Annotated in this window: 43 protein-coding genes (1 of these 43 running past the window's edge); 18 read left to right on the forward strand and 25 right to left on the reverse strand. The window is 36.2% G+C overall.

The window, feature by feature from the left end; all coding sequences use genetic code 11:
- The first annotated feature begins 274 nt into the window (after positions 1–274).
- A complete protein-coding gene (locus CG11_RS13725; protein WP_052597116.1) occupies positions 275–1,963 on the forward strand; it encodes an AMP-binding protein in 1,689 nt (562 codons plus the stop codon).
- A gap of 126 nt (positions 1,964–2,089) precedes the next feature.
- Here the strand turns inward: CG11_RS13725 and CG11_RS13730 are convergent, their stop codons facing one another.
- Together CG11_RS13730 and CG11_RS13735 are read right to left on the reverse strand one after the other, a co-directional pair.
- Positions 2,090–2,821, reverse strand: a complete 732-nt coding sequence (locus CG11_RS13730; protein WP_052597118.1) for a hypothetical protein — start codon at positions 2,819–2,821, stop codon at positions 2,090–2,092.
- Between the two features lie 60 nt (positions 2,822–2,881).
- On the reverse strand, positions 2,882–3,556 hold the full coding sequence (locus CG11_RS13735) for a YggS family pyridoxal phosphate-dependent enzyme (RefSeq protein ID WP_052597120.1): 675 nt from the start codon (positions 3,554–3,556) through the stop codon (positions 2,882–2,884).
- Positions 3,557–3,948: 392 nt separating this feature from the next.
- Here CG11_RS13735 and CG11_RS13740 point away from each other — a divergent pair, with 392 nt between their 5' ends.
- Positions 3,949–4,644: a response regulator transcription factor gene (locus CG11_RS13740; protein WP_052597123.1), complete on the forward strand. Its 696-nt coding sequence runs from the start codon at positions 3,949–3,951 to the stop codon at positions 4,642–4,644.
- 369 nt (positions 4,645–5,013) lie between these two features.
- Entirely contained in the window at positions 5,014–6,078 is a 1,065-nt protein-coding gene (locus tag CG11_RS13745; RefSeq protein ID WP_052597125.1) for a cell wall metabolism sensor histidine kinase WalK, read from the forward strand.
- 62 nt (positions 6,079–6,140) lie between these two features.
- Here CG11_RS13745 and CG11_RS13750 read toward each other — a convergent pair whose 3' ends face one another.
- Entirely contained in the window at positions 6,141–7,370 is a 1,230-nt protein-coding gene (locus CG11_RS13750; protein ID WP_052597127.1) for a thioredoxin family protein, read from the reverse strand.
- A gap of 1,521 nt (positions 7,371–8,891) precedes the next feature.
- Here CG11_RS13750 and CG11_RS13755 point away from each other — a divergent pair.
- A complete protein-coding gene (locus tag CG11_RS13755; protein WP_052597129.1) occupies positions 8,892–9,410 on the forward strand; it encodes a 30S ribosomal protein S16 in 519 nt (172 codons plus the stop codon).
- A 95-nt stretch (positions 9,411–9,505) separates the two neighbouring features.
- On the opposite strand, the gene CG11_RS13760 is transcribed toward CG11_RS13755, so the two are convergent.
- Positions 9,506–9,880, reverse strand: a complete 375-nt coding sequence (locus CG11_RS13760) for a DUF4783 domain-containing protein (RefSeq protein WP_052597132.1) — start codon at positions 9,878–9,880, stop codon at positions 9,506–9,508.
- A gap of 689 nt (positions 9,881–10,569) precedes the next feature.
- Between CG11_RS13760 and CG11_RS13765 the strand changes: the two genes are divergently transcribed.
- Genes CG11_RS13765 through CG11_RS13780 form a run of 4 tightly spaced genes read left to right on the forward strand, consistent with a single transcriptional unit; the run spans position 10,570 to position 13,824 of the window.
- Positions 10,570–10,980, forward strand: a complete 411-nt coding sequence (locus CG11_RS13765; RefSeq protein ID WP_052597135.1) for a polymer-forming cytoskeletal protein — start codon at positions 10,570–10,572, stop codon at positions 10,978–10,980.
- Between the two features lies 1 nt (position 10,981).
- Entirely contained in the window at positions 10,982–12,004 is a 1,023-nt protein-coding gene (locus CG11_RS13770) for a polysaccharide deacetylase family protein (protein WP_052597137.1), read from the forward strand.
- A 1-nt stretch (position 12,005) separates the two neighbouring features.
- Positions 12,006–12,806, forward strand: coding sequence for a Rossmann-like and DUF2520 domain-containing protein (locus CG11_RS13775; RefSeq protein WP_052597139.1), 801 nt, complete (start codon positions 12,006–12,008; stop codon positions 12,804–12,806).
- Between the two features lie 25 nt (positions 12,807–12,831).
- A complete protein-coding gene (locus CG11_RS13780; protein ID WP_052597141.1) occupies positions 12,832–13,824 on the forward strand; it encodes a DUF4249 family protein in 993 nt (330 codons plus the stop codon).
- A gap of 27 nt (positions 13,825–13,851) precedes the next feature.
- Here CG11_RS13780 and CG11_RS13785 read toward each other — a convergent pair whose 3' ends face one another.
- The 3 genes from CG11_RS13785 to CG11_RS13795 all read right to left on the reverse strand — a co-directional run bounded on the left by CG11_RS13785 (position 13,852) and on the right by CG11_RS13795 (position 21,879).
- Positions 13,852–14,694: a S1 RNA-binding domain-containing protein gene (locus CG11_RS13785; RefSeq protein WP_052597142.1), complete on the reverse strand. Its 843-nt coding sequence runs from the start codon at positions 14,692–14,694 to the stop codon at positions 13,852–13,854.
- A 226-nt stretch (positions 14,695–14,920) separates the two neighbouring features.
- Positions 14,921–20,488 (reverse strand): T9SS type A sorting domain-containing protein, encoded by a 5,568-nt coding sequence (locus CG11_RS13790; RefSeq protein WP_052597143.1) that lies wholly within the window; start codon positions 20,486–20,488, stop codon positions 14,921–14,923.
- A gap of 548 nt (positions 20,489–21,036) precedes the next feature.
- Entirely contained in the window at positions 21,037–21,879 is an 843-nt protein-coding gene (locus CG11_RS13795) for a choice-of-anchor V domain-containing protein (protein WP_052597145.1), read from the reverse strand.
- A 228-nt stretch (positions 21,880–22,107) separates the two neighbouring features.
- On the opposite strand from CG11_RS13795, the gene CG11_RS13800 reads away from it, so the two are divergent.
- A complete protein-coding gene (locus CG11_RS13800) occupies positions 22,108–23,607 on the forward strand; it encodes a lipopolysaccharide assembly protein LapB (protein WP_052597147.1) in 1,500 nt (499 codons plus the stop codon).
- 45 nt (positions 23,608–23,652) lie between these two features.
- A complete protein-coding gene (locus CG11_RS13805) occupies positions 23,653–24,444 on the forward strand; it encodes a DUF481 domain-containing protein (protein ID WP_052597149.1) in 792 nt (263 codons plus the stop codon).
- 81 nt (positions 24,445–24,525) lie between these two features.
- Here CG11_RS13805 and CG11_RS13810 read toward each other — a convergent pair whose 3' ends face one another.
- The 4 genes from CG11_RS13810 to CG11_RS13825 form a co-directional block, all read right to left on the reverse strand.
- Positions 24,526–25,035 carry a hypothetical protein gene (locus CG11_RS13810; protein ID WP_052597151.1) on the reverse strand — a complete coding sequence of 170 codons (510 nt, stop codon included), beginning with the start codon at positions 25,033–25,035 and terminating at the stop codon, positions 24,526–24,528.
- A 292-nt stretch (positions 25,036–25,327) separates the two neighbouring features.
- Positions 25,328–27,175, reverse strand: coding sequence for a T9SS type A sorting domain-containing protein (locus CG11_RS13815; protein WP_052597154.1), 1,848 nt, complete (start codon positions 27,173–27,175; stop codon positions 25,328–25,330).
- Between the two features lie 25 nt (positions 27,176–27,200).
- The gene (locus tag CG11_RS13820; protein ID WP_052597156.1) at positions 27,201–28,601 is read right to left on the reverse strand and encodes a hypothetical protein; all 1,401 of its coding nucleotides are present in this window, start codon (positions 28,599–28,601) and stop codon (positions 27,201–27,203) included.
- 80 nt (positions 28,602–28,681) lie between these two features.
- Positions 28,682–29,233 carry a hypothetical protein gene (locus CG11_RS13825; protein WP_052597158.1) on the reverse strand — a complete coding sequence of 184 codons (552 nt, stop codon included), beginning with the start codon at positions 29,231–29,233 and terminating at the stop codon, positions 28,682–28,684.
- 942 nt (positions 29,234–30,175) lie between these two features.
- Between CG11_RS13825 and CG11_RS13830 the strand changes: the two genes are divergently transcribed.
- From CG11_RS13830 to CG11_RS13855, 6 genes are all read left to right on the forward strand, one after another.
- Positions 30,176–30,595: a hypothetical protein gene (locus CG11_RS13830; protein ID WP_052597160.1), complete on the forward strand. Its 420-nt coding sequence runs from the start codon at positions 30,176–30,178 to the stop codon at positions 30,593–30,595.
- 181 nt (positions 30,596–30,776) lie between these two features.
- The gene (locus CG11_RS13835; RefSeq protein ID WP_052597162.1) at positions 30,777–34,049 is read left to right on the forward strand and encodes a CUB domain-containing protein; all 3,273 of its coding nucleotides are present in this window, start codon (positions 30,777–30,779) and stop codon (positions 34,047–34,049) included.
- A 364-nt stretch (positions 34,050–34,413) separates the two neighbouring features.
- Complete coding sequence (locus tag CG11_RS13840) at positions 34,414–36,267, forward strand: tail fiber domain-containing protein (RefSeq protein WP_052597164.1); 1,854 nt, start codon at positions 34,414–34,416, stop codon at positions 36,265–36,267.
- A 12-nt stretch (positions 36,268–36,279) separates the two neighbouring features.
- On the forward strand, positions 36,280–37,485 hold the full coding sequence (locus CG11_RS13845) for an acetyl-CoA C-acetyltransferase (protein WP_052597167.1): 1,206 nt from the start codon (positions 36,280–36,282) through the stop codon (positions 37,483–37,485).
- A 12-nt stretch (positions 37,486–37,497) separates the two neighbouring features.
- On the forward strand, positions 37,498–37,923 hold the full coding sequence (locus CG11_RS13850; RefSeq protein WP_052597169.1) for a hypothetical protein: 426 nt from the start codon (positions 37,498–37,500) through the stop codon (positions 37,921–37,923).
- Positions 37,924–37,928: 5 nt separating this feature from the next.
- Entirely contained in the window at positions 37,929–40,073 is a 2,145-nt protein-coding gene (locus CG11_RS13855; RefSeq protein WP_063833106.1) for a 3-hydroxyacyl-CoA dehydrogenase NAD-binding domain-containing protein, read from the forward strand.
- Between the two features lie 61 nt (positions 40,074–40,134).
- On the opposite strand, the gene CG11_RS13860 is transcribed toward CG11_RS13855, so the two are convergent.
- Both CG11_RS13860 and CG11_RS13865 read right to left on the reverse strand, forming a co-directional pair.
- Complete coding sequence (locus CG11_RS13860; RefSeq protein ID WP_052597170.1) at positions 40,135–40,923, reverse strand: hypothetical protein; 789 nt, start codon at positions 40,921–40,923, stop codon at positions 40,135–40,137.
- 172 nt (positions 40,924–41,095) lie between these two features.
- Complete coding sequence (locus CG11_RS13865; RefSeq protein WP_052597173.1) at positions 41,096–42,001, reverse strand: hypothetical protein; 906 nt, start codon at positions 41,999–42,001, stop codon at positions 41,096–41,098.
- A 299-nt stretch (positions 42,002–42,300) separates the two neighbouring features.
- Between CG11_RS13865 and CG11_RS13870 the strand changes: the two genes are divergently transcribed.
- Positions 42,301–43,032 (forward strand): toxin-antitoxin system YwqK family antitoxin, encoded by a 732-nt coding sequence (locus CG11_RS13870; RefSeq protein WP_052597175.1) that lies wholly within the window; start codon positions 42,301–42,303, stop codon positions 43,030–43,032.
- 13 nt (positions 43,033–43,045) lie between these two features.
- Here the strand turns inward: CG11_RS13870 and CG11_RS13875 are convergent, their stop codons facing one another.
- The 11 genes from CG11_RS13875 to CG11_RS13925 all read right to left on the reverse strand — a co-directional run bounded on the left by CG11_RS13875 (position 43,046) and on the right by CG11_RS13925 (position 55,050).
- On the reverse strand, positions 43,046–43,585 hold the full coding sequence (locus CG11_RS13875) for a hypothetical protein (RefSeq protein ID WP_052597176.1): 540 nt from the start codon (positions 43,583–43,585) through the stop codon (positions 43,046–43,048).
- Positions 43,586–43,588: 3 nt separating this feature from the next.
- Positions 43,589–44,524, reverse strand: a complete 936-nt coding sequence (locus CG11_RS13880; protein ID WP_052597179.1) for a hypothetical protein — start codon at positions 44,522–44,524, stop codon at positions 43,589–43,591.
- A gap of 2 nt (positions 44,525–44,526) precedes the next feature.
- Positions 44,527–45,051 carry a hypothetical protein gene (locus CG11_RS13885; RefSeq protein WP_052597180.1) on the reverse strand — a complete coding sequence of 175 codons (525 nt, stop codon included), beginning with the start codon at positions 45,049–45,051 and terminating at the stop codon, positions 44,527–44,529.
- Positions 45,052–45,060: 9 nt separating this feature from the next.
- Positions 45,061–46,203 carry a type II secretion system F family protein gene (locus tag CG11_RS13890; protein ID WP_052597182.1) on the reverse strand — a complete coding sequence of 381 codons (1,143 nt, stop codon included), beginning with the start codon at positions 46,201–46,203 and terminating at the stop codon, positions 45,061–45,063.
- Positions 46,200–46,685 carry a type II secretion system protein gene (locus CG11_RS13895; RefSeq protein ID WP_052597184.1) on the reverse strand — a complete coding sequence of 162 codons (486 nt, stop codon included), beginning with the start codon at positions 46,683–46,685 and terminating at the stop codon, positions 46,200–46,202. Before CG11_RS13895 ends, CG11_RS13890 begins: the two co-directional genes overlap by 4 nt.
- The gene (locus tag CG11_RS13900) at positions 46,675–47,037 is read right to left on the reverse strand and encodes a hypothetical protein (RefSeq protein WP_052597186.1); all 363 of its coding nucleotides are present in this window, start codon (positions 47,035–47,037) and stop codon (positions 46,675–46,677) included. Before CG11_RS13900 ends, CG11_RS13895 begins: the two co-directional genes overlap by 11 nt.
- Complete coding sequence (locus tag CG11_RS13905; protein WP_052597189.1) at positions 47,038–48,282, reverse strand: hypothetical protein; 1,245 nt, start codon at positions 48,280–48,282, stop codon at positions 47,038–47,040. It abuts the gene before it with no gap.
- Positions 48,275–49,498: a hypothetical protein gene (locus CG11_RS13910; protein WP_052597191.1), complete on the reverse strand. Its 1,224-nt coding sequence runs from the start codon at positions 49,496–49,498 to the stop codon at positions 48,275–48,277. The genes CG11_RS13905 and CG11_RS13910 overlap by 8 nt, the downstream gene beginning before the upstream one ends.
- 1 nt (position 49,499) lies before the next feature.
- The gene (locus tag CG11_RS13915) at positions 49,500–51,506 is read right to left on the reverse strand and encodes a secretin and TonB N-terminal domain-containing protein (RefSeq protein ID WP_052597193.1); all 2,007 of its coding nucleotides are present in this window, start codon (positions 51,504–51,506) and stop codon (positions 49,500–49,502) included.
- Between the two features lie 166 nt (positions 51,507–51,672).
- Positions 51,673–52,110 (reverse strand): prepilin-type N-terminal cleavage/methylation domain-containing protein, encoded by a 438-nt coding sequence (locus CG11_RS13920; RefSeq protein WP_231512800.1) that lies wholly within the window; start codon positions 52,108–52,110, stop codon positions 51,673–51,675.
- A gap of 126 nt (positions 52,111–52,236) precedes the next feature.
- Positions 52,237–55,050: a hypothetical protein gene (locus tag CG11_RS13925; RefSeq protein WP_052597198.1), complete on the reverse strand. Its 2,814-nt coding sequence runs from the start codon at positions 55,048–55,050 to the stop codon at positions 52,237–52,239.
- A gap of 186 nt (positions 55,051–55,236) precedes the next feature.
- Between CG11_RS13925 and CG11_RS13930 the strand changes: the two genes are divergently transcribed.
- Entirely contained in the window at positions 55,237–56,715 is a 1,479-nt protein-coding gene (locus CG11_RS13930) for a hypothetical protein (RefSeq protein WP_052597200.1), read from the forward strand.
- 60 nt (positions 56,716–56,775) lie between these two features.
- Here the strand turns inward: CG11_RS13930 and CG11_RS13935 are convergent, their stop codons facing one another.
- On the reverse strand, positions 56,776–57,671 hold the 3' portion of the coding sequence (locus tag CG11_RS13935) for a hypothetical protein (RefSeq protein WP_052597202.1). 2,293 nt of this gene lie beyond the right edge of the window; only the last 896 of its 3,189 coding nucleotides appear in the window; the start codon falls outside the window, past its right edge — the gene reads right to left on this strand; its stop codon occupies positions 56,776–56,778.

Raw genomic sequence — 57,671 nt, forward strand, 5'->3', positions numbered from 1 at the left:
GAAACTTAAGTATCAATGGCATTTGTTTAAAATTTTTGTCTTTTATTTCAATGAACTTCCATCATACATTTAACAACACAACCCGATTTAAAAGTACACGACCTTTAAATACTCATTATCTAGTACATTATTACATCAACACTATTAATCTCAATACTTCGTGTATTTTATTGATCTTTGTTTTTAACACACTAAAAACCAGAAGCCTATTCTCCTAATGATCAATAAAATACTTTTCTAAACATGGAGTAATGAATCTAAATTTTTTAATTATATGACTACAACAGATCGTATTTGGCTTAAAAACTATGGGAAAGGGGTTCCTCATGATATTGATATTGAACAATATCCTTCTCTAATTAGTTTTATTTCAGATAATCTCAAAAAATTTAAAAATAAACCAGCATATACTTGCTTGATTGGGAGCAATCAGAAAACCTTAACGTATGGCGATGTAGATCGCCTGTCGAATGCTATGGCTGGATACCTACAGTCTTTGGGCCTTCAAAAAGGAGATCGTGTAGCCATTATGTTACCTAATATTGTACAATATCCCGTTGCCTTGTTTGGTGTAATGAGGGCAGGACTCATACCTGTAAACACCAATCCACTTTATACAGGTCGTGAAATAAAACACCAGTTTAACGATGCTGGAGTAAAAGCAGTTATCATTGCCGAAAACTTTGCACATGAGCTAGAAAAAGTAGTCAAAGAAACAGGCGTTAAACATATTGTTACCGCTTCTATTGGAGGTATGTTTGGCGGAGTAAAAGGATTTATTATCAACACCGTTCTTAAATTTAAAGGAATGGTCAAGAAATTTAATCTTCCTGGTGCTGTTAAATTTCCTGCTGCAATCAAAGCAGGTATGGGCAAAAAAGTTACTGAATATCCTGTTACCAAAGAAGATATGGCTTGTATCCAGTATACTGGTGGTACGACAGGTGTTGCCAAAGGAGCAGTATTGACTAACCGCAACTTGTTGTCAAATATGGCACAAATGAGTGCGTGGCTGAGTGGTGTTGATATGAAAGAAGGACAGGAAATTATGCTAACGCCGCTACCAATGTATCACATCTTCTCGTTTACGGTCAACTGTTTGTGTATGTCTAACTTTGGAGCCCTAAATGTTTTGGTTCCTAATCCTAGAGATATTCCTGGTTTGGTAGATGTCATTGCTCGAACAAAGCCAAGTTTAATGACAGGAGTCAACACGCTTTACAATGCATTATTAAACAACGATGACTTTAGAGCCTTAGACTTCTCTTCTTTAAAATTTGCTATTGGAGGCGCTATGGCGATACAAGGTCCCGTTGCAAAACGTTGGAAAGAAGTTACCAATAATGAATTATTGGAAGGATATGGAATGACAGAAACTTCTCCTGTGGCAAGTGCCAATGCTTTTGGGAATGTTCAAACAGGTACTATTGGTTTGCCAATGCCTTCTACCTATATGCGAATCATGGATGAAGATGGAAAAGTTCAAGGACCTGGCGAAGGACGTGGAGAAATTCAAATCAAAGGACCACAAGTTATGCAAGGGTATTACAATCGCCCCGAAGCTACTGCCGAAACATTTACAGAAGATGGTTGGCTAAAAACGGGTGATGTTGGTATTATGCTAGAAAATGGAGCTTTCAAGATTGTGGACCGTATCAAAGATATGATTTTAGTCTCTGGCTTCAATGTTTATCCTAATGAGATCGAAGATGTACTGGCTTCTCATCCCAAAGTTCTAGAAGTAGCAGCTGTTGGAGTTCCTGATCCAAAGTCTACAGAAGCGGTCAAGGTATTTATTGTAAAAAAAGATGCCTCCTTGACAGAAGATGAAGTACGCTCTTTCTGTGTAGAAAACTTCACCGGTTACAAAAAGCCCAAGCACATTGAATTTAGAGAAGAATTGCCTAAAACTAATGTGGGTAAAATCCTTCGTCGTGCTTTACGAGATGAAGCTAAGAAGTAATCGCTGTTTATTATCATTATCATAGCTGGCTAATTACAATAAGCCGCTATAAATTATAAAATAAGTCGTGGGAATTTATTTTCCTACGACTTATTTTTAATTACATCAAACTACTTCCAACCTCACCTACCTCCTTTTGTTCAACTCAAACAACACTTTTCCTCTCTGTTTTTTTTCACCGCAGAAAACCTCTTGGTCTGGACATTCTAACTGATAAAAATATAGTTTCTTTTTTTTGAACTCAAAACCATATTTTACCGAATTGTCTCGCCCTTTATTAAGCCAAACTTGATCTACTTCTTTATTACTGCTATAATGAACAACTGGATAGTACGTAGTTAGCCCCACCTTCTCCATGCCCTTTATTCTACCATCTTTAAGAAATTCTACCAATTTTCCATTCCAATCGTATGCACCTGTAAATAGTATTTGTTGCACCAATACAATGTCCTTGTTCTTCACATCTGTTTCCTCTTTAAAGCGCAAAAATACTTTATTCCCCAGTTGTAATTTTTGGTTGGATAGCAACTTGGCGTTTAACTTAAGTTCATGATTAAAAACACTACTAAAATAGACGCCATTCATATCTCGATCCAACAACCAATCATCGCCCTCTTGGAATGAAAGAATAAGTTGTTGAAAGGTATCTACTTTGATCTGTACAACTTTCGTTATTGTGGCTTCATCTGCTTGCTGAGGAGACTGCGTCAATCTCAAAACATTTAGATACTCTTGATTAATCCAATTGCCTTCCAGTCGTTTTGCTATCTTTTCTAACGGCATGTTTTGATTCATGCCACAAGCTCCAAAAGCCCAGCAATAAGCAATCACAACAGCAAAACAGACCATTTTTTTCATTTACTATTCTTTCATTAGTCCGCTAGTTTAGCGAACTATTAATTCTTTCATTGTTAACATTTAAGGGTACACTCTCGCCCCAAACAGTAACGATCCGACCCGCACCAAAGTACTTCCTTTGTCCAGCGCAATTTCGTAGTCGCCAGACATACCCATTGATACCTCTTTAAACGATTCGTTATCAGCAAAAAACTCCTGTTTATATTTTTCAAAATATTGTCTTAAACATTCAAATTCTCTAGCAACTTTGGTTGTATCATCTGTAAATGTTGCCATTCCCATTACCCCAACAATTCGAATGTGTTGCATTTCTTTATAAACCTTAGAGCTTAACAGCTCAACACCTTCTTCATAAGACAAACCAAACTTAGTAGCTTCTTCGGCAATATGAAACTGTAACAAACAATCAATTACTCTATCTACCTTTTGTGCCTGTTTATTAATTTCTTTTAGCAATTTAAAACTATCGACAGAATGAATTAGAGAAACAAAGTCAGCAATGTATTTTACCTTGTTGCGTTGCAAAGTACCTATTAAATGCCATTCAATGTCTTTAGGCAAAGCAGCTTGCTTTTCAACTAACTCCTGCACTTTGTTTTCGCCAAAAATACGTTGTCCCAAATTATACATTGTTTCAATATCTTCTTTGGGTTTCGTTTTTGACACAGCTACTAAATTTGCCGCCTTATCGTTGACTTTTTTTAAAACGAGTTTATAATTTTCTTCATTTACCATTACTATTTTTTTTCTATTTTTTTCCTTGCTTGAGTTTATATTTTATATTTTTCTATACGAAATCGAATTACAAACCTACTAATACTCGATTCCTGCCCATAATAGTAGTTTATGCTTTTTTTACTTTAAAGATTATTATTCGTAACAATAATTTAATACTATGTTAACGAAACTTAAGCTTTGAAGCCTTACTTTTGCGACATCAAAGAACAAAATAATTTATTTGCTTTAACAATCCTAATTTATTATAACAAGAGAAAACTAAAGAATTTATTATTTTATAATAAACTGCTTTCATGAGCATCATTAATGCCCTTCTCTCAATTTCATTTAATGAATCAAAAATATTTTATATTTTGAGCATTCAAAACCATTATTAATTTAGATTAAAGATGAATTCAAGCGAATACAAAATACTTATTGCAGACGACGAGCCAGATATTTTAGAGTTTGTATGCTACAATCTTGCTAAAGAAGGTTTCGAAGTGACTACAGCAACGAATGGTTTAGATGCACTAAAAAAGGCGAAAGAACTTAAACCACACTTAATACTTTTGGATATTATGATGCCAGAAATGGATGGTGTAGAAGTTTGTAAAGAGTTGCGCGCCATACCTGAGTTTGAAAATACCATTATTGCTTTTTTAACTGCTAGAAGTGAGGACTACTCCCAAATTGTTGGTTTTGAAGTAGGTGGTGACGATTATATCACCAAACCCATTCGCCCTCGAGTACTAATTAGTAGAATCAATGCCTTATTGAGACGATTCAACAAAAAAAGTACTCAAACCGATAAAAACATCATTCAAGCAGCTGATTTATACATCAACAAAGAGCAATTTATTGTCCAAAAACAAGGCTCTGACGATAAGATAACTTTAGCGAAAAAAGAATTTGAATTGCTTTGTTTGCTAACTTCCAAACCTGGGAAAGTTTTTACAAGAGAAGAGATTTTTAATAAAATTTGGGGCAGCAATGTTATTGTTGGTAACCGTACCATTGATGTGCATATCCGAAAAATTAGAGAAAAAGTCGGTGAAGATTACATACAGACAATCAAAGGAATTGGATATAAGTTTGATTTCTAAGCTAGATTTTGTATATTTAGTTACTTGGCAGTAGTAAACTATATTATAACTTAATACAAATCAATAGTTTGTTAAAACCAGAATGTAACAACATTAGGTAATCAATCAACAAACTATTAACTAATATAATAGCTACCATAAGAATACAGTTAAGCACTTTTAACTGTATTTTTTTATTTCTACAGTACTTATACGTGACCAACAATTACTTTAAAATTTGTTCCTTATAAGAAGGCTGCCTAAACTTCACAAGTTGTTGAATAATTCATCTAAAAATTAGCCCAAGCTATCTGCAAACTTTTCGCTTCAAAGGGGCTAGATGTTAGGTAATTCCATCAAAAAAAGATCCAACTTAAACTATCTTAACAAATGCTTTTTTTTACTACTAAAAATCCTAGTCCAGAACAGCTTGCTTGGCTAACAGCAGCAAATAATGCAGGTATATTATTCTTATTTACCTTAGGTGCCAAATTACTATTTACCAACAGCATTACATGGACACTCGTTTTCTTAATTCCAGTTATCTCATTGGGCTTCGGGTATTTGGCAGTTTACGACTCACTCCGCCGATTTATATACCGAAAAATCAAGTTAATTTATAAAACCATCCATAGTATGAAAACACCAACAACCAATACTGTTGTTAGTGTAAACATGAAAAACCATATGATTGACGAAGTCGAACAAGAAGTAATAGAATGGGCGCAAAATTGGACCAAAGAAATTTCTTCTCTAAAAAGCATGGAGGTTTATCGTAGAGAGTTTTTAGGAAATGTTTCTCACGAATTAAAAACGCCTATTTTTAATATACAAGGCTATCTACTAACCCTTCTAGATGGAGGCATGGAGGATCCTGATATTAATTACAAATATCTAACTCGTGCTGCTGAGAACACCGAAAGAATGGAAAAAATCGTAGCGGATTTGGGCTACATTTCTAAATTTGAAGCAGGCAAATTACAACTGCATTTAACCGATTTTGACATCTGCAAATTGGTCAAAGATGTTTTAGAAGATAGCGAACTCAAAGCTTCTGAAAAAAATATCAGTTTAGCACTTAAAAACAGCAACCAAAAACCATTAAAAGTTACTGCTGACATAGAAAGTATTCGTAGAGTTATTGTTAACTTGATCAGCAACTCTATCAAATATGGTAAAGAAAATGGACAAACCTTAGTTGGTTTTTATGACTTAGACAATAACATTTTGGTCGAAATATCTGATAATGGAAAAGGGATTGCCCAAGAACACATCCCCCGATTATTTGAACGTTTTTATCGAGTTGATAAAGGGCGCTCTAGATCGGAAGGCGGCTCTGGCTTAGGTCTTGCCATTGTAAAACACATTCTAGAAGCACACCAACAAACCATAACTGCAAGAAGTAGAATCGATGTTGGGTCTACATTTGGCTTTACACTAAAAAAAGCAGAATAAAAAAACGCTTTAAGTGTCTTTGGAGCACTTAAAGCGTTTTTATCTTTTAAATTGACTATCTTCTAACTTTTAGCCGCACTATCTGCTTCACCTAATTTAGCATTGATATTATCTAATAACTCTATCGTACTAATAGAATCCTCGTCCATACCTTGTGCTTTAGCTGCTTCAATAGCCTTTTCTGCTGCTTTTTTAGCCTCGCTGTAATTTTTCATTTTATACAACAAAAAAGCTTTGGTATCCAAATTAAAATAGTTAGCATCTATTTCTACAGAACGATTTACCCAGCCCAATGCCTCTTTCATTTTCTTGGGATCATCCTCATTTTCATAAACATCCCAAGCAGCTTGGTTTAATTCCGTCCAACTCCTTGCTACCTTTAGATATTGACCATGCGCTTTTGCTATTTTAGCCTCGTCAGGTGGTGTTTCCATAGTTGCCTTAATATAAGTCAAACGTTTCTTGAATTCTTTCTTAGCATCAGGAAAAACCTCCAGCAATTCTTTACTAAAAGCTTTTGCTTCCTTTTTGTCTTCCATTTTGGCTACCGTCCAAATCCCATAGGCATACGTATTCTCTAATAATTGAGCAACATCTTCTTTACTAGTTACTTTTTCATAAGCAGCTCTATTTTTTAAAAGATATTGAGTTATAGGACTTTTGAAGTCGCTAAACCGATGTGTAACAGCCGCCATTAAGTTCAAGGATTCAGCAGTTTGCTTTTCAACATCTGATGTTTTTTCCCAGTAAGTGTTAAAAGGCGCTTCCATATCTTCTCCACAATCACTTAGCACTCCAAGATAAGTAACTAAAAAATCCTTGTCTCGTGCTCCTTCTTCATACTTTTTTATAAAAGATGCCAATTGTTTGGCTGGGTCTAATGCATCGTTGCACAGTTCTATCAACCCGTCGGCATCTCGAGCACCAATTCCCTTGTGAATCATCTTTCCTTCTGCATCAAAATAAAGTAAGGTAGGATACGCTACAACATTGTTTTTCTTGGCAAAATCAGGTCCCTCCCCTTTTTCCATATCCATTTTATAAGCAATAAAATTTTGCTTCATATAAACTCCTACTTGCTCTTGACTAAAAATATTTTTTGCCATCCATTTACACGGTCCACACCAGGTAGTATATGCATCTACAAAAATAGGCTTATTTTCCTTAGCTGCTTTCTCCTTTACCTCCTCCCATGTACCTTTTTCGAATACAATTTGAGCATTTATAGTACTTCCAGCTAATATTAAGCCCAATAATGTTAAGCCTCTAAAAAGCCCCTTGTTTTTTAACATATTTATATTATTTTAAATTATATATTCGTATCTTTTGTTAATATTACAAATAAATGTTCAGATTCTATCTCTTGCTCTTGTTAAATAGTTCTTAACAAACTTTACCTTTTTGACTTTCAGACAATGGTTATTTTAAGCATAACTTATAGCATTTCCATTTTAATTAATTGAATCACTTACCTTTCAGTTGAGAGAGATATGACTTATTAATACTTCTGTACAACAATATAATTTTTCATTAATTTTTCCGAATAACGCTTTCTAGTACTTTGTGCTTTGCATAATGAAACGATTCGTTTGCTTTGAATAAGTTACATCATATATTTTGTAATTCTTTGACTAGTTTTTTTATTAAAAATTAAAATTTTAGTATCTTACTGTTACAATTAATAATTTATTTTTTATATATTCAATCCATAAATAGAAAGCCATTTACATATCTTAAAAAAATAAATACTTTCACCCCACACTTTCCCACATTAATCCTGTATATTATTTCCAAAGATAATATACAACCTTAGAAGAATCACTATTAAATTATTGATGTTAATTTAAAATTTTCATCAAAAGAAAAAACTAAATTCATGAATTTTTTTATCTATGTAAACAGTTTAAAAAAACTCCCTTTTCTTTGATCATTGGCAATAAAGAGCATTTTATTACTTTTCTTCAAAATTATTTTGTCCCAAGTATAATTTGAGTTTTGTTTATTTTCTGCAAAAGATAAACAATCCCCTATCGAATAAAAAAGTCTCTAATGATACATCAACATATCAAAAGAGACTAAAAATTTCCTTGCTGCAACAAGGAAATAAAACTATTGTTTCACTTGTAAATCTACACAAAATGTTAGTAAACACCCTATTTTATCAATTAATATTTTCTGTCCTATCTTTTACTGGAATAAAAAACGCATTTCCCCCTCATTAATGCCTGTTTTAATCGCTTGGTTAGCTAAGCTAATGCTATGCGGTTTCAACGAATTCTTGTAGTAATATTACAACGCCAATTATATACCAAAAGACATAAACACATAGTTTTCAGTTTAGAGAAGTAGTGAGCTCTAGTTTTATTGGAACCGTGTGCTTTATAAGAGCTTTTCACAAGGGGGTAGTGCCTCTTTCAGCGCTCTTTTTGAGGTAGTAGAAAATATCGACTACCACTAAAATAACTGTTTAAATGATCTAAAACCTTGGCTTATACCTAGTGTTTTATAGGCACAGGCAGTAGTGAGCCTGTCCGAAAAAAGCATTTATTAGATGATTTAAATTAAAGTTAGAACCAACTGATTTTCGTATCAGTTGGTTTTTTATATATTAAATAGACCATTAATCCCTTTTTTTGATTCTACTTTTTTCTATCCATCTATTAACAATATCATTCTAACAATAAAAAGTAAAATTAGCAGGCTACGAATTTCCCATTATAAGTAAAAATGCTTACTTTTGCCCTCATTATAAATCCTGCTACTTGTTTATCAAGCGACACAGGGTATTTTTGACTAAAAAAAGTTAATTAAAAATGGCTTTAAAAATCCGTTTACAGCGTAAAGGACGCAAGAAGAAACCTTTTTATCACATCGTAGCAGCTGATGCTCGTGCTCCACGTGATGGTAAATTTATTCAGAAGATGGGTACTTATAACCCATTAACTGTTCCTGCTACTATCGAGTTGGACATTGATGCAGCTTACGACTGGTTGATGAAAGGTGCGCAACCAACAGACACTGCTCGCGCAATTCTTAAGTTTAAAGGCGTATACTACAAGAAACACCTTCAACGTGGTGTAGCTAAAGGTGCCTTTGACCAAGAGACTGCTGACAAAATGTTGAATGAGTGGCTAGAAGCAAAAGAAGCAAAAGTTGAAAAACGTAAAGATGCTACTAAAGATGCTGCTGAAGCTCGTCGCAAAAAAATCTTCGGTGTTGCTCCTGTCAAAAAAGAAGAGCCTGTAGAAGAAGCTGCAGAGGAAACAACTGAAGAAGTTGCTACTGAAACAGCAGAAGATGCAACTCCAACTGATGACAACGCAGAAGCTTAGTCTAAAGTTGTTTCTCCATTAATTGGAGTACAATCAAAAAAGCGAAACTCATGAAAATGAGTTTCGCTTTTATATTTTTATCGGTTCTACGTTTGTTACTCTTTCTCAAACCGCATTTCTTGAATCAAATAAGTACTTCCTACTTTCTTAAAGAAAATATATACTCTATATTTCCCTCCTCCTGCTGATAAGTTTCCAATACAATAGTAAGAGGCTCCATCTCGAGCACCACCACTATGAACCAAACTACAACTGCTTGGGCTGTGTTGTTGAAAAAAGCCATTAACTACTGAAATAGCTTGGGCTTTAGCATAAGAACCGTCTTTATCTCCTACTGTAACTTCTACATTAGCATCCATATAAGTTCCTATTTCTGTTGTGTTGCCTGCTTTTATTGCGTTAATTACAGCATTAAAATTAGGCTGTCCGTACAATGATGTTGCTACCAATAGTAGTAATAGTGTTTTCATGATTTTAAAATTGACTTGTCATAGAATTTGATAGTTGACCTTAAGTTGCCAAAAATAAGTCTGCCATTTTTAATAGTTTCTCTGAACCTAATTCTTTATATTATAACAAAGATATTCGTTCTTCTGTTCCTCCTTTTTGATCTTAATCCTTAAACTTCATAGTAAAAAACGATGCTCACAATATCCCTATTATATTTTACGTTAATTACATTAGCCCACTAAAAATACGTAACAGCAACGCAATTAACTATTTTCGTTTCAAAATAACTGGTGGACTATGATAAAATAGTAACGATTTTATTTTTTCTTTATTGTCTTTGTTCTCAAACAAATTAGTGAAGCGTAATACTCTATCTAGTAGTATTGGGGGGAAACAAGATATTTGTCACTACACAACTATCAGGTAAAGGTTTTTTTTAGAGTATAACAAAACTTTGTCTTACCAAATAGCTTAATAGTGTACTCGGATAGATCCTATCAGGATGTAATTATCGTTGAATATAAGGCAATGATGTTATGTTTTGTAAACATAACACATGGTTTGTTTTAGAACAGTTACTTTTTTCTCTTTTGGCTTAAATAAAAGTACAATCAAAAAAGGAAAACTCATAAAATATTCAATGTTTTTTCTATCTTTGTCCCCCTTGTATACAAAAAAACGTTCCATAACCTATTAATACAATTCCATTATGTTTGGAAAAAATGGTAATACCCCAAAGAATAATTCAAAGTCCTCAACCAATACCACTTCCTCTTTAGAAGTTTGTAACATTGCTTTAGGCACAACCATAGAAGGTAGTTTTAAAGCAGAAGCAAATATTAGATTGGAGGGCTCTATTTATGGTAATGTTTCTTGTTCTGGTCGTATTGTAATGTCAAAAAATGCATATATCAAAGGTGATATTATCTGCCAAAACATTGTTTCTGAAGGGAAAGTAGAAGGGAATATTGTTGCCAAAGAAAAGGTTCACTTATTTGCAACAGCTATTGTTGAGGGCAATATCAAATATACTAAATTACAAATTGAAGAAGGGGCTATTTTTAATGGTCAAGCTATGTGCGCCAAAAGCACAACAGCACCTTCTATAAAAGAGGGTTAAAATGCTCAAAAAAACGTTGATTCAAAGTTTACATTTTTTTTCACGTAGCATTCCTTTACCTTGGCTTAGGGCTCTTAGTGGTCAACGTTTTATCTCCATTTTTTATCATACGATTAGCAACCAAGAGCTTCCTCATATCAAGCATTTATACCGCGTTCGTAATACTACTTTATTTGAACAAGACTTGGATTATTTGCTAAAATTTTTCACTCCAATTGGTATAACCGAATTAATTGAAGCCATCTATCATGAAAAACCCTTACCTTCAAATGCTTTTTTTCTTAGTTTTGATGATGGGTTAGCCGAATGTTACCATGTGATTGCTCCTATTCTCAAAAGAAAAGGAATCCCTGCTACTTTTTTTATCAATTCAGACTTCGTAGACAACAAAGGGCTTATGTTTCGCTACAAGGCTAGTTATTTAATCGAAGAATTAAGTAAACAATCCATCCCGCATTCAAAAATTGCTCCCTTTTTTAAATCTTATCAGCTGCCTTTTTCGGATTTAAAAAGTAGTCTACTATCTGTTCGGTGGTTGCAACAAAACTTACTAGATGATTTAGCGGCTGCCTTTGATGTTGATTTTAACAGTTTTTTGAAACAACAAGAACCCTATTTGACCCAGCAAGAAATTTCCCAAATGATTGCCGATGGGTTCACTTTTGGTAGTCACAGTCAAAATCACCCAACTTATAATGCGATTGAGTTAAAGGATCAAATACAGCAAACTCTTTTAAGTCAAACTTATCTGAAAGAAGTTTTTCAACTTCCTTATCAAATTTTTGCCTTTCCTTTTACAGATAGTGGTGTTTCTAAGGCTTTTTTTGATAAAATTTTGGGAGAAGAGAAGTTTCAACTTACCTTTGGAGGAGCAGGACTTAAACACGAAACTATCCAAGGACAATTGCAGCGATTTGGCATGGAAACCCAGCAATTAAATTCCCCCAAACAATTGCTCCATACAGAGTATTGTTATTATATCATCAAGTCTATTTTTAGAAAGAATACGATTTATAGAAGTTAAGATGGCACTTAAAATCACAGTTATTGGTGCTGGAAATGTTGGTTTCCATTTGGCACAACGTTTATATAAATATGGGCATTGTATTTGCCAAGTATTTAGCCGTACTCCAGCAAAAGCATCTCACTTAGCAAAACTTGTTAAAGCTAAAGGAATCAGCAACTTAAAAGACATTTCTTTAGAAGCAGATATCTATATATTAGCTATAAAAGATGATAGCATAAAAATTATAACTGAGGAAATTTCTTTTTTAGGAAAGTACAACAAACTAATTGCCCATACCTCTGGTTCTGTTGCTAGCGATGTTTTTACCAAGCATTTTGCCAATTACGGTATTTTTTATCCCCTTCAGACCTTCTCAACAACCAAGAAAGTAGATTTTGAAAAACTTCCTTTCTGCATTTACGGCAATAATTCTTCTACAGAAAAACAATTGTTCCAATTAGCTGAAAGTATTTGCCCCAATGTCTACTTGATTAATGATGAGCAGCGAGCTATTTTACACGTTACAGCAGTTATTGTTAATAATTTCAGCAATTATCTTTATGGAATTGCGCACGATATTTGCGCTGATCAAAATGTTCCCTTCGACATTCTAAAACCATTAATTTACGAAACCGTTCGAAAGATTGATTTATCTAGTCCACAAGATGTGCAAACGGGTCCAGCTGTTCGAGGAGATTTAGACACAATCGCCAAACACATTGAGTTCTTAAAAAAATATCCTGACCACCAAGCACTCTATGAATTGATAAGCTCCAGAATTATTAACCAAATTAAACAACGAGCATTGGTAGACAAATAGGCAAACAAATTCAACCATTAATATTATGAGAAAGGTTCTATTATTCAGCAGTTTAGCTTTTTTAGCTTTTCTAAGTTACTCCTGTGAAAAAGAAATCAACCTAAAAGCGCAAACGCCTCCTGGACAACTTTATGCCAATTCAATTCTCAACCCTGATAGTGTCTTTAGAGTATTCATTAGCTACTCCACGGCTATCACCGCACCTCTAAACGAAATTGAGGACCGACTCACACAGGCTATTGATGCTGTTGTGGTCATAAAGGATGATAATGGAGCTATTATAGACACCTTAGAATTTATTCAAAAGGTTTATTCGGGTATCAACAGCAGCTTTTTAGTTTTTGAATCTATCGAGGGTTTGCGCCCCTTGCCGAGCCAAACATATGAATTGTATGTTAGTGAACCAGCTATTAAAAATAGTAAAATCATCTCTGCACAAGCAACGCTACCAACTTCATTCGCTCCCATTTATGCTAAAAAGCGAAACCCGAGACGTGTAATCACAGGTACCGACCAAACTTTTGCTATAGATTTGGCTTGGGAAGATCCTAATCCTCAACAAGAAAATCTATTTATTATAGAAGCAACTTATAGAAATATCGACTGGGCTTGGGGATTTCCAGAATTAGCCAAAAGTGAATTATACTCTATTGCATCTGAGAACGACAATGAAGAAATTGGTCCTGCTAATGGTAAATTCTTTTATATTTTTATTGATGATAATAAGCTTCGAGACCGTCAACGTACGGATAGTATTTTTACTAGAATAGGAGTTCTTACCCATACATTTGACCAATGGGTAGATTATGGCAATCCTTTTAGTAGTGAACTTTTAATTCATGTCCACCATGTTAGCGAAGATTTGTACGACTATTATCAAGATGTAGAGAAATATAGAATTAATAGCTCTGGAACCGACATATTTGCTCAACCTGTCCCTGTTAGAGGAAACGTTCAAGGAGGTTTGGGGATTCTAGGAACAGAGATTGTACAAGAAGCTGTCTTGATTTATCAATAAACAAACAAAGGAAAAACCCTTTATCAATTACTCTAACAACCGAATGCCTCTATCTTCTAACGAGATTCGTTTTTCTTTGTACAACGCCCCAATTGATTTTTTAAAGGTCTTTTTGCTCATTCCCAACTGTTTTTTAATTAACTCTGGGCTGCTTTTGTCTGTCAACAAGAGGTAACCATCTCGTTTTTTTAAGAGATTTAAAATCTTTTGCGCGTTATCTTCCACTTTGGCATAACCATCTTTTTCTAAACGTATGTCCAATTTTCCATCTTCGCGAACTCTATGAATATAAGCCGCTCTTGTCATGCCTACTTTCAAGTTCTCAAACAACTCATTGGCATAAATTAATCCTTTGTAACGATTATTAACAATAACATTAGTTCCCAATTCTGACCTTCCCCAAACAGTAACAAGCACCTCATCACCTACTTCTACTACATCTTCTTCTACATCCACTAGATCCAAAAATTGTTCAATTTTAGTAGACCCTGCCAATCGATCCGTTTGCCCATCTAAATACATATACACTAAATAGTACTTATCTACTTCCATAGCTACTTTTTGTTCTCTAAATGGAATAAATAAGTCTTTTCCAACACCATAATCTACAAAAGCACCATGTTCGCTTACATCGGACACCTTTAAGCTCGCAAACTCATACAATGTTATTTTAGGTTCTTCAGTAGTTGCCACCAACCGTTCTTCGTTGTCTCTATAAATATAGACTTCTAAATAATCTCCAACAGCTGTTCCTTCTGGAATGAACTTACCTGGCAATAGCACATCATTCCCCTCTTTATCCTCTAAGTATAAACCATGAGGGGTACTTCTAGCCACCTCTAATAGGTTATATTTTCCTAATTCAATCATTTTTATTTTAAATTAATCGTTTGCTAGCACTGCACCCAACAAGCACTTAATCAGCTAATACAAATACGTTTTTTATTTTTCAATTTCCTGCTTTTAATTCCCTTACCCAATTTTATCTTATAAACATTCGGTAGTAAAAGAACCTAGGCTATTTTGGCACAAAGCTACAAAAAAAGAGCTTCCTTAACTAGGAAGCTCTATTCTATTTTACCATTGAGCAATTAAATTACTCCGCAACAATCATTTTAAGTACCTTCGAAGACATTCCTTTTTGTATTTCCACCCAGTACATTCCCCCGACAATATTGGGTACATCGATCGTGTATTGTTCCTTCTTATCCCAGTAAGCTTCTTGCATATAAATCACCTTTCCATACACATCTCGAACTCTCAGGATCACATCGCCAGATGTTCCTTTGTTTTCAATTCTAAAACGTCCTATGTTAGGGTTAGGAAATAGCGCATAAGCATCTTCAAGAACTAAAGTTTGCGTTCCTCCACAAATCGAAAGATCTACATTAACCGTTTCTATTGCGGGGCAATTTCCATTGCTAGTATAAGTCACCACATAGTTACCTGCTACCGATGCCGCCAAATCAATTTCTCCTGTCGTTGTATTTGCAAAGACCAAACCACTAGAACTGGCTGTATAGGTTCCTGCACTAACACCTGTTACGCTAATGATTGGGTTAACCCCGATATTCAAACAAATGGTTGTATCTGTATAACCAAATGTAGCGACATCAGCTGCCAAAATCGTAACCGCATTGCTACTTGAGCTTGGACAACTTCCTGTTACAGCATAAGTAACGGTGTAAGTTCCTACTGTAGATGCCGCCAAATCAATTTCTCCCGTTGTTCCATTTAAGATCAAACCAGTAGTACTAGTAAAGGTTCCTCCTGGATTTCCTGTAATTGTTGGAATTGGATTGGTCGCATTTTGACAATAATTCGCAGTACTATAATTAAATGAAGCATCACCTGTCCCTGTAATTGTCACTGATAAGGTACTAGAACTTGGACAGGGACCATTTGTTGTGTAAGTTAAATCATAAGTCCCCACAGCAGAAGCAGAAACGTCAATTTCTCCTGTCGCTGAATTAACCATTAAGCCTGCTGGAAGTACGGTAAAAGTACCTCCTGACAAATTAACTGTAGGAATTGGGTCTGCCGCATTTTGGCAGAATGTCGCTCCGCCATACGTAAACGAAGCATCGTCTGTAGCCTCAATAGTAATGCTCACTAAGGCAGAATTGGGGCAGGGACCATTTGTTGTATACGTCACATTGTAGGTTCCTGCTGTCGAGGCAGCTACATCAATTTCGCCTGTTGTTCCATCAATAGAAAGCCCTGTCGTGCTCGTAAAAGTACCTCCTGACAAACCAGTTATTGTTGCTACCAAATTACTTCCATTCTGACAAGCACTAGCTGCATTATAAGAAAAAGAAGCATCATCTGCATCAGTAATTGTGATGAATATTGTATTTGAATTTGGACAGGGACCATTTGTTGTATACGTCACATTATAGGTTCCTGCTGTTGCACTAGAAACATCTATAGTTCCTGTACTAGAATTGATCACTAATCCTCCTCCTGCTGACCATACGCCTCCCGACAAACCTCCTGTTGGAGTAGGATCGATTCCATTTTGGCAAAAAGTATTACCACCATAAGTAAATGAAGCATTATCAGTCGCCATAATTACTACTGAACTTGTCGAGGTATTGGGGCAAGCTCCGTTAGTAGTATAGGTCACAGTATAGCTACCTGCTGTTGAAGCAGAAACATCAATCAAACCGCTGTTGCTGTTTATAGCTAACCCTGTTGTACTTGTAAATGTTCCTCCTGCTAGTCCTGTCACTGTCGCTACTAGATCAGTTCCATTTTGACAAGCACTAGCTGCACTGTAAGAGAAAGAAGCATCATCGATTGTTAGAATCGTTACACTTGCTGTACTTGAACTCGGACAACTTCCTGTTACACTATAGGTAACAGTATACGTACCTGCTGTGGTGTTTGCTAAATCAATCGTACCCGTTGTTCCATCTATAGCCAAACCTGATGTGCTGCTAAAGCTTCCTCCAGGATTTCCTGTAATAGTTGGCGTAGGATTGTTTCCATTCAAACAATAACTAGTACTAGAATAATTAAAAGAAGAGTTTCCTGTTGTCGTTATTGTAATATTTTGTGTACTTGAACTTGGGCAGGTGCCATTAGTGGTATAAGTGACAACATAAGAGCCCGCTGTTGAGGCTGAAACATCTATTTGCCCTGTATTTCCATTAATGGATAAGCCTGTGGTACTTGAAAACGTTCCCCCAGCCAAGTTTACCGTAGGTGTTGGGTCTACTGCGTTCTGACAAAAAGTTGCTCCACCATAAGTAAATGATGCGTCATCAGCTGCATCAATTGTAATCGTTGCTGTTGCTGTATTGGGGCATGATCCATTCGTAGTATAAGTCACCACATAGGTTCCTACTGTCGAAGCACTTACATCTATCTGCCCTGTATTTCCATTAATGGATAAGCCTGTAGTACTTGTAAAGGCACCTCCTGCCAAACCTGTTACTGTTGCCGTAAGGTCTGTCCCATTTTGACAAGCACTTGTCGCATTGTATGAGAACGAAGCATTGTCTGTTGCCGTAATCGTTATAGTCGCACTATTAGAATTTGGACAAGGTCCATTCGTCGTATAGGTTACATTATAAGTTCCTGCCGTTGAGGCACTCAAATCTATCGTACCAGTTCCTGAATTGATTACCAGACCTGCTGTTGCCGACCAAACACCTCCTGCCAAACTTCCTGTTGGCGTGGGATCGGTTCCATTCTGACAAAAAGTATTGCCACCATAAGTAAACGAAGCATTATCTGCAGCTGTAATCGTCACAGTTACGGTCGTAGTCGATGGACATGATCCGTTGGTGGTGTAGGTCACGTTATAGGTTCCTGTATTAGATGCTGAAACATCTATTTGCCCGCTAGTAGCGTTAATAGCCAAACCTGCGGTGCTTGTAAAGGTACCTCCTGTTGTTCCTGCAATACTAGGACTAGGGTCACTTCCATTTTGACAATAAGAAACCGAAGAATAGCTAAATGATGAATTATCCGTTGGAGTTATTGTAACTGTTTGCGTTGAATTGTTAGGGCAGGTACCTTGTGTGCTATAAAAAATTGTATACGTTCCCGCCGTTGAAGCAGAGACGTCTATAGTTCCTGTATTAATATTGATTGCCAAACCAGATGCACTACTAAATGTTCCTCCTGTTAACCCTGTTATCGTTGGGGTCGGATCACTTCCATTCTGACAATAAGAAGAAGAACTATAGTTAAACCCTGCATTATCTAAAGCAGTAATCGTAACAGCTACATTCGAACTATTCGGACAAGGACCTGAAGTCGTGTAAATTACAGTATAGGTTCCTGCTACGGATGCACTCAAATCAATTTGTCCTGTATTGTTGTTAATAGACAAACCTGATGTGCTACTAAATGTACCACCACCTGAGCCTGTAATCGTTGGCGTCGGATCGTTAGCATTTTGACAATAAGCAGTATTGCTATATGAAAAATTAGCATTATCAACATTATTAATTGTAATTAAATCTGTCGAACTAGTAGGACAAGGTCCTGCGGTTGTATACATTATAGTATAAGTTCCTGCGGTTGATGCACTCAAGTCGATTTGTCCTGTACTGCTGTTAATCGACAAGCCTGTTGTGCTACTAAACGTGCCACCTCCTGCTCCTGCAATTGTTGGGGTTGGATCATTGTTATTTTTACAATAAGCAGACGAACTATATGCAAATGTGGGGTTATCTAAGGCATTAATAACAACCGTCTGCGTGGTGCTATTCGGACAAGTTCCCGATGTCGCATATGTCACAACATAGGTTCCTGCGGTTGACGCACTTAAATCTATTTGACCAGTATTACTATTAATAGACAAACCTGACGTACTGCTAAAAGAACCTCCACCTAAACCTGTAATCGTTGGTGTCGGGTCGTTGGCATTTTGGCAATACGAAGGCGAGGAATAATTAAACCCTGCATTATCCGTAGCGTTAACAACTACTGATTGGGTGGCAGTATTCGGACAGATTCCAGATGTGGTATAGGTCACGGTATAAGTTCCTGCCGTTGAGGCACTCAAATCTATCTGCCCAGTATTGCTATTAATGGATAAACCTGACGTGCTACTAAAAGAACCGCCGCCTAAACCTGTAATCGTTGGCGTCGGGTCACTCCCGTTTTGACAATACGAAGACGAAGAATAACTAAACCCTGCATTGTCCAAAGCATTTACTGTTACTGCTTGAGTAGTACTATTCGGGCAAGTCCCAGAGGTCGTATAAGTCACAGTATAAGTCCCTACAGTTGAGGCACTCAAATCTATCTGCCCTGTATTGCTGTTGATGGACAAGCCTGACGTACTACTAAAAGAACCACCACTTAAGCCTGTAATTGCTGGTGTCGGGTCACTTCCATTTTGACAATACGAAGACGAAGAATAACTAAACCCTGCATTGTCTGCCGCATTGATAGTAATAGCCTGTGTAGAATTATTAGAACAAGAACCTGTTGTGGTATAGGTAACGGTATAGGTTCCCGCTGTTGAGGCACTTAAATCTATCTGCCCTGTATTGCTATTAATCGCTAAGCCAAGTGTACTACTATAACTTCCCCCTGAAGTAACAGCAGTTGGTGTAGGATCGTTTTGATTTTGGCAATAGCTACTGTTGGCATACGAAAAAGTAGCATCATCAATACTAGTAATTGATATTGCAAATGTTCCAACAGTTGGACATGGTCCATTCGTGATATACCCTACCGAATAAGAGCCAATAGCTGAAGCCGATACATCAATTTCACCAGTCGAACCATTAATCACTAAACCTGCTGGAGAAGCTTGAAAACTTCCTCCCGCCAACCCCGTAATAGTTGGTGTCGGATCCGATTCATTAACACAATAAGAAGATTTGCTATATGTAAACGAAGCATCATCTGTCGCTACAACGGTAACAACATCCGTTGCGGTTCCTGTTGCATAGGTATATGTTACGGTATAAGTATTGGGTGTTGATGCACTCAAATCTATTTGCCCACTTGTTGTATTCAAACTAAGTCCAACAGGTGAAGCCGAAAAACTTCCTCCTGACGTTCCTGTAATTACTGGCGTCGGATCAGCAGAGCCCTGGCAATAAGAAGCTTGGCTATAATCAATACTTGCTGCCGCTTGTTCTGTCAGAACTACAGAAACAGGTCCTGCTGGATCGTCTCCAGAGGTTGCATTATTACCATTTCCAACAATACCATCTGAGTAGATGGTAACATTCCCTGTCCCAATGGCAGGTGCTGTCCAAGAGGCAATAAACACAAAGTTATTTGCTGTCAAAGCTGGGCTACTGTGTTCTACATACTGTCTAGAGCCAATTGTAGATATTTGCGTATTGGTTTGGGGATTCGAAAAGGTTCCTGCTTGAGCATTGGAACTTGTCAAGGCAACAGCTTGAAAACCTCTTGAAAAACCAAAATTACTTGCTATATCAAACTCTACAGTATATGTATCTCCTGGAATATATGAAGTGACAACACTTCCTCCACTATCTTTAACCCTGACAGTAAGCGTTACGTTATTCAAGGCTCCACTATGACAAGAACCACAATTGGTTCCATTTGCTATTGGGCTTCCCGTTCGGTCTATACCAAATTGAGCCGCTAACCCCAATCGTTTGCTTTGTAGGACATAGGTGGCAAAGATGGAGAATGCTAAAATGTAAATAAATCTTAGTTTCATATAGTTAGTGTTAAGTGAAAAAATCTTTTTTAAGAACGTTGCTAAAGGGTAGAATGTCCCTTGATATTGGTAACAATATAGAAATGCAGCTATAAGGATATGGAGGTATGTAGTATAATGTAACCTATTTGCTTCTAAATTGTTTTTATAAATAGAGGATATTTATGCTTTCGTCTTTTTATGTAATACTTAACAGCCTTAGTACTTCGCTATATTTGTTTTATAAACGAAGTAGTTTGCTCATTATGGTATGAGCTATTTTGCCCCTTTATAATCGTAGGACTCCTTTGCGTGGCTACTTTCAGAATTCTCTCTGTGTTCTTTTAAGAATATTAAGACTGGACAATTAACTCTCTCAATGTCTCTTTTTTAAAATACATAATAATTCTTAATACTACATTGATTTTTTAGTTTTTTATAAAAAAACATAAAAAAGTGCTTTAGATGCGTTTTGCAATCTAAAGCACTTAAGACTTGATGATATAGTTAAACGTAATTATTTTTATTTCGTTGTGGTTTCAACAGACTATTGAGTCAATAAACAATGCTTATTGTACAATCATTTGTTGTGTTTGGCGAGTTTTCACTCCTTGCATCTCAACAACATAGATTCCTGACACTAAGTTTTTGCAATAAATAGAATGAGAAACACCATGATTTAGGATTACATTTTCTGAGTAAACAGAACGTCCTTCCATATTATACACTTGAATTGTAATCGGTCCAGACTCCCCTTTATTGGTAAACACAAAAGAACCATCATTAGGAATAGGAAAAATATCAAAACTAGCCTCTTCTCTATTCAAATCATTGACAGGACTAACAGTACTTTCTGATAATACTACTTGTTCTGTTGGAGAAGTATTGTCACCTGCGGTACCTGAACCATTTACAGCCATTCCAATTCCATACACTGTAACGGCTCCTGTTCCTGTCGCAGGCGCTTCCCAAGTTGCAGTAAAAACACCTGTTCCGCTTCTTCCTTGATGCTCTACAAACTCTCTACCATTACTAATAGACGATAGTTGTGTATTCGATGTTGTTGTTGTCAAGAAATCTCCTGCATTAGCATTTGCAGCATCTAAAATTACAGCTTGCATACCATACCCACTAGGTGTTCCTCCACTAGTTACATTAAAGCTTATTGTATAGGTATCTCCTGGTACGTAACTTGTTACAGCTGTTCCTGAAGCATCGCTTACAGTGATATTAATTTGGGGATTAGAAAAAGCCCCGTTGTTGGCATGACAAGCAGTACAATTAGTGCCTAATGCCCCTGGTGCTCCTGTTCTATCTTGACCACCTATAGCTGCACGTCCTCCTGATGCACTTTGAAGAATAAATAAACAAGCAACCCCGAAAAATAGAACTCCTAGTAATTGTGTTTTCATAATTTTAATTTAGATTATTTTTGTTTGTTAACCATTTTTAGTTAAACAAAGGTAGCCCATACTTGTTAACAAAAATTACAAAAAATTGCAATTCTATTGCAAAAAATGGCAGTTTGAAAGGTATTTATTCTCAATATGCCCTAGCTTATAGTATAATATTCTCTGCAACTTTCGTAAGTTTGATACATTGCACGACCTAATATGATAGCTTTATTCAAAATAAACATTATGCCTCGATGTCATTTTGCGCTCTGGGCGCTGTTCATTAGCATTTTTGGGAGCGGCACCACTTCCGTTTGTGGACAGGTTATCATTACACTAGAAGATAGCCTCTTATTTAAACAATGTGCGACACTTCCTATAACGACACCCAACTATACTTTTTCTTGCCCTACTAACAGGAGATATTGGGAGGATGAATTTGTAAAAGAAGAAAAGCAAGCCATTACAGAACTTCTAAAAGCCTTTGAAAAATCTCCTACTGATCACCAACTAGCCATCAGCATTGCTCGCAACTACCAATCCGTTCGTGATACCTCTAAGTATAAGACATACCTAACCTACGCCTATCAACAATGTTTGCAACAGTACAAGCAGTTTCCTGATAGCTTTGAAATTGTACGCAACCTTGTCCATGTGCTAGAAGAAGAGCAAAACTTTCAAGAAGCCGTAACTCTTTTAAATCAATATGTCGCCAAGCACTCCAAAGACATTCGTGCATTGACTCAATATGCCTTGCAGCTATCTAATCACGGAGCAATACAAAAAGCTAGATTTGTTCTAGAAGAAGCCTACTTACTAGCTCCTAAGCATTCAGAAATCTATTTTGCAGCCATGATAGTGGAGTTCAATAATGTTATCCTTCAAGTCAAAAAGCTAGCTTCTTGCCCCAAGCCGCCATTAAAAAAAATTAATGCCATTTCCATTGAAGATAAATTTTTCAAAAAAGCAATTGCCAACCAAAGGGTTACATCAGCCGAAGTGGGCTTAGATGCAGCCAATATATTTGCAATTTTTCATAGAACTATATTAAAAGTACCCAACAAAAAAATTGGCAAAGAAAACATTGCTATTACTCTCACTCCTTCTGATGCCAAGTTATTGCGCAAAATTGAAAGAAGTGTTCAAAAACAGTTACAAAGTAGAATTAAGATCCCTGCGTTTGTTTACCCAACCCTATGTGTCATTAAAATTTTACAAGGTAAAACCAATGATGCCGTTCAAGTATTCAAAAATAGTGGTTCTATTTTAGCACAAAATACGGATTTGTTGCGCTTATTAGCTTTAAGTTATTGCCTACAATTAGATTATGATAATGCCATATTATTTTTAAGAAAAACCATCTCTATTGTCCCCAATTCCTTGGATTTATATACATTGGGATGCTTGTATGTTTATCAAAATCAATTAGAAAAAGCTGGTAATATTTTTGACCAAGCAAGAAATATAAACCCACTAAATAAAAAAAACGTTTGTGCAAAAGCTGCCATATACATCCAACAAGGAGACTTTGAGAAAGCCTACAATTTAGTTGATTCTTATCCTAGTTTTCTAAAAGATGATATTGACTCTTTTCACTTGAATTATTTTACCGCATTGCTTAGCTTGACCAAAGGAAATAAAAATGATGCTTTTAAACGACTAAAAGCCATCCATGCGCAGAGCGAATACAAAGAAAATGCTAAAAAACTATTAGCACACTTTTTTAAAGCAGAAGAAGAAAAGTAAACTAATATTTAATGAAAATTGTAGTTTTGCAGCAAAACTGACAATATGAAAATTTTTAGCACCTTTATTTTAATAACGTTACTCAGTGGAACCCTCTCTGCACAAATCCTAAATGCAGATCGTTTTGGTGCCAAACTAGATTCCACCACTACCTTTAAAGCCCTATTCGATGTTGGATTTACCATACAAAAACAAATAGATTTAATTTTTTCATTCGATAGCAAATTAGACTTATCCTATTATTACAAAAGAAGCCTTTTTGTATTAATTGGCAATTTTAAGCTATTTAGAAGTGGAAGTACCAATATCTTGAATGGAGGTTTTGCTCATGGACGAGTTAGAATTTTAAAAGACAACTGGGTGCATCCAGAGTTTTTTGGTCAATATCAACTAGATGGCATTCGAGGTATGGAAACTCGCGTATTGGGTGGTGGAAACTTACGTTTTATCCTAACAGAATATGATCAAGGACATTTACACCTTGGCTTAGGAGCAATGTATGAATTTGAACGTTGGAATTATAGTGCCATCCCCTCATCCATTACCATTGCAGACGAAACACCTATAGAAAATCACTTTATAAAGCTCAATTGCTACCTTTCATTCACCCAAAAAATAAAGGAGCTTGCTTATTTTCAAGTGACCGCTTATTTTCAAGCCCGCCCCGATAGTTTCATTCGTTATCCTAGAATTTCGCTCAATGGAAAAATGACTTTTAAGTTTACTAAAAACATTCACTTTGCCATTATTTATAACCTATTTTATGACGCCCTTCCTCCCGTTCCTATTGATCATCTTTATTTTTCTTTTATCAATAAGTTAACGTTTAGCTTTTAAAGCGTTGTTAATTTTGAAAAAACACGAATCTGCTTTTCAGATTCGTGTTTTTTCAAAATAGTACAACAATCTACCAATACCTTACGCTACATAAGATAAAGTATATGTTTTTTGATCTGCACTATCTATTATAGTCAACTGAATTTGGCTACCTACCTTGGCACCGCTATAAGTATAACTGTTTCCAGCTCCTGTTACAATAGTTCCTGACGAAATAACTTCATAATTAGAGCTACTTATCATAAATGTAATATCATTTTTGACCAATCCATTAAAACTCACTAGAGTAAACTCATACGGATTCGTTGACGAAGCTGTCAAAGTATACCCAACATTATTAGTTGTATTTGAATTTCCAGCAGCATCTACGGTTACTACTGTGGCACTAACTGAACCTGTTCCTACATACAACTTGTTAACAGCAACACAACTAGAATTGTTTCTTTCATAACCATCCTCACAAATACAAGTACCATTACTACAAGTACCATTATTACAAACTACCCCTGAACAAGGATCACAAGAAACAACTGTTAATGCTCCCATAATCATCATAGCAAAACCTGCTAAAGAATTCATCAATGTTTTCATAAATCATTTTTTAAATTGAATAATTTTACTCTAATACCTTTTACAAACATCTACTAAAGTCTTACAAATCAATGCCAAGCAACCAACCTACTGTCAATTTGATCTCGATTAAACACATAAATTAGGCAAACATTTCATGACTTAATACTCTGTTGATAACTGGCTACCTCTAAATATAAAAACAAAAAAGCACCTCTAAAAATAGAAGTACTTTTATTTATTGATTGATTAAATTATTGTCAAGCAAATAAACGGAAAACAATCATAGATATATTTTCAGCTCCTTCTAGTATCATCGCTTAATCAACTTTCGTTGAATACGTTGATCGTTCATCGTCAATGCAACAACATAAGTAGCAGTTGGGATATCTTCCAAATCTAGTTCAATCTTATTCAATCCTAAAACTGTTCTTAGAGTACCTTCTTTTATCGTCTGTCCAACAATGTCTTGAATTTCATAAGTCAGTTCTGCTTCTGCATCAGCATCAAACTCTACAAAAAAGGTTCCTTTTGTTGGGTTAGGATAAATTGCAACGCCTCCCAAATTATCATCTCCACGAGACAAGACAACGGTATTAGAATATTCAAAGCTTCCATCTTGAGTCAATGATTTTAAACGATAGTATCTAGAACCTATACCAGGAAGCACATCGGTATAACTATAATTAGTTAAAGAATTTCCATTATTTAATGCTACTGTTTCTGATAAGACAGCAAAATCTATCCCATTAGTAGAACGCTCCAAAACATATCGGTCTACTTGCTTTTCGTCTTGAACCTCCCATGTCAAAAGATTATCTACATCATTCTTCACTCCACTAAAAGAAACTAATTTGGTGTTTAATAAAATAATAGAAGAGCTAATTGTAAACAAATCGGCTCCTTCTGTATCTACGATAACCAAGTAAACTTCACCAGGGTTTCCTGTTGTTGTTAAAGTCAAATCCCCTAGAGGCAAGCCAGATGTTGCATTGGTTCCCACATCATTACAATCAACAAAACTACCACCAGTAAACGTTGGGCAAGCAGCATTTACTGGTCCATACAGAGCAGCTTGTACTCCTGTTATGCCTGCACCAGCTCCTGACACCAAAACATTTAATATAGATGGTCCTGTGGGAGCACATTCTACGGTGTAAAAAATAGGCTGTTGAGTTAAGTCCATCCCTCCAGAACAAGGAAATCTACCATAAACACTTCTAGCCGCTGCATACTGTTGCAAATCATCCCCAATAGCATTAGGGCGAGCATTAATTGGTCCAGGATTATAACTTGGCACACAGATATTATTAACAATCTCTGAGAAAGTACCGCCTCCATTTGTAGCACTTTGAGCACCTATACATCCCGATGTATTCCACCAATCTACGGTCGTACTAATCCCATTTCCTGATGGTTGCGTAATTGGCGTAATATTCAAATTCATTCCTACAAAATCAATACAAGCATTAGAACACTCTGCATCGGTGGTTGTCGTCCATGTTGCGCCCACACTCAAAGGATTGCCATCATTAGTATTAAAATTCAAACCAAACAACTGGCAATTGGCTCCTGCCACTGCTGCTGAATAATCTTGTAATGGAAAAATTCCATTTGTTTCCATAGCAACAACAAGATCATTACAAACCAAGCAATAGGTTTGAGTATGCCCTGTGGTATTATAATTCAAGGCCAAAGTATTCAACGTATCTATCTCACAAATTGTCATCTCCTCACACACCACAATTGGACAGCCCGAGCCATAAGGTAATGAATAATCCAAACAATTATTCACATCATCATTACCATAAACCTCTACATTAAACCAAGGCTGCCCCACCACTAACAAAGGGGCGACTGCTGCTGATTCATTATTATCATAATTAACAGCATATAAATTATAAAATCCAGCTGGAACAGCCAAAAAGTCGGGTGTTGGGCTCGTAGCAAAAATATTTCCTTGATTATCTACTAGGACATATACATGCGTATACAACAGTGGATTTGCTGCATTGCCTGTAGGCGGAGTTCCTTGTACGATTCCTGTTATATTATTAATAAAGTCACATTGTGCTGTAGCAGGTTGACTAAAAAGTCCACACAAAAGGAATAATGTTCCTATGCTAAACAGTTGACAATGCTTTGTTATATAGCTAGTCATAATTGTTTTTTTTCAAGTTTGAACATTACCAATTTCCTGCATCTGCAGCACAAGGGGTTGGATTTACAATACCACAATTTGTCGCCGCAGTGTTTCCTGCTGCTGCTGTTAAAGTGATGTCCTGTACCACATTGGCGTAATTTGTTACCACCAATACATAAATTTCACCTACAGCAACTCCTGTCAAGCTAACTTGCTCTGTTGGTGACGTGCTGTAACTACAATCGACAGGAGCTGGTAAAGTTCCACAAGCTGCATTAGCAGCGGCAACATTAGCGTAAGGTCCCCAAATAGCAAAATCAATATCCGAAACAGCAGACAAATCAAATATTAAATTCCCTGCTGTCGATATTTCAAAATAATACCAAGATGGATTAGGTTGTGTCAACAAACAACCATAATCATTTCCGCCTGCTGCTGTTGAACCAATACCCGCAGTATAACAATACGTGTTATCGGTACAAATTGGTTGAGCTTGCGCACAGCTATTTCCTCCCGCACCTCCTGCACATGGACCTGATCCAGAACCACCTCCATCGTGTACGCAAATATCAAATGTTCCATTGTTATCTCCGCCGTACTCCCATACTCTAATCCAAATAGTTTCTCCTGGCACCAAAGTATTTTGGTCAATCATTGCCATGGCTCCATTGGCACTATCATCATCATCACAATCTAGCTCTGTTAAAGCGCCACAAGTTCCTCTATAAATTGCCATTCCCCCATCTGTAATAACGCCCGTATTGGTATCAAAAATCAAATGTCCTGAAGCAGGCACAGTTACTGTAAACCACACATCCGCACCGTTGTAATTGGCACAAGTTGGAACCGTTGTTCCTGCTGTTAAGCTTGAATTTCCTGCCCCTGCATTAGTAAACGTTGAAAAGTTACAAGCAGCACCTACAGTTAATGCTGTTGCCGTACAAGGCTCATCATTACTTGGTCCACTAGCTGCTGGGTTACCATCTACCACACAAATATCAAATGTTCCATTGTTATCACCTCCATACTCCCATACTCTAACCCAAAGCGTTGCTCCTGGTGTCAATGTCGAATTGTCAATCATTGGCATCAACCCATTCGCACTGTCATCATCGTCACATTCTACCAAGGTCAAGGAAGCACATGTGCCAGTGTAGATTGCCATTCCCCCGTCTGTAATAACACCCGTATTGGTATCAAAAATCAAATGTCCAGATCCTGGTACAGTCACCGTAAACCACACATCTGATCCAACATAGTTGGCGCATCCAGGCGCAGGCGCACCGGCGGTTGCAGTTGCTCCTGCTGTAGTAAAAGAGCCAAAGGAACAAGAAGTATTTACAGCTAAGGCAGAAGCACTACAGGGGTCATCTGCTTGTCCAAATGTATTTTGGAACATGAAGCCAAAGGCCAACAAAAAGAGTGTAAATTTTTTATAATTCATAATATTGGAATTCTATCATTCTTAATTAATTATTTGCTTAATAGCAAACTAGATTTACATACAAATTCAAAAGAACACAGTTATCGTTTCTTTTTTTCAAAGGCTTTTACATCCTCCAGTGTCAATGCAGTCCCTTCATAAATAATCTTATCTTCTAGATTATCAATATAAGTACGCTCTGCCTCTGGACGACTTTCGTAATCTTGTCTAGAAATAATTTTTATATTTCTGTCCCGATTAGAATCTAGCCATTTGGTTAATTTATATTTACGCTCTTCTTGTTTTTTTTCAGCACTTACTATTTCAAGCTTCTTTGCTGTTGCATTTTCACAAATAGTCTTAAAAGAAACATAACTACCTTCTACATTTTTTGCTTCAAAGGCTTCCAAGTCCTTCTGAGTGACCTCTTGATCATAGATCAAAGTCTGTTTATTAGCATCCATAATTGCTTTTACAGAAGGTGACATTTGTTGGTACTCTTTTGTTGAGAGCAAAGTAACATTGCCTTTATTCGCAATAAGCCATTCCTTAATGATTGCTTTCTTCTCTTGATTTTGAGCCGTCGCTGTCCAACTAGACATACAGAGTATCACTACCAAAGAGAAAAATGCTTTCGGGGTCAATTTTTTCATTTTTACAATTTTAAGTTGAATAAAAATAATTAATACATATAGAGTGGTGTCCTTTTACACTCAACCAACTTTTTGTTGGCGATAAGACTATAACGCCATACAAAATATCATTTTAGTTTTGAATCTTATTTAGAATTAGTCATAAACTCCTATACTTTTTTGAAGAATTAAAAAGTCTTCTTAGAAACGTACAAATATCATATTCTAGTCTAATAAGTTACAATTAATTAACAAGTAAATATAAATTAATATCCTACAAAACAACAGTCAAGCCAAATATATGATCAAATAAAAATCAAAAATCAAAACATAGTTTTAACAAAAAGTGTTTTCAAAAAATACACATATCTAAGAAGATTTTTATCGAAAAAAAGTTTTCTAGTATCTGATTTCAGCTTTTTTTTGCAGAATAAATTCACAAAAACATTTCACTCGACATAAAAGCACTATAAAACAATTACATACCGAGTTTCCACTTTTTTATAAAATAACACTTTATGCTCTACACACTTTAGCACATCCTAACAACGCAACAAACATTTGAATTGTACAAACAACTCTATGATTAATTTTTAATAATTTTTATTTAAAAAAATTAAAAAAGACAAAAAAAAATATGCACAAAACTGATTTACAAAATACTACAAGACATTTTTAACCCAAAAAAAACTTTTTTTTATAGCAAAAAGTCTCTTAAACAAAAAAAAAGCCTTTTCTTTACAAGTAGCAATACCCCCAATAATAATATTTCACCAAATAACACTTTTATGTAATATTATTTCATATTGCTTTCACCCCAAATAAATTGATCCCTAAACTCTCTAAATGCAAGAGATTTAATACACAAAAGGCCCCTCATTTATCAAATTAGGCTATTTGTTATCTAAGGTTTCCCATTAAAAATTGTCTCTGAACTTTTTTTAACTTATTAACAAAGTCAACATGAAAAATTTTTTACCAAAACTATTCGTAGTTTTTTGGTTCCTACATGGAACAACCTCATCCTTCTCTCAAACTGCCAACAATGCAGTAGCGAACAATAGCGTATATGCAAACAATCAAAAAATTGAAGAAGTGTATGGTTCTCATTTTTTTGACAACAAGCAAGACTTGCTTCGGCATTTTCATCGCCTACTAAACCACAGAATTGAATACAAAATCCTTCCTTTTCGTTCAGATGAGAAATACACAAAACTTTCACAAGTTCCGTTAATGAACAAGCATGGTGAGCTCATCTTAGACAGAAACTTCAACCCCAACACTTTCAATCCTTTACGGCACGATTTAAACTTCTTTTCAAAGCAAACTCAAATCTATAGAATTGACGATAGCGACTATATCCTTATCATCAAACCTCAATAAAATTCCCCTATTTTAAAAATAATACTCCGTTGATTTTTTAGTTTTCCTACGAAAAACGTAAAAAAGCATCTTGCATTAGTTTGATTATCAGTCTTTTAGTGCAAAGGCTAATAAAAGTACATCTTACTGATAATCAAACTAATACGATTTTTCAACGGAGTAATGTTAAAAAGACAATATCATGGATAAGTATATTTACTTCATCATAGCAAATGTCATTTCGTTTGCTACCTATGCTCAAACCTACAACATGAGTAATGGGACGACAACTACCTGTTCAGGAACCTTTTACGACAATGGCAACACGGGTAACTACACCAACAATCAGAACTTGACACATACATTTTGTGCAACATCTGGCAATCAGATAGAAATCAACTTTAGCTCATTCGACTTAGAAAACAATTACGACTTCCTCTACATTTATGACGGTAATTCTACTACTGCCCCTTCTCTAGGAACCTTTACCAATACCAATAATCCAGGAACCATAACTAGTACAAGTGGCTGTTTAACAATTCGTTTCACCACGGATGGCAGTGTAACCCGTTCTGGGTGGACTGCTACAATTTCATGTATTTCTGGAAATTCAATCCTTATGTCCAATAGTAGCACAACAACTTGTACTGGAACATTCTATGATAGCGGTGGTTCAGGAGGTAATTATGGTAATAATGAAAACTATGTCTATACGATTTGCCCCTCTATTACTGGCAATAAAGTAGAAGCAAACTTTACAAGCTTTAATATTGAGAACAATTATGATTTTCTAGAAATCTTTGATGGTCCTAATACAAGTGCCCCATCCTTGGGGACATATACGGGAACATTGGGGCCTGGCTTGACTCAAGCAACTCCAAGCAATACAAGTGGCTGCTTGACCTTTAGATTTACAACAGATGGTAGCGTAACACGTTCTGGATGGATTGCTGCAATAAGTTGTTTTTCTAATTGCCAAACTATTACAGCGAATCTCAATAGCACGAGTCCTACCGCTGATGCAGATGGAATTATCCGACTTTGTCAAGGTCAATCTGTGAATTTTGTAGGCAGTGGTACCTTTTCTAATAATAATGCAGGTGCTACTTATGCTTGGGACATGGGTGATGGCACAACAATAATGGGTACCAGCATCAATCATACTTATACAACATCGGGTAGCTACTCTGTTAATCTACTCATTACAGATAATGCAGGTTGTATCAATAATAATGTATTTAATCAAGTTGTTCAAGTTTCAACTACTCCTACTCTTGCTACTGTAGCTGCTCCTGGTATTTTTTGTCAAGGAAATAGTTCTGTTGTAACAGGAACAGCAATTCCAACCGCACACATCACCAATTGTACTCCTCCTGTTAGTGGAACAACATTCCTACCAGATGGCTCTGGTGTTTCGTATACTACCTCTATCCCTGTCAATTGCTATGCCCCAGGTCAAACTATTACATCCGCTACAGATATTGTGGATGTTTGTTTAAATATGGAACATTCTTATTTGGGAGATCTTGAGGTAAGAATTATTTGCCCAAATGGCCAATCTGCCGTACTAAAATCGTATGCAGATGGAGGAGCAGGGACTTATTTAGGAGAAGCTATTGACGATTTAACTTCTGGTCCAGGAACGGGTTATAACTATTGTTTTACTCCAACTGCAACAACCTTACTAGTCAATGGTGCTACTACCAATGTGGGCAGTCCTGCTAGTGCCTCTATTGTGGCAGGGAACTATCAACCGACACAGTCTTTTGCCAATCTTATAGGCTGCCCAGCCAATGGAAACTGGACTATTGAAGTAACCGATAATTTGGCACAAGATGATGGATACATTTTTAACTGGGATTTGGATCTAGCCGCCACCTTATTTCCAACAGGTTCCTTTACACCAACTATTGTTTCAGAAACATGGACTCCCAGTCCTAGCTTAAGTCCATTGACTAGCAATACTGCAAGCATTACTCCAACAGCACCAGGCAACGCTTGTTATACCTATGAAGTAACCGATAATTTTGGATGTACTTACAGTGATGTACTTTGTGCAACCGTCACGCCTGCTTCTACCCCTCCCGTATTAGCACCTGTTGGAGGAACGCTCTGCCCCAATACTTCCGTAACCTTAACAGCCAGTGGTGGGCAAGCTAGCTCAGGTTCAACAATCGAATGGTATACAGGTCCTAATGGAACTGGCACTTCTCTTGGAAGTGGCAACTCACTAACCGTTACTCCTACCAACACAACCAGCTACTATGTACGTCGGGAAGGAGGATGCAATACAACGGCAGACGATATGGTTCTTGTTGACATAAAAGACTATATTTATGGCTTAGATGGTGCAACAACAAGTAATTATTGTACGGATAATACGGGTTGGCATCACTTTTATAACGGTAATGAAATTTTATTGTCCATCCACGGTGATTTAAGTGGGGCTCCAGCAGGCTATCCAGAAATTACCATCCGAGACAACGGAACTTGGCACCAACAAAGTCAAGGACCTTTTAGTCCTTCTGCTTGCGCATTAACTGGCAATACTCCAGGAGAAGAGCGTTTTGAGATGGAACGTAGTTGGAATGTAGATTTTGGTGGAGGAACATTAATTCCTCCTTATCAAGTCCGTTTTTATTACGAACCAACTGAACGGATTGCCATTGAGACAGCTGCCGCAACATGGGCTGCTACTTATGCCGCTTGTGGCTATACTTATAAATATCCCACTCCCAATGGTTTGTTTTGGTTTAAAAACACGGGTTCTAATTACAGCGCTCCTGATTATGATGGCACCCATTTGCCTCATACAACTGGAATTACTAGCAACAGTATTAATTATGTCGAACTTTCAGGCATCACAAGTTTTTCAGGAGGAACAGCAGCCTTAATACTCACTCCTGACCAATCTTTGCCCTCTGAATGGCTTTACTTCAAAGGAGAAACCAATACTAAAACTAACTTTTTGAGTTGGGCTACAGCATCTGAAATCAATTCTGATTACTTCAATATTCAACGAAGCAAAGATGGCATTTCATTTGAAACAATAGGAGCTGTCGCAGCACAAGGCAACTCTACTAATACGCACCATTATACTTTTGATGATAAAACACCATACAAAGGGATTAACTATTATCGTTTAGAATTAATTGACACTGATGGAGCTATAAGTTATTCCACTACCATACAACTAATTATTCCAGAAGATGGATTGGGGTACCTTTTCTATCCCAACCCTACTCAAGATGTTATTCATTACCAATATGAGGCATCCTCCAAAGAATTTTTAGAAATACAAGTTATTGATGTTTATGGCAGAACGCTCTCAACAAAATCATTTACGGCAACGATGGGGCTCAACACTGTCCCCATCCACTTGAACAGCTATCCCACAGGGAGTTACATGATTCGGGTACACCATTTAAACAGTGCCAATGTTCATACCGTAAAAGCCATTAAATCGACTTACTAACACCTCAATTTATAAGCTTACAATTTCACAGAACTCATACCTCTAAAGGGTATGAGTTTTTTATTTTAAAATAACTTACACATTTTATAAAAATACTGTATTTTACACAGTCCTTATACGATTTGCCTAGCACATTAAAACAATCCCCCTCCTATTAAACAATCACAGAGTAGTTCAAGGTTCGTTTGTTCAACTCCAAATCTCTTGTTTGATTAGCATTACTAATGCTTCTCTCTATAGTTCGTTGAAAGCACACAGCAACCTTTATTAGATTAATAATCAACAAACTACTAATTGAAACAACAAATGTTTAATACATTCTTTCACCCAAATATCATTTCAAAATAAAAGATTAAAAAAAGCTATGAAAAAAATTTCAACCGCAATTCTATTAACGGCTTGCATCAACCTTAGCTATTCGCAAGGTGTTGGCATAGGGACAGTCCCCAACCCTTCTGCCATGCTCGATGTAAGTTCTACTTCTAGAGGACTCTTAGCTCCAAGAGTTGCACTAACAAGTAGTACCGATGCTACAACGATTACCAATGGCAACGTAACAGCATTACTTGTTTACAATACTGCTACGGTAGCAGATGTTAGCCCTGGTTACTATTACTGGGATGGAAGCCTGTGGAGAAGCCTTGACAACACAGACAATCAAGATTTAACCTACAACTCTGCAACCAATACCCTCTCCCTAACCAACGATGCTAGCCCTGTCAATTTATCTGGATTAGTTGATCATGATTGGTATGAAGTGGGTACTACTTCTTCGGCCAACAGCATCAATAATAATATTTATACTGAGGGGAACGTAGGAATTGCAGCAACAACCCCTTTAACCAAATTACAAATCGGAAACTCACCTGCTGGCACTTATCGAGCTTGGATGGATTACGGAGTAATCATTGGAAACGACACAGATGGTATTTTTGTGGGAGTCAAAGATGAAGGAGCAGATCAAGATGATGCTATTATTGCTTGGGGAGACAACCCTCAAGATGACCTGCGCTTCTTATACAACGAGTCAGGACTCACAACTAGCAGAGAAGTAATGATATTACAACCCAATGGAAATGTAGGCATCGGAGAAAGCACTCCCAACAATAAACTTACCATTGGTGCTAACTTAGGGACAGGTTACGGTATATCCTTAAATTCAGGCACTCCTTATGGTCAACTTATTGAGACAACAGAGGCTACAGCTACTAATAATCCTGCATTCTGGGTTCGAACCAATAATGGCAGTGCCACTAGCCAGCTTTTTAGAGTTCAAAACAATGGTAATGTAGGTATCGGAACCATTGCTCCTAGTGCCAAACTAGATGTAAACGGAACAATCCTGCAAGGACCTAACAGCACTTGGGGGCAACAAACTAGGATAGGGATTGATGCCCCTCTCACTACTGTTCCAGAGGCAACGATTGGTAGCACAAATGGCAACCTGCACCTCGAAGCACGCACAGGATTTGACACTTACATCAATCACTATACAGTTGGTGGAAACACATATATTGCCACAGGTAACAATACAGGTAATGTTGGTGTTGGAACAACCAATGCTACAAGCAAATTAACGGTCAATGGTGTCTTAGAAATAAACAAGGTAGCGGATGTTAGTACTATTTATTTTACCAATAGCTCAACAGAACCAGGATACATACGCCACCGTGGCAACTCGAACGCTGCGGAAATGCGTTTTGTAGCTTCTGACGACTTTGATGTGGGAAGTGCAGGCGATAAATTTACCTTTGGTGGTGAAACAGGAGGTGTTTTTACAGAAGCCATGCGCATTCAAGGAAATGGAAACGTAGGAATTAAAACAACTACGCCCGCTCAACGTTTACATGTTATCGGAAATATTTTAGCTTCAGGTACCATTACTAGTTCTGACCAACGTTATAAAAAGGAAATTCAAAATTTAACCAATAGTACAGATTTATTGAATCACATTCGTCCAGTCGCTTATAATTTTAGAACAGAAAAATTTGGTGATGGGCAATTTGATAATAAATTACACTATGGAATTATCGCTCAAGAACTAGAGGAAGTATTGCCTAACTTAGTTTATACTGATCTAGAAGGCTACAAAGGGATTAACTATACAGAGCTTATTCCCTTGCTTATCAAAAGCAATCAAGAGCAACAAGCTCTTATTGAGCAACAACAAAAACAAATCAATCAACTTATAAATGCTGTCGAGGCATTAAAAAAATAATTATCTATTTTTATGGAAGCATACATATATGATAGCCTTCGCACACCAAGAGGTAGAGGGAATAAAAAAGGCGCTTTGGTTGGCACTACAGCCACTCAACTGGTTGTTACTGTTATGGACGAACTTAGAAAGCGCCATAACTTAGATACCACTCAAGTTGAAGATATGATTTTAGGCTGTGTGACTCAAATCATGGATCAAGGTGCCAATGTGGCTAAGACTGCTGCACAACATTCTGGCTACGGAGAACATCTTACAGCAGTTACTTTAAATAGATTTTGTGGTTCAGGACTTGAAGCCATTAATCAAGCTGCCGCCTATATTAAATCTGGATTTAATGATTTAATGTTAGCGGGCGGTGTGGAATCTATGTCTAGAGTTAAAATTGGCTTAGACGGTGGTGCAATTGCGATGGACCCCACTGTTGCTCTTCCTGGGCACTTTGTTCCTCAAGGTATCTCGGCCGATCTTATCGCCACAAAATACGGTTACTCAAGAAATGATGCCGATAAATTTGCGTTAGAATCTCAAAAACGTGCTGCCAAAGCATGGGCAGAAAATGCTTTTGAAAAATCCATTGTTCCTATTCGAGATATTAATGATTTTCTCGTGCTGGATAAAGATGAGAATGTTCGTCCAAGCACAACCTTAGAAGGCTTGGGAAGCCTAAAACCTGCCTTTGAAAAGATGGGACAAATGGGCGGCTTTGATGCTGTTGCAATTGACCGATACCCAGAAGTAGAAGCGATTAACCATGTACATCATGCTGGCAATTCCTCAGCTATTGTTGATGGAGCAGCACTTACTTTAATTGGCAACCAATTGGCTGGAGAACGCCTAGGTCTAAAACCAAGAGCTAGAATTAAATCTGTTGCCACTTATGGCACAGATCCTACTATTATGTTGGTTGGTCCTGCTCCTGCTAGTCGCAAAGCTCTACAAAAAGCAGGTATGTCTAAAAACGATATCGATTTATTTGAAGTTAATGAAGCTTTTGCTTCTGTTGCACTTCGTTTTATGGATGATTTAGACATTGACCATGCTAAAGTAAATGTTAATGGTGGAGCTATTGCCCTAGGGCATCCGTTGGGCGCTACTGGTTGTATGTTGGTCGGTACGGCTTTGGATGAATTGGAAAGACGAGGGTTGAGTACAGCACTAATTACCCTTTGTATCGGTGGCGGTATGGGGATTGCAACAATTATAGAACGAGTGTAAGCACGAAATACAATGGAACGAAAACTAATTGCAGGTTTTGTAGGTGGTATTGGTTATATCTTTGTCACTTGGGCAGCTACTTTGACAGGAATTTTAGATTGGTACAAAAATTTTGACCCAGATCATTTGACAGAAATTGTGTCTATTTTTGCGCCTTTTTCTTTAATGGCAATGTTTCTATTTTTGACCATTTACTTATATCATAGATGGCAGCCACAGGAAAAACGAAAAAAGACATTTGGAAAATTAATGATTATTGGAACTGGGTTTGCTATGGGCGCAACGACTACACAGTTGACCTTAATGCAAATAGATGGTGTCAAAATTGGCAATTCCTTAATTGTTGCTGGTCTTTTTTTTGCAACTAGTCTGCTTATTTCCCTACTTATCTCTAGTTTTTATCTATTCATTAAAAACATAACTCAAGAAGAAGATTAAAAATAATGGAATCAACAACAATAAAAAATGACTTGCTGGAATATGCAATTGATGCCGATGGTTTTGCAACCATTACCATCAATATGGTCAATGAGCCAACTAACTTATTTAGTATAGATTTTATTCAATCTTATTTAGAAATTGCTCAACAAGCAGTAGAAAACCCTACCGTAAAAGGGGTTATTGTCACTTCTGCTCATAGAGATTTTATGGCAGGAGCCGATCTAAAATTCATTGGTAATCCCCCTAAAAACAAGGAAGGTCTATTTAAAGATATCTTAAATGTTCATAAAGGTTTCCGTACACTTGAACAAGCGGGAAAACCTTTTGTAGCCGCTATCAATGGCACTGCTTTGGGGGGTGGGTACGAGCTCGCCTTAACTTGTCATCATCGAATTGCATTAAGCAAGCCTAGTATTAAAATTGGTTTGCCAGAAGTTAATTTAGGTTTGCTACCTGGCGGAGGTGGAACACAACGCTTGAGCTATCTTATTGGCATTCCTAAAGCGACGACTTATATCCTTCAAGGAAAACAATTTCGCCCGACTCAAGCCTTATCAGAAGGTTTTATCGATCAAGTTGTCACCGACCAAGAAGCTCTGATTGCCGCTGCTAAACAGTGGATTCTAAAGAACAGTGCCCCTATTCAGCCTTGGGATGACAAACGCTATAAAATTCCTCAAGGAGGCTTGATGTCTAAATCTGGTGCTGACACTATGATTGGTGGGATTGGCAATTTACGGAAAAAAACGCATGGCAATTATCCAGGCGCTCAATATGCAATGGCTTGCATTCACGATGGAATGTTGCTCCCTATTGATAGAGGATTGGAAATCGAAGCACGCTATTTTATCAAAGCGTTTTATTCAAAAGAGGCTCAAAATTTAATCCGTACAGGATTTTTTGCTATCAACGAAGCCAAAAAGGGCAAAGTTAAACCTAAAGGATTTGACTTTTATACAATTAACAAAGTAGGTATTTTAGGCGCAGGAATGATGGGCGCAGGAATTGCTTATGTTTCTGCTCGTGTTGGAATGGATGTTGTGCTAAAGGATACCTCCGTAGAAAATGCAGAAAAAGGAAAAGCATATTCTGAAAAATTACTTCAAAAAAATGTTTCTAAAGGGCGAATTACGCCAGAATTATTGCAACAAACTCTGGATAAAATCCAAACGACAGATCAAACAAAGGACATGGCTGATTGTGATTTGATTATAGAAGCTGTTTATGAAAATCCTGAATTAAAAGCTAAGGTTACTCAAGAAACAGAAGCTTATTTAAATCCTAAAAAAATCTTTGCTTCTAATACCTCTACAATTCCTATTACTTTACTAGCCAAAGCATCCAAACGCCCAGAGAATTTTATTGGCATGCATTTTTTCTCTCCTGTTGACAAAATGCCACTCGTAGAGTTGATTGTAGGTAAAGAGACTTCTGATTATGCGGTTGCAGCGGCAGTAGATTACGTAACGCAAATTGGTAAAATTCCAATTGTAGTAAATGATAGTAGAGGATTTTTTACTTCTAGAGTATTTTCTACCTTTACTCGTGAAGGTGCTTTGTTGCTCCATGAAGGAGTTCCGCCTGCGGTCATTGAAAATGTAGCCAAACGTGTCGGTATGCCTGTTGGTCCTCTTGCCGTAACTGATGAAGTTTCATTGAGTTTAGCATTAAATGTTATGGATGCAGATCAAAAAGAACGGGGTAAAACTGCTCAAACTTTATATGAATTGTTGCATAAAATGGCTGTTGATCTAGGTAGACCAGGCAAAAAAGCGGGTAAAGGATTTTACGAATACCCTTCTGATGGTCATAAACATCTTTGGGCTGGTCTAAAAGAACACTTCCCAAGTGATCCCGATTACCTTGATGCAGAAACTGTTGGTAAACGTATCTTGCATATCATGGCTTTAGAATCTTATCGTTGTTTGGAAGAAGGAGTTCTCAACTCGCCTACCGATGGAGATGTCGGTTCTCTAACAGGTTTTGGCTTTCCTCCTTACACGGGAGGTGTTTTTTCTTACATTGATTATGTAGGAATTCGTGAATTTGTAGAAGATTGTGACAATTTTGCAAGTTGCTATGGTCCTCGTTTTATCGTTCCAGAATCGCTTCGTGAAATGGCTGTGAATCAAGAAACTTTTTATTAGAAATGCTGTCGCAGTGCTGCTATTTTGTACTCAAGAGCAGCAGCACTGTGATACAAAACATTTACGAATGGTTGTAATTTCGTCTCATTACTAGATTGTTTTTTTTCAAAAATAGTTGCCTTAGTCTTTCTTTTCCACTCTTTACAATCGACAAGACAAAATTAGACACAGATAAAGGAACGATACAAATGATTGCTTTGTTCTCCTTCATGGCACCAAGTTGATAAAAAAACTCTGTATACTCATCTATAGCTATTTTATTTTCCCAACGTTTGTTTTCCCTACTAGACTGAACCACATTGCAAGGGTAAGTACCTAAAAATGGATGTTCATCTTCAAATTCGTATCCTCCTAACAAGCCCTGCTCTTTAACCGTTTCCATTAAATTTAAGATTTTTGAGGGCGTATTCATATTGGGTGAGGGATATATTTTTTGAACCGCTTTTTGGCTAATACAAAAAGAAGAAGGATGTATAAACCCTTCGATAATATATTGGGCGTATCCACGATAGCGAATAATTTGTGGCAAAACATTATAGAATAAAAAATTGGACAAATTGTTCTTGTTTCGATATCCTTTATCTATTGCTCCAGAACCTCTGTATACAATACTTTTATGACCATTTAACTTCAATTTATAACCAAAGAGTACCATAATGCCAACGGCATCTGCTCCATTCCAAATTACTCTCAACCTTGCAACGACAGCGTTCTTGCATTTTTTATTTAAGTAATCATCCTGTATTGGGGTATCAAAATGCCGAGTATAAACAGATTTAATGGATTTCCACAAACTTGTTAATTCTTTTGCAGACATTTTCTCTAATTGATAATTCTTTATTGTCGTCATCTTTTATTGTTGATTATTTCCATCTAAAAAACATTAAAAGGTCGTCCATTAATTGCCTACCCCCTAAAATTATCCTCCTATTGAATTAATTTTTCTTGATTGTTGTTGTGTGAAATTAATTAGTTAGCTACACAGCTCATTAAATAAAGCGATCTCTCCTATCTAATAGGCTTTAGTAACTTCCATTAAATGGTAGTTTTGCTAAACTAGGATGGAGTGGACTAATTTTTACAAATTCGGGGTATGGATAATTTGTACTATCTTTAAAAACATATCGAAGCACCATTAAATCTTCCATATACGTTGCAAAAAAATAGCCATTCCATTTAACAACTTTTTGCCCATTTAGTGTTTCTCTAAAAAAATGAGTAGTAACTGGAGGATAACCAGATGTAATGAAAGAATAAACAATTGTAGAGCTATCTGTTTCTACAGGAACATCAATCATTCTTGTACTATCCCTGTACTTATAAGTAAAAGGTTCTGTAAACTCTTCTTCCTTAAGTGCCACAGAGTCTCTTTTTACTTTAAAAATAATTTCATTCTCAACATTTCTAAATTCAATTTCATCTAAGGTAGATAAATTCAATTTCCCAATCATCCTATTCTTAAAATGTAACATAGAATAACTTTGCGTTATACTTTTATACTCCATTAATTCTGGTAATTCAGAACGTCTATTTTTTCTTAATAAAGAATCATAAAATTCATTACCTACATAACAGCTTGTTATTAGAGGAGCGTAATAACTGGAATCCTTGCCTGAATAAAAATTCGATAATAAACAAATGCTATCTTTTAAGGATAAATAAAGATCTGAAACACTTTCTATATATTGATGTTTGCTCGTGTCTATTTCTAATAGAGATAAGTGTTTGCTATTATACCCAATATCTAAATAAATTAAGTGTCCATTTGATGGATTCGTTCCATGCCAAATCGAATTGTTTATTGATTCTGAATTAAATTTGATACTGGGTGTATTAGGTACTGGATTTTCAATAGGTTTTTGTTCATTCTTACAACTAATAGCTATTAGAACCAGCACGATGATAGAGTATTGTGTATTTGTAATCAAAATCTTTATTTTTTATGTATAAAGATAAAAGTTGTTCTATTTTCTTGATAAATTCTTAAAAAAGCTGTTTGGGGTTAAATCCTTTTGCCCATTTGCGTAATATTTCGTATTCATCACCTCAAGAGTAATCTAGTGTAGCAAAATCTATACCTAGCTTATCTAAAAGTCCTAACCTCGAAAAATCATATTAACATGAACTGAGAAACTCTACTCTCTAAAAAACTTAATATTTTAATCAACCTCAAACATTGCCAATAAACACAAAAACTCGTACTTTGTGAAAAACTAAAACAAAAACGATGAAAAAGCTTTTTATTGCCCTTATCCTATTCTATTTATTGCCTTCTACTCAAGCCCAAAAACTTCCTAACAAAATTCCTACGACTAGAGAGATTGTCTTAAATGCTGCCGATACAATTCAAAAAATCAGAATATTTATCGCCAATCCCAAAGTAAAAATTGAGGAAAATAAATTTTATACTTGGTATCAAAAACAACTTATCTTACACACACAAGGGGCTTGGTCTGGCAAACTACTACAAGGGAAATACGAATCTTTTTACCCCAATCACAACCTACTAGAGCAAGGCATTTATGAAAAAGGATGGAAAGTTGGGCTTTGGAAACGCTGGTATGCTGATGGCACTCTAAAAGAGCAAGTCTCTTGGAAAAAAGGGGTGCGACATGGTTCTTTTGAGACTTTTGATGCCAATGGTCAGCTAACTCAAAAAGGGAGGTATAAGAACGGGCAATTACATGGTCCTTTTTCTACCTTTGTGGACGGAAAAGAAACCAAGGTAAAATATCGTAAAGACAAAATTGTTGTCAAAAAAGAAGCAAGCAATAAATTCCAACTTTTTAAGAAAAAGAAACAACCCAACGACCAAGCTAAACAGTCCCCCAAAAAGTCCTCAAAATCTGCTAAACCTGCTCAAAAAAAAGAGACTCGCCCTACTAAAAAGCGCAACCATAAACAACAGAAGAAAAAACAATCCTCTGCAAAAAAAGACCTTCCAAACAATCCAAAATAGTGTTTCAGAAAACCTAACGTTTCTTCATAAAAGTTTGTTCTTGTTGCCCAAATTGTAGTCGAATAGAATCTTTATAGATTTCCTTTACGTGCACCTGTTGAAAAACATCTCGCTTTCTGGCTATGGGATAAAATCGATTGTTTATTTTCAAGAGAGCAACGGTATCATTATCCATCACTTGATAACCTTGATAGACAATAGCAGGAAAGGGTTTTGAGGTTACATTTTGCACGATAGGTTGAGGTGTTTTTTTACTGATTTTGGGAGGCGTACTTTTCGTTCTAGAAGACTTTGTTCTCGAACCAACTGCGCTTCCATTATTATCAGAAGAATAATAAAATCGTTTTCCCAAAAATGGGTCTTTATAGTCTACTAACAAAACATAAGTACTATCCTCCTGCTTTTCTTCAAATACAGGTAGCTTATTATATTGAGGAATGTCAAACACTTCCTCTGAACCATATACAGCTTGATAAATTTTATAAAAAACCAGCCCCCATACCACCAATAATACAGGACCTAAAACATAGGGTGCATATTTATTATCTTTCATTCCTTAGTTAATTGTAAATTGCCACAAACTAGATCGACTGCTTTGTTGATTATTCGTTCCAACAGACTTCACTTGCCAATAATAAGTACCTGCGCCATATCCAACTGTATCCGAACTATTAAAAGTGTAATTATTGTTTGTCAATTCCAATTTTTGATAAGGAGTTGCCGTATTGTTATGATATAAAAAAAGGCTATCTTTTGCAATTCTAGAAGCTCGTTGCCAACTCATATTAAAAGGTAACGTCAATGTGCTATTATTTGCTGGTGTATTATGAATTGGAATCATATTGATATTAAACTGTTTTACGGAAGTGTAAGAAGTGGTATCTCTTCCCACGCGCATGGCACGAATTCGATAGTAAAATGTTCCCAAACCTAATCGACGTATCAAATAAACATAATCTTGTGTAGTGGCAGTATCTACGGCAATAGTTTGACTATTAAAAGAGGGATGCGTTGCTACTTGTAACTGATACTGATTGGCTAATCCAAGTGCTGTCCAGAAAAAGGCGACAGAATCTTTGGCATAAATTGTACTAGGAGTTGGAGCAATTAGATTGACTGTTTGGTTGGCTAAAGTCGTATCTTGTACAACACTTAAACTATAAGTATTATAATCCGTTTCACTAGAATTATTTCTACCGATTACCCTCCACTGATACTCTTTGGGCTCTAAGCCTAAAGTCAAACGCCTTCCCGATATTACGGTATCTAACACATAGTCTTCTATAAAATCAAATCGCTGGGAGACAATTTGAAAACGATAGGTGCTGACATCGGGGAGGCTATCCCACACAAAGGTTTGTGTCTGGGTATAAGTAGTATAACCATTAGGCGGTGAAAGCATATCTACTTTTCGTTTGCTTAAATCTTCTTCAAAAATTAAATTGCAACTAATGGTAGATATTAATAGGCTAAATACAATTAAATACTTCATGGTTATTCGGTTTCTTTTTTGGATTTATTTTGAATATTTTGCAAGTGTATATCAGCGGTCAATTCTGGTGCTCGGCTTTGATAATTCTTACCTAAATTAAAGCTCACAGAAACGATCCTTCCCAATTGCTGTTCGTGTTCCAAGTGGTATAATAATTTTACCATTGGGATAAAAGTTCCTTCCACTTTTATTGGATTGTGCAAGAAATTTAAATCTTGTTCTTCATAGACAATGGATTCTGGCATTTCTTGTATAGCCAACTTATTTTCTTGACAAAATGTCGTTACCTTTTGAAACAAATGATTTTGAGTAAACGATTGATTGTTTTGTTCCGACTCCAACTTTGTCAATTGCTTTTGATAACGTTCTATTTGTTCCCAAGCTTGCCCTGCACTAGACATTTGTCGTCTTAATTGATTCGTAGCATGATAAGCTGTCCATGTTTTTCCAAAAGCCAACCAATAAGCAATGCCCAAGAAAAGAACCATTCCTCCTAATAACAACTGATATTTTTGTTTGTAATTCATTTTAAGTTTTTAAAAGCCCATCGAAGTGCTCATCTTAAACAAAGGCAAATACATAGCTACCAAAATTACAGCTACAATTCCACCCAAAAATACGATTAATACAGGTTCTATCAAACTACCAATAACTGCCGTTTGTTGATCGACCTCTTCGGTATATTGTCTCGCCAAGCGTTCAAACATCATATCCAATTTACCAGATTCCTCACCCACTTTTATTAATGCCAACGCTTGGGGAGGATAAAAATCAAACTGGGATAAAACTTCGTGTAGTTGTGCCCCTTGAAACACGGCTTGCTCTGTTTTTTTTAGTGACGAACTAACAGGATAAAAATTGATCATTTGTTGAACTAATTTTAAGGCATTCAACAAAGGTACTCCTGCTGCCAAAAGCAAAGCCATTGCTTGGCAAAAGCGAGACAAATAAACCTTTTGAATAATTCCTCCAAACAATGGAATATGCGATAAAACCCATCCCATCATTTTGCGATACCACAACTTTTCTCGTTGGCTATAAGCTCCAACAATGAGCAATAATACACTTATCAATAAATAAGGCATCAAGACACCAACCCAACCCGATAAATTCACAACCATTTGTGTCAAGGAAGGTAGCTCTTGCTTAAAACGACCGTAAATGCCACTAAACATAGGCACCAAATAACGCAATAAGAACAGAACGGCTAACACCGAAAAAGACAACACAAAAACTGGATAGGCTAATGCCCCTGTTAATTGTCGTTGATAGCTCAATGTTTTTTCAAAAAAGCTAGACAAATCTCTTAAAATCAAATGCAGACGCCCCGTTTCTTCTCCAATCTGTACGCTGTATTGTTCATAAATTGAAAATTTGCCCAGCTCTGCCATACTTTCTGACAGCGATTTTCCCTTTACAATAGACTCTTTCAAGCCCCGAATCAAAGCTTGATCTTGTTTCTTTTTAAAACTTTGTTCAATTAATTCTAAAGAAGCTTGAATATCTAGTCCTGATCCCAATAGCGTTTCCAATTGACCATAGAGTACCAATTTTTTTTTGATGCCAAATTTGGGTTCAAAAAACTGAATATCCCGATTCATAAAACTCCAAATAGAAGTCTTTGTTAAATCTTTAGGAACCGCCTTTGTAGCTTTCTTTTGTGGTAATTGGATACTCATTTGTTTTCTATCTGCATTAGGGTTTTGTAATCGTAGGCTTTTTTTATAAAAATGGTAAAATTTTGCTCAAAAAACCGAGTTTTCAGCTCTACAACATCTACTCGACCTTCTTGAACTTCTTGCAACTGCCAAGTTGTTGTAATCTTTAAAGTTGGCAACCTAAACGTATCTATATGAGGCTCTGACTGAACGATTTTTCTACAAATATTCTTTGGGTTAAAAAAATAATGAATGCTATACGTTTCATAATCAAATAACAACTGCTGATCTTGAACCCAAACATCCGTTGCAGCATAAGCATCCTTTTTAAGCAAGCCTTTTAGCTGTTCTATTGCTAAGACCTCTTCGTGCTGTTGTTCTTGGTGTTTCGCTTGTTCTTGAACGATTCCAATTACCAACATCGCCATACTAAAAATCAGTCCAGACAAAACCATTACAGCAATCAATTCAACCATTGTAAACGCTGCCAATTTAGTTCTCATAAGCCACTCGAATTAAATGTTCTTGAACAGCAATTAACTTTTCATCAGGGCTATATGCTTCCAAAGAAACTTGGTAAACATTATTTTGTTTCAGAATACCTTCATAAGCTTTGTAAGGCAATACTTTTTTTTGAATTGTCAAGCCATCTTGATGCAACGTTTCATCTATAAAACGACGCTCTTTTTGAGTCGTTTCAAAAACGATAGCTAAGGCATTTTTTGCTTTTGTTTTTAATGGAAATGCATCTCCCTCCAACACGGTTAAGTAAATTGTCATTCCAGCTGTAAAGCTAATCATGATAATTACCATTGCCATCATAGATTCTACAATTGTAAAGGCTTGCAACTTCATTTATAAATATTTTAAAATATGTTTGCTCTCCTGTTCTCCCAACACACTAGGTGTCAAGTAATACGTCGGCAACAAGGTTCGGTCTATAACAGCATCCAACAAATAATTTTCATAAACACCTGCTGGCGTTTTTAATAAAAACTCATCACAAAAAACACTACCATAAACGGTTCCTTTGTGTTGTAATACTCCATTTACCCACACTTGCCCTGTTATGGTTGTCATTGGCGCTATGGTTACCTTAGATTTATAACTATTATATTGAAAACTAGGCACCAATATAGTCCCAAACATTTCTACTCCTTCTTCGACAATTAACTCAGGTGAAAACGTTGTTTTATTAGAATAAGGCAGCAAACTTAATACAGATGGAACATCTAAAAACACACCTGTTTCCACCAACAAACTATCCCAAGCAAAGGCTTGTAAGGAGCCTTGAAATCCCGATTGAATTCTAATTTCTGGTGCCAACAAGATAACATCTTCTAAAATTGAATGCGGACTAACATCTATCCTGTTATTAGCAATTACCATTACATTGCCTTTTAAAGTCAAATTTTGTGTATTGAAGTTATCGCCTCCCAAAATTAAAGTGGGCTGATTAAACGCCTGAACAACAGAGTCTGCTTCTAGATTTATCGTGGCATTTTTGTATTTTAATGCTTCTAGGTCTTCAAAACGCTCTTTCAAAACCGCCATATCTGTAGGGCGTACAATTTCCTTTTTTCCATAAATTAACTTCTCTCCAGTATAGGGTTTGCCTTGTACGACATGAAAATACCCCCGCTCCACTCCTTCCGTTGGCAAAAAGGCTTTTCCGACAATTCTAGTATTACCACAAACATACAAAGGCGCTGTTCCTTCAGAAAGGCTTAAAGCATAATTTGGTGTTGTTTTGCCTAACAAAAAAGTAGTGACAACACTATCTTCATACATTCCTGCTCCCGACCAACTTTTAACCATCCCCACATCCAATAATCCCCAAGCTTTTTGCTCCAAACGCACGCTATCTCTATGTTTCTGAAATAAATCCAACGTCGTAGCGGGAATTAGTGCCGCACTTGTTCCCAATAATAACTCTACTCCCGACTGACAATTATCCATCAATCGTTCTTGATTCTGATAATACCCCAACAACAAATGTTGATGATAACTGCTCAACAAAATAGCAGCACTAAGCATTGCCACAAAAACAGAGACAATCACCGCATAAAAAAGAGCTCGTGCGGGCAATTGGTTATTCATACTTTAATGTTATTTTCAACTTAAAGATTCCATACCCATTTTTATTATTCTGATAACTTAAATTGTGAATAGAGGCGACCCAATCTAATTCCTCCAGAGAACGCTTCCAATTGTTGTAAAACACACTTGCTTGGCATTGCCCTTCTACTATAATGGTTTGATTATCATATCGAGGCAATACTTCCTCTGTCTGATAACCTTCTTCTTTTATTTCAGGAAATAAAATCAACTTACTCAACTGCAATGTACTTGGCAGAGTTGCCGCCAACTGGTCGGCATAGTAAGAAGACTTAGACTCCCCTAAGTTCAATTGATCGCCCAACAAAGCGCGTTTATCGTTGTACTTTTTTTCCAAACTATCGCGCTGATTCAACAAACTTTGCTGTTGGCTTACTTCCATTTTTAAGCCTTGCTGTTGCGCATTGTAATGCTCAAACAATAAGTAATTAACTAACAAAGTTGTAAAGAAAAAACCTAAGGCAAGTAATGCCGTGTAATGAAAGAGTTTTTTGTAATAAAAATCGACTTGCTGTTGTTGAACAAAATCTGCCTTTATGCCCTCTGCATTAGGTTGTGTCAATGCAATAAATGACATCGCTAATGCCAATAACAACGACTCTGAAACTCTATCATCTCCAACAGAAAACAATTCTTGGGCAGCAGCACTATTTTTCTCTAAGTTTATTATCTGTTGCCCTTCTATAATTAATGCTTGTTCTCCTACTTGAATGCGTTGGGTATAACTGGGCAAAATAGGTAAGATTTCTTCTATCCAAAACGGTCCTACAAATACATTCACCACCCAAAGTCCAGCAGCTTCAAATTCCTTTAATAGCTTCTGTACACTATCTCTTCGAATGACACTTACCAAAGCTCTTTGATCCTGCTCTATTTGTTGCCAGTAAAAATCCGCTTCTTTGGCAGAAGGAAAAACTGCTTTTAACGCCTCTTCTTTAGAATTAGGAATATAATTCAATATTCGATTTAAAATTCCCTTGATGTTGATTGCTAAAAAAATAGGAATTGCATCATCGTTTAGTATTTCTTTTAGATCAACAAGTGAAGCAATCTGTTCTTTTTGTAGGACAATTTTAGCACTATTCTTTTCTTTTTTTAGAATGCACAAATGATAATATAGTTCTCCCTCCTTTTGCAAACATTCTATTCCTGCAAAAGCTTCTCGACTATAAATCAGCTCTTTGATTTTGGGTTGCATACTAATAAACAATAGTTGGCTTAATAAAGATAATCAATTCACTATTACTTTTCCTGTTCTTTCGATTTCCAAACCAATTTAACACTGGAACTCTAGCCAAGCCTGGCAGACCTTGTCCTGTTTTGCTTTTTTCTTTGGTTTCTAAACCTCCCAAAGCAATCATATCTCCATTTTTTACACGAATTTGAGAATCAAATTTTCGAGTAACTTGTGCCGGTGGAGCATTTAGTTGTAATTCTCCCAAAAAGTCGGATTGTTGCACGTCAATTTCCAAAGTAATTTGTTCATCTCCTGACACATACGGTGTTACGTTAATTGTAAAATCTGCTTGTACAGATTTATAATTGGCATCTTGCTGTGTCACAGCTCCTTGTACCCCTTGCACCGTAGTTCTTGTCTCTAGATAATACCGTGTTTCTCCAATATTAAAATTTGCCTCATGACTATTTAAAGTGGAAAGCTGTGGTCTAGAATGCGTTTTTACCAATCCAACATCTTCCATCGCTTGAATAGATAAATAAAAGTTTGGCAGTACGTTTCCTAGATTCACAATTCCTTGTCCTGCTAACATATTTAGCAACTTATTGACAGAACTAGCCCCTAACTGAAAATCAAACCCAGGAGATAGTCCAATGCGTTCTTTTTCGACAGGTTTCTCACCAATTCCCATTTGAAGCCCTGTTTCCGTCAGTCGAGTTCGTTGCACATCCATAATTATCAACTCAATCATCACCACAGGCACCAATTTGTCAATTCCTCTCAAAAAGTCCTCTACTTCTCGAATATTAGGTGCCGAGCCACTTAGAATAATTGCATTCAACTCCAAGAAAGGATACATGGCGATTTTATCTTGTAATTCTTTGGGAATTAGCTTCTCGATTTCCTTGGCAGAACGATATTGCAACTGAATGGTTTTGGTTTGGCGCAAGCCTTCCATTTCTCTATCTCCAATCAAATAAATATCATTGTCTATTTTGTAGGTCAGATTTGTTCCTTTGAGAATGTAGTTTAAAAATTCTTCGTAAGTAACGTTTTCTAATTTTAGGCTAATCCCATTAGAACCTACATTGCCATTATTGGTATTTCGGTTTCGATTGTATTTATTAATTTGAGCAGGATTGTTTGTTGCGCCAGAAGTTGCAATCGTTCCCTGTGCATCAAATAAGAAATAATCTTTCCCCATTTCAATTGACACCCCTTTTATAATTTGTACAAAAGGAACATTAATTGCCTGAATATCCATTCGATACTCCTCATTAATAGAATCCAGTTTCACAGTTAACGCCAAATTTTCTATGGCTTCATAATCGACCCCTCCGCCAATAATAAGGTTCTTTTTCTTTTTCGTTTCTTCAATTTCTTCTGGTGGAACTTCTGTATTTGTTCTTAAAAAGAAAGCGCCTTCGGGGGTCTCTGTTAGATACAAGCCGTTACTTTTGGCTAGAAATTTTAGAGCATTTCCAACAGGCTGTTTGTCTACAAAACCATTTACCTTTTGATTTTGTGCTTGCGGACTTATAATAACATTTTGACCGCTTTGCTGCGTAATTTTTCTTGCTACATTGGCTAAGGTATCGTTCTTTAAATCCAAACTTAGCGTAGAATTGTATTTATTATAATAAACGCCTATTTCTTTTAGTGTAGGAGGTTTGGGAGGCACTTGATAGGGAACAACAGAAATAATAGAACCTGTAAATTTTAAATCTAAATTGTACTGCCGACAAAGGTAAATTAAGATATCCTTGACTTTTACTTTGGTAAAATTGCTAATAACATTCTGATTAATACTTGGATCAATTGTAATGTTAACTTTAGTTTGTTGGGCTATAGAGGTAATAATTTCTTGGACAGAGCCTAAAGCAGCAATATCAATCTTTCGATTTAAATTTTTGTGGTCGGTCGAAAAATTCTCCAAGGCATCGGTCAAGTTATCAATTCTATCAAATTGAGCATGACAGGTTCCCATTACTAATAAAAGAAGAACAACTCCCCAATATCGTAATCTCATGTTTTTTATATTTGGTTTAGGCAATTAGATCACAAAAATAGGATATTTTTTTCCAATATAAGTTAAGTCTTTCTTAAAATTCAACATATAAATATTACATATACTTTTATACCTACCCTGCTATACAAATATAATTTTTTTAGGCAGCTTTTTGGGGATGCCTAGATTAATCCAATACCGTCTCCTTTAGTATTCCCATTTGGTCAATTTCCCACACATTCAACTGCCCATCTCCATCAAAATCTTCAGAAGCAGTTGCTCTAGCTACAAATTTTTCTTTTGATGCTATTACAAGTTCATAAGTATATAAAGCATCCCCTCCCATTTCTTTTAAAACAGGGGCTTCAAATCTCAATTCTTGAAAATTTTCGGTATACCGAAAATTAATTTGATAATACGCATTTTGCAAGGTTTGAATATATTTTAATTGCTTTTTAGCTTCCAAGCTATAAGCTTGTCCGAATAGTCCTTGCAAATTAGGCAACGCTAATAGAATAAGGATACCAATAATAACCAATACCATCATTAATTCCGTCAAAGTAAATGCAGAAGCTTTGTGAATAAATATTGCTTGCAAACGTTTTTTCATAGTCTTTTCCTTCAACTTGTAATTTTTTTATTAATAATCCGTTGATTAGCTTTGCTACTCCCTTCGGTCGTGAGCTCATGCAGCTCGATTCGCTGCTACTACGTGATTTCAATGGAGTAATGATGTTTTTTACCTCCTTTATTAATTCCAGCTGACTTCCCATTCGTCAGCCCCTATCTTGATCAAAGTTGCAATACTATACTGTCTTGGGCTAGTTAGATTACCTCTTAAAACTACTCCAGTGTCAGCGACTAATGTAGTGATCCCAACGCCAACTTGTTTGATTCTTAATTTATCTCCAACAACCATAGGCACGGTAGCCTCTGTAGGAATTATCACGGTATTAGCTCCTACATTATCCATTCTAACAACGGTATCATTTCTATCGTCGATTTCGATAGAATACGTCAAATTTGTTTGAGTTTTCAAGATTTCTTTATTCGTCCAAATCATCTCATCTCCAGCTCTTAATGGACATACTACGTTTTCAAATTCACAATCAACGTAAGTAATTTTTCCACAAGTAGCATTGTTCGTGTTCATAGTGACCGCCGTTTCTGAACTAAACTGTACGTTATCAAATGTCAGTGTTCCATAATGGTCTACATCAAAAAAACGATTGCTGCTAGGCTCAGAATCACCTATTTTCATTTTCAAACTTCCTTCTTTCCATAGAATATGACAATCTTTATTCGCTGTTCTAAAAGCATACCTTGTATAACGTACCTCATCCTTATTTTCAATCGAAATATTGACATTCTTTAAGTGAATTGTAGGATAGTTATTGTCGTTGCCAGAATTGCTACTGGCAAAATTTGTCAATCTCAGATCAAACCACCCTTCGATATACATATTCTCAAAAACAAGATCCCGTGCCGCCCCATCTATAATAGAAGTCGAAATAGAAGAGGTATAATTTTTAATATTCATTGCAGGAAAAGCCATTCCATAATAATGCGCACCACTAGAGACAGCTTTTAGATTTTTGATTGTAAAACCATCAATATAACCTCTTGCTGCTACATTACCTACAGAAGCATAAGCCAAATTATGATACCGACCTACAGTTTGATGCTTAAAGTCAAAACTATTGTTCATCCAAATCCAATGAGGGCTAAATTTAAAGACAGGAATAGCCTGATGCAAGGGCTTGTCATATGTAAACATATTGTTTTTAATATACGCTACGCTTTCTCCTTCTCCTAACACTTTTCCAAATCGGACATTGTGTGCTTGGGTATTGTTAATCAAGGTTTCATCTTCCAGTGAAAACAATACAGTAACGTCCATTAATGTATTATCATAAGCACTAGAGCCTCGACCCAACGACAGTATTCTATCTTGTACTAGGTTGTTATAAAACTTAGAATTAGTCCCATTTCCCAAACTTACAGCATTAACATTGACAAATCCAGGAATGGTATTGTACAAAAATCTATTATCATAAATAGTCGCGTTAATAGTACCTTTTAAGATAATATCCCCTCCTTTATTGTTCAAAAAAGTATTCTTTGAAATTGTCAACTGGTTTAAGTTTTGATAACCATCTTCAACATCTATAGCAAAGCCCGGAGAACCTGTTGTGCCATCAAACCTTCTTCCATTTTCTTCAAATCGAATGTTGGTAATTGTGCTATTTGGGGGCGGATTAGAGATACCTTGTCGCACTCCTCTTTTCAAATAAGGAGGACGATAAGTAATGTGCTGAGGATAATTAGGGGCATACAAAGTACCTTTTAAAAGGCTCCAATCGGATGGATTATAAATTACCAACCGAACAGATGCCGCATTCGCAGGAATCTTAAATCTTCTATACGTTTCTAAAATATCTGATTTTGAAATAAAAGCTCCTGAATTATCATAAAAAACCATCCAATATTGTTGAATATCTAATCCAAAAAAGCCAGCATAACTACCACCGCCAAAAACAATTCCATTCGTTCGAAAAGTATTGCGATTTACACTAAATTCTTTTGAGTAAGAAAAATCATTACTGGCAACAATCGCCCCTGTTTCATCAATCGTGCTATTTTTAGTAAAAGCAGCTTCTACCACTTTATTCATATGAATAAACTCTGGATTGTATCGAGCATTCATACAATCACCTGGAACTTCAATCACAGGGGTTTCGATAGTAATATACTCTGAATTAGTATATACAACAACTCCATGACAACCTTCTGATGTGGTTGCAGAAAAATCATGTGTTCTCAAATCACCAACAATTAACCCTCCTCTTAAAAAGGTCTCTTTTGCATTCCAAAATGTAACAATATCATAACGATGATGCCCATTGGTAAGACAACCCAATACAACATCTGGATCTAAGGTCAAGGAAGCTTTTCCTGTTAAATAAAAATTGTTGGGAGTGCTACTGCCATATAAATTAGAAGGAATTACAGAATAAAGATAATTTCCCTTTCCTTCTATTCTTGCTTGACCATCACAAGAATTAAAAATTTTCATGGCTTGCAAAAAAACATTTCTATTGTCTGTACCGCTATTGGTTGCTAAGTCACCATCCCCAACTAATCCAAAGTTGACAATGTTAATGTCTCCATTACCAAACGTTGAAGCGTCATTGATGGTGCCATGCTGCCCTAAATCAACAACTATCCTATTATAAGGAAAATCAAAACTGTTGTTTTGGAATGTAATCTCGTTGTTCCCAACAACAATGACACCGCCACAATCTTTTAAAATAATCCCGCTCGCTATAGTTAAATTTGATGTTAATACAAGATCATCCTGAATACAGGCCACTTTTCCAGCATTAAGTGGGTTAGATAAATCTGCCACAGTATTGACAATAAAAACGCCTTGATTGTACGTCGTTAGATGGATAGGTGCTAATAAGCTATTTAATACGCTTCTGCTGGATCGATGAATAGGTGTTGTTTGGGCTTGAATTACTAAGGTATTAGCTAAGAATAAACCTAGAATTATTTTTTTCATAATAATGTGTTTTAATTAAAGCTTTATATTTTAGGTATGAGAAATGCTTTGTTTTAGTAATATCTCATTGAAATAAAACTAGATATAAAGAGTTAGTCCAGCAAACCAATTTTAGCCTATTTTTATAAAATCCAAAAGCAAAACAAATAACAAACAGCTGAATATCATCGATTTAACACACAAATAATGAGAAAACCATCAGCCAAATTACACCAACTAGTTAATAGTTTAAATAAAGAGGAAAAGAAAAGAGTGAGCATACGCATTCAAGAATTAGGAAAAAAAGGAGTCAAGCATTTGCGTCTTTTTAAAATGCTTACCAAGCAAGAAGTTTATAATGAAAATGCCCTAAAAAAAATATTTAGAGGTAGCGCATTAAGTTTAGAAAAAAAGCGATTGTACCAACTAGTCATGGAAGCACTTAGTCAATTTCATCAAAATTCCACGATAGAACACGAATTGCTAGCTGGCTTACAACAATTTCATATTTTATATCAGAAAGAGTTATACGAACAGGCAAAAACCAAAATTCATCAATTAAGACAACTTGCCCAAAAACACGAGGCATTTCACTACATTCAACTTATCAATCAGCAACTTATCCAATTAGAAAATAAGGTTTCATTTTTTTCGTGCCACACCGATCAATCTTTTCAAAATTTTGTAGATAATATGTTGCTAGAAAAAGAACAGGCTGCTTGTGCCACTCATTATAGCATTCTAAAAACTCAAATACATTATCTATTCAAAAAGAAAAAGCTGTCTCCTGACTATATCCATCAAATGGAACAACTCCTGCAACATGACTTGTTAACCTCTTTTAATCAAGCTAACAGCATTACTTCTCATTTGCATTTTTTACAAATTCATTCTACTTATAGTTTCTTAAAAACAGACTACCCTCAGAGTTTACAATATTCCATTCAAGCACTTGAGCTATTTGAAAAACACTTTAAAACAATCCGAACTGCCGAGGAGTATATGGATTATTTACAAAATGCTTGTACCGCTGCTCAATACAACAAAGATCATAAACTGGTTGCTGAATTATTTGAAAAAATAGACCAAAACAACTTGACCATACAAGCCGAAAGAGATAGGTATGAATTAAGAACTATTGAGATGAAAGCCAATTGGTATATTGGCATTCAAGATATTGATAGTGGATTGCAACTGATCAATCAAAATACTGCTTGGTTGGAGCATTCTAAATTAGACACTTGTGCTGTTTATTACTGTTTTGTTATCCTTTCGTTGATGATTAAGAACTACGACCATGCATTGACTTTTTTGGATGTGGTTTTGAAGAAAGATAATAAAAAGAAAAAGCTAACCGCCCCTGCTCTTCTACTCAAACTCTGCATTTATTTTGATACACAAGAGTTCTCATTACTAGAGAGCCACGTTCGTTCTATTCAACGAAAGTTTAACTTAGATAAGAAAAATCATCAAGTAGAACTTATCGTTGTCAATGGATTTAGACAGTTACTACAAGCCAAACCCTCCGAGATTTTGCTTATTCTAAAAAAACTACATCAACAATTATCTGATTTTCAAACCAATGCTACCCATACAGAACAAAGAACAATTCAAATGTCTTGGATTTTAACTTGGATCAAACACAAAATAAACCAAACACCCCATTCTAAAGCTAAGAATTGGTAAACACCTTGATTTACAAAAAAAATAGAAGCTGCCTTAAATTGACAACTTCTACCCTCTTTTTTAATTGTACAAACTCAACAACCAAGTTCTTGGAGCCACTTTAATTAATTTTCCACTTCTACTACTAGTGGATAAGGTCATCCCATTTCCAGAATTCAAGATCGTAATGCCTGTTCCAGCTGCGACAGTAACGCTACCAACTCCTGAATTATATAGTTCGATGCTAGTGCCAATCGTGGCATAATCATCTACATTGGTTGTCATTGACCAAGTGTCATTTCCTCCTCCAGTGTAATTTCTACTTTTGTTTAAATCAGTTACGGAAAAATCTTGGCTTGCAGCATAATCGACAATAGTTGTAGGAATGGTTGTTGTTTGAATAACATCAATTCCTGGTCGAGGTATAAATGTTACATTTTCAAAAATACAATCGGTGAAAGTAATGGCTCCTAGAGTAGCTGGAAAAGTAGATAAATCAATTACTCTAGGACTAGCGGATTTAAAGGTCGTTCGGTTAAATTCTGTTGTTCCCAATTGTTCTAAACGCATCCATTTACCATAAGTTCCTACTTGAGTAGAGGGTACTTGTAAATCAAAAACAGCATCGTTAAAAACTAGATCTACATTTCTTTTACTTATTCGCAAGATATAAGCCGAACTACTTGTCCAATCGAACTCTCCTTCAGGAATAGTTACTTTTAGGTTGTTAAACGTATGTACAGGGCGTTTTGCTGTTAACGTTGTTTTATAATCATCGTAATCCAACTGTAAACGACCATCAACAGTTAAATCATTAAAAACACGATCTTTAGGCAAACCATACTTTAAAACCATGCTAGATTCTGAATAAACATTATAATAATCCGTTACTGGCCAATAGACAGCTGTCAACGAATAGTCTCGTACTGATCGCTCTATCCGAGCACCACTAACACTTACATTTTTAAGATAGCCGC

Origin of the sequence: Aureispira sp. CCB-QB1 (assembly GCF_000724545.1) — a bacterium.
Lineage (GTDB): Bacteria > Bacteroidota > Bacteroidia > Chitinophagales > Saprospiraceae > Aureispira.

Coding starts and splice junctions, on each gene's coding strand:
- CG11_RS13725 (WP_052597116.1), top strand. CDS start 275: ATGACTACAACAGATCGTATTTGGCTTAAAAACTATGGGAAAGGGGTT.
- CG11_RS13910 (WP_052597191.1), bottom strand. CDS start 49,498: ATGCAACCCAAAATCAAAGAGCTGATTTATAGTCGAGAAGCTTTTGCA.
- CG11_RS13820 (WP_052597156.1), bottom strand. CDS start 28,601: ATGAATTATAAAAAATTTACACTCTTTTTGTTGGCCTTTGGCTTCATG.
- CG11_RS13745 (WP_052597125.1), top strand. CDS start 5,014: ATGCTTTTTTTTACTACTAAAAATCCTAGTCCAGAACAGCTTGCTTGG.
- CG11_RS13800 (WP_052597147.1), top strand. CDS start 22,108: ATGCCTCGATGTCATTTTGCGCTCTGGGCGCTGTTCATTAGCATTTTT.
- CG11_RS13885 (WP_052597180.1), bottom strand. CDS start 45,051: ATGAATTACAAACAAAAATATCAGTTGTTATTAGGAGGAATGGTTCTT.
- CG11_RS13790 (WP_052597143.1), bottom strand. CDS start 20,488: ATGAAACTAAGATTTATTTACATTTTAGCATTCTCCATCTTTGCCACC.
- CG11_RS13750 (WP_052597127.1), bottom strand. CDS start 7,370: ATGTTAAAAAACAAGGGGCTTTTTAGAGGCTTAACATTATTGGGCTTA.
- CG11_RS13905 (WP_052597189.1), bottom strand. CDS start 48,282: ATGAATAACCAATTGCCCGCACGAGCTCTTTTTTATGCGGTGATTGTC.
- CG11_RS13735 (WP_052597120.1), bottom strand. CDS start 3,556: ATGGTAAATGAAGAAAATTATAAACTCGTTTTAAAAAAAGTCAACGAT.
- CG11_RS13900 (WP_052597186.1), bottom strand. CDS start 47,037: ATGAAGTTGCAAGCCTTTACAATTGTAGAATCTATGATGGCAATGGTA.
- CG11_RS13780 (WP_052597141.1), top strand. CDS start 12,832: ATGAGAAAGGTTCTATTATTCAGCAGTTTAGCTTTTTTAGCTTTTCTA.
- CG11_RS13840 (WP_052597164.1), top strand. CDS start 34,414: ATGAAAAAAATTTCAACCGCAATTCTATTAACGGCTTGCATCAACCTT.
- CG11_RS13795 (WP_052597145.1), bottom strand. CDS start 21,879: ATGAAAACACAATTACTAGGAGTTCTATTTTTCGGGGTTGCTTGTTTA.
- CG11_RS13810 (WP_052597151.1), bottom strand. CDS start 25,035: ATGAAAACATTGATGAATTCTTTAGCAGGTTTTGCTATGATGATTATG.
- CG11_RS13880 (WP_052597179.1), bottom strand. CDS start 44,524: ATGAAGTATTTAATTGTATTTAGCCTATTAATATCTACCATTAGTTGC.
- CG11_RS13775 (WP_052597139.1), top strand. CDS start 12,006: ATGGCACTTAAAATCACAGTTATTGGTGCTGGAAATGTTGGTTTCCAT.
- CG11_RS13830 (WP_052597160.1), top strand. CDS start 30,176: ATGAAAAATTTTTTACCAAAACTATTCGTAGTTTTTTGGTTCCTACAT.
- CG11_RS13765 (WP_052597135.1), top strand. CDS start 10,570: ATGTTTGGAAAAAATGGTAATACCCCAAAGAATAATTCAAAGTCCTCA.
- CG11_RS13770 (WP_052597137.1), top strand. CDS start 10,982: ATGCTCAAAAAAACGTTGATTCAAAGTTTACATTTTTTTTCACGTAGC.
- CG11_RS13925 (WP_052597198.1), bottom strand. CDS start 55,050: ATGAAAAAAATAATTCTAGGTTTATTCTTAGCTAATACCTTAGTAATT.
- CG11_RS13855 (WP_063833106.1), top strand. CDS start 37,929: ATGGAATCAACAACAATAAAAAATGACTTGCTGGAATATGCAATTGAT.
- CG11_RS13740 (WP_052597123.1), top strand. CDS start 3,949: ATGAATTCAAGCGAATACAAAATACTTATTGCAGACGACGAGCCAGAT.
- CG11_RS13730 (WP_052597118.1), bottom strand. CDS start 2,821: ATGAAAAAAATGGTCTGTTTTGCTGTTGTGATTGCTTATTGCTGGGCT.
- CG11_RS13760 (WP_052597132.1), bottom strand. CDS start 9,880: ATGAAAACACTATTACTACTATTGGTAGCAACATCATTGTACGGACAG.
- CG11_RS13875 (WP_052597176.1), bottom strand. CDS start 43,585: ATGAAAGATAATAAATATGCACCCTATGTTTTAGGTCCTGTATTATTG.
- CG11_RS13895 (WP_052597184.1), bottom strand. CDS start 46,685: ATGAGAACTAAATTGGCAGCGTTTACAATGGTTGAATTGATTGCTGTA.
- CG11_RS13870 (WP_052597175.1), top strand. CDS start 42,301: ATGAAAAAGCTTTTTATTGCCCTTATCCTATTCTATTTATTGCCTTCT.
- CG11_RS13850 (WP_052597169.1), top strand. CDS start 37,498: ATGGAACGAAAACTAATTGCAGGTTTTGTAGGTGGTATTGGTTATATC.
- CG11_RS13805 (WP_052597149.1), top strand. CDS start 23,653: ATGAAAATTTTTAGCACCTTTATTTTAATAACGTTACTCAGTGGAACC.
- CG11_RS13825 (WP_052597158.1), bottom strand. CDS start 29,233: ATGAAAAAATTGACCCCGAAAGCATTTTTCTCTTTGGTAGTGATACTC.
- CG11_RS13835 (WP_052597162.1), top strand. CDS start 30,777: ATGGATAAGTATATTTACTTCATCATAGCAAATGTCATTTCGTTTGCT.
- CG11_RS13930 (WP_052597200.1), top strand. CDS start 55,237: ATGAGAAAACCATCAGCCAAATTACACCAACTAGTTAATAGTTTAAAT.
- CG11_RS13845 (WP_052597167.1), top strand. CDS start 36,280: ATGGAAGCATACATATATGATAGCCTTCGCACACCAAGAGGTAGAGGG.
- CG11_RS13785 (WP_052597142.1), bottom strand. CDS start 14,694: ATGATTGAATTAGGAAAATATAACCTATTAGAGGTGGCTAGAAGTACC.
- CG11_RS13915 (WP_052597193.1), bottom strand. CDS start 51,506: ATGAGATTACGATATTGGGGAGTTGTTCTTCTTTTATTAGTAATGGGA.
- CG11_RS13815 (WP_052597154.1), bottom strand. CDS start 27,175: ATGACTAGCTATATAACAAAGCATTGTCAACTGTTTAGCATAGGAACA.
- CG11_RS13860 (WP_052597170.1), bottom strand. CDS start 40,923: ATGACGACAATAAAGAATTATCAATTAGAGAAAATGTCTGCAAAAGAA.
- CG11_RS13890 (WP_052597182.1), bottom strand. CDS start 46,203: ATGAGTATCCAATTACCACAAAAGAAAGCTACAAAGGCGGTTCCTAAA.
- CG11_RS13755 (WP_052597129.1), top strand. CDS start 8,892: ATGGCTTTAAAAATCCGTTTACAGCGTAAAGGACGCAAGAAGAAACCT.